At 45.8% G+C, this 42,838-nt stretch carries 26 protein-coding genes and 1 tRNA gene; 19 read left to right on the top strand and 8 right to left on the bottom strand.

Annotated features, from left to right (window positions below; genetic code table 11):
• Together BMX22_RS02925 and BMX22_RS02920 are read left to right on the top strand one after the other, a co-directional pair.
• On the top strand, positions 1-3,256 hold a 3,256-nt coding region (locus BMX22_RS02925), incomplete at its 5' end, for a leucine-rich repeat protein (RefSeq protein ID WP_177172954.1).
• A 20-nt stretch (positions 3,257-3,276) separates the two neighbouring features.
• Complete coding sequence (locus tag BMX22_RS02920) at positions 3,277-4,653, top strand: cohesin domain-containing protein (RefSeq protein ID WP_074740485.1); 1,377 nt, start codon at positions 3,277-3,279, stop codon at positions 4,651-4,653.
• A 391-nt stretch (positions 4,654-5,044) separates the two neighbouring features.
• Here the strand turns inward: BMX22_RS02920 and BMX22_RS02915 are convergent, their stop codons facing one another.
• The gene (locus BMX22_RS02915) at positions 5,045-6,727 is read right to left on the bottom strand and encodes a putative bifunctional diguanylate cyclase/phosphodiesterase (RefSeq protein WP_081349034.1); all 1,683 of its coding nucleotides are present in this window, start codon (positions 6,725-6,727) and stop codon (positions 5,045-5,047) included.
• A gap of 423 nt (positions 6,728-7,150) precedes the next feature.
• Between BMX22_RS02915 and BMX22_RS02910 the strand changes: the two genes are divergently transcribed.
• The 3 genes from BMX22_RS02910 to BMX22_RS02900 are packed head-to-tail and all read left to right on the top strand — an operon-like array spanning position 7,151 to position 9,857.
• A complete protein-coding gene (locus tag BMX22_RS02910; RefSeq protein ID WP_074740484.1) occupies positions 7,151-7,933 on the top strand; it encodes a carboxypeptidase regulatory-like domain-containing protein in 783 nt (260 codons plus the stop codon).
• 10 nt (positions 7,934-7,943) lie between these two features.
• The gene (locus BMX22_RS02905; protein WP_074740482.1) at positions 7,944-9,341 is read left to right on the top strand and encodes a peptidoglycan-binding protein; all 1,398 of its coding nucleotides are present in this window, start codon (positions 7,944-7,946) and stop codon (positions 9,339-9,341) included.
• Positions 9,342-9,344: 3 nt separating this feature from the next.
• Entirely contained in the window at positions 9,345-9,857 is a 513-nt protein-coding gene (locus tag BMX22_RS02900) for a peptidoglycan-binding domain-containing protein (RefSeq protein WP_074740480.1), read from the top strand.
• 38 nt (positions 9,858-9,895) lie between these two features.
• Here BMX22_RS02900 and BMX22_RS02895 read toward each other — a convergent pair whose 3' ends face one another.
• From BMX22_RS02895 to BMX22_RS02885, 3 genes are all read right to left on the bottom strand, one after another.
• Entirely contained in the window at positions 9,896-10,366 is a 471-nt protein-coding gene (locus BMX22_RS02895) for a peptidylprolyl isomerase (RefSeq protein ID WP_074740478.1), read from the bottom strand.
• 78 nt (positions 10,367-10,444) lie between these two features.
• On the bottom strand, positions 10,445-12,148 hold the full coding sequence (locus BMX22_RS02890; protein WP_074740477.1) for an SGNH/GDSL hydrolase family protein: 1,704 nt from the start codon (positions 12,146-12,148) through the stop codon (positions 10,445-10,447).
• A 372-nt stretch (positions 12,149-12,520) separates the two neighbouring features.
• Complete coding sequence (locus BMX22_RS02885; protein WP_074740475.1) at positions 12,521-14,095, bottom strand: sodium:solute symporter family protein; 1,575 nt, start codon at positions 14,093-14,095, stop codon at positions 12,521-12,523.
• A gap of 217 nt (positions 14,096-14,312) precedes the next feature.
• Here BMX22_RS02885 and BMX22_RS02880 point away from each other — a divergent pair.
• From BMX22_RS02880 to BMX22_RS02845, 8 genes are all read left to right on the top strand, one after another.
• Positions 14,313-14,389: transfer RNA gene (locus BMX22_RS02880), tRNA-Pro, on the top strand.
• A 318-nt stretch (positions 14,390-14,707) separates the two neighbouring features.
• Entirely contained in the window at positions 14,708-15,157 is a 450-nt protein-coding gene (locus BMX22_RS02875; protein ID WP_074740473.1) for a DUF4869 domain-containing protein, read from the top strand.
• A 2-nt stretch (positions 15,158-15,159) separates the two neighbouring features.
• Positions 15,160-16,128, top strand: a complete 969-nt coding sequence (locus BMX22_RS02870; RefSeq protein ID WP_074740471.1) for a translation initiation factor 2 — start codon at positions 15,160-15,162, stop codon at positions 16,126-16,128.
• A 110-nt stretch (positions 16,129-16,238) separates the two neighbouring features.
• Positions 16,239-16,367: a hypothetical protein gene (locus tag BMX22_RS16760; protein WP_318259667.1), complete on the top strand. Its 129-nt coding sequence runs from the start codon at positions 16,239-16,241 to the stop codon at positions 16,365-16,367.
• Positions 16,368-17,019: 652 nt separating this feature from the next.
• Entirely contained in the window at positions 17,020-18,246 is a 1,227-nt protein-coding gene (locus BMX22_RS02860) for a HipA domain-containing protein (RefSeq protein WP_074740467.1), read from the top strand.
• A 499-nt stretch (positions 18,247-18,745) separates the two neighbouring features.
• Complete coding sequence (locus BMX22_RS02855; protein WP_074740466.1) at positions 18,746-22,156, top strand: dockerin type I domain-containing protein; 3,411 nt, start codon at positions 18,746-18,748, stop codon at positions 22,154-22,156.
• A gap of 526 nt (positions 22,157-22,682) precedes the next feature.
• The gene (locus tag BMX22_RS02850; protein WP_074740464.1) at positions 22,683-23,759 is read left to right on the top strand and encodes a suppressor of fused domain protein; all 1,077 of its coding nucleotides are present in this window, start codon (positions 22,683-22,685) and stop codon (positions 23,757-23,759) included.
• 199 nt (positions 23,760-23,958) lie between these two features.
• A complete protein-coding gene (locus BMX22_RS02845; protein WP_081349033.1) occupies positions 23,959-24,330 on the top strand; it encodes an aldo/keto reductase in 372 nt (123 codons plus the stop codon).
• Between the two features lie 59 nt (positions 24,331-24,389).
• Here BMX22_RS02845 and BMX22_RS02840 read toward each other — a convergent pair whose 3' ends face one another.
• A complete protein-coding gene (locus BMX22_RS02840; RefSeq protein WP_074740462.1) occupies positions 24,390-24,773 on the bottom strand; it encodes a hypothetical protein in 384 nt (127 codons plus the stop codon).
• 707 nt (positions 24,774-25,480) lie between these two features.
• On the opposite strand from BMX22_RS02840, the gene BMX22_RS02835 reads away from it, so the two are divergent.
• From BMX22_RS02835 to BMX22_RS02825, 3 genes are all read left to right on the top strand, one after another.
• Entirely contained in the window at positions 25,481-29,098 is a 3,618-nt protein-coding gene (locus tag BMX22_RS02835; protein ID WP_074740460.1) for a dockerin type I repeat-containing protein, read from the top strand.
• A 509-nt stretch (positions 29,099-29,607) separates the two neighbouring features.
• On the top strand, positions 29,608-34,017 hold the full coding sequence (locus tag BMX22_RS02830) for a hypothetical protein (protein ID WP_074740458.1): 4,410 nt from the start codon (positions 29,608-29,610) through the stop codon (positions 34,015-34,017).
• Entirely contained in the window at positions 34,010-36,856 is a 2,847-nt protein-coding gene (locus BMX22_RS02825; RefSeq protein WP_074740457.1) for a transglutaminase domain-containing protein, read from the top strand. The genes BMX22_RS02830 and BMX22_RS02825 overlap by 8 nt, the downstream gene beginning before the upstream one ends.
• Positions 36,857-37,182: 326 nt before the next feature.
• On the opposite strand, the gene BMX22_RS02815 is transcribed toward BMX22_RS02825, so the two are convergent.
• On the bottom strand, positions 37,183-38,163 hold the full coding sequence (locus BMX22_RS02815) for a hypothetical protein (RefSeq protein WP_074740453.1): 981 nt from the start codon (positions 38,161-38,163) through the stop codon (positions 37,183-37,185).
• A gap of 383 nt (positions 38,164-38,546) precedes the next feature.
• On the opposite strand from BMX22_RS02815, the gene BMX22_RS02810 reads away from it, so the two are divergent.
• Complete coding sequence (locus BMX22_RS02810) at positions 38,547-39,209, top strand: hypothetical protein (RefSeq protein ID WP_074740451.1); 663 nt, start codon at positions 38,547-38,549, stop codon at positions 39,207-39,209.
• Between the two features lie 205 nt (positions 39,210-39,414).
• On the opposite strand, the gene BMX22_RS02805 is transcribed toward BMX22_RS02810, so the two are convergent.
• Positions 39,415-40,326 carry an LURP-one-related/scramblase family protein gene (locus BMX22_RS02805; protein WP_074740449.1) on the bottom strand — a complete coding sequence of 304 codons (912 nt, stop codon included), beginning with the start codon at positions 40,324-40,326 and terminating at the stop codon, positions 39,415-39,417.
• A gap of 13 nt (positions 40,327-40,339) precedes the next feature.
• A complete protein-coding gene (locus BMX22_RS02800) occupies positions 40,340-40,843 on the bottom strand; it encodes a hypothetical protein (protein ID WP_074740447.1) in 504 nt (167 codons plus the stop codon).
• Positions 40,844-41,070: 227 nt separating this feature from the next.
• On the opposite strand from BMX22_RS02800, the gene BMX22_RS02795 reads away from it, so the two are divergent.
• On the top strand, positions 41,071-42,027 hold the full coding sequence (locus BMX22_RS02795; RefSeq protein ID WP_074740445.1) for a phosphatase PAP2 family protein: 957 nt from the start codon (positions 41,071-41,073) through the stop codon (positions 42,025-42,027).
• A 24-nt stretch (positions 42,028-42,051) separates the two neighbouring features.
• Complete coding sequence (locus BMX22_RS02790; RefSeq protein WP_074740444.1) at positions 42,052-42,699, top strand: CatA-like O-acetyltransferase, family 3; 648 nt, start codon at positions 42,052-42,054, stop codon at positions 42,697-42,699.
• Positions 42,700-42,838: the final 139 nt, after the last annotated feature.

Raw genomic sequence — 42,838 nt, 5'->3', positions numbered from 1 at the left:
TATCCCGAAATCAGTAAAGAGCACCGGCAACCAGTTTGATGGCTGTTTGCAGGGAAGCTCGATCGAAAAGGTGGTATTCGAGGAGGGTATCGAGAACATTCCCGAAAATATATGTTTCAATGCAAGCAATGTCAAAGAGGTCATTCTGCCGGAGAAGGAAGATATTATCGACGGATACAGAATTGGCGACAGAGCCTTCAGAAATACAGCGATCACCAGCATCGACCTGCCCAAGAGCCTCACACAGATCGGAGCTTCTGCATTCCGGGATTGTGCATACCTAACAAGCATCGACATCCCGGACAATGTCACAAGCGTGGGGGACAGCTCATTTGCCGGCTGTAAACGCCTGTCAAATATCAGATTTGGCACCGGTGTTAAAAGTCTTGGTGCAAATCTGCTTGACGGTGCAGTAAGCATGAAGGAGTTTACTCTTCCAGCAACTGTGACTTCTACCGGCAACCAGTTTGACGGCTGTTTGCAGGGAAGCTCGGTAGCAACTCTCAATATTGATGGTGGCGCTAAAAAAGTGCCTGATAATCTTGCGTATAACTGTAAGAGCCTTAAAACTGTCAATTTCCCTGATTCTGTATCTGAGATCGGTGCAAGATCATTCAAGAACTGCAATGAGCTGAGCACTATAAACTCAAACAGGAAACAGTTTTCATTCTCGTCATCCTCGTTCGATAACTGTACATCGCTTGAGGATCCGAGATTCACTATCATGGACAGAATGAATACATATCTTGCAGTAAATTCTGAGCAGTCGAGCAAAAACGGTGTTTCAAACTATACACTTAAATACAGCATAAACGCTGATGCCGCTTCTGTTTCCAATATCAAGATCAATCTCGGCATTCCCGAGGGCATGACCCTTCTGCTTGATTCTATTACATCAAAGGGCGTGAATGTCACGGAATCTGACATTCAGAGCGGAATTATTCCTGTTGATTCTATTTCAGGCGAGATACGTTTCTCTGCAAGAGTAACAGATATCGGCAAATATACAGTATCCGCCAATATTTCTTTTAAGAACAAGAACGAGGAATGGAATCAGCTCATCGGCAAGACAAGTGTTGAATGCCCGGATATAACTATTTCTGTTCCCGAAACAGTTAACTCGCTCAGTGCAGACGTATTCGGATTTGCTCCCGGCGGCGAGGACGTTGAGCTCTATGTCAATGATATACTTGTAGATACTGTCAAGTCGAGCGGCTATACAAGCAAATACAGCGCAAATATAAAGCTTCCCAAGGGCGAGAGCGGCACAGAGTACAAGCTCTATGCAATATGCGGCGACCTCAAGAGCGATACAGTCACAACGACCTATTCAGTTGACAAGCCTGCTGTAACAAAGGTGATATTCGGTTTCAACAATCACACAGATTCCACAATGGATATCACCGATGTTCTTACAAAGGGAATATCTCCAGTTCTGAGCTATAATCCGGCTTATCCCTTATCATTTGAGATAACAGCTACAAACAATCAGAATATTGACAGAATGTTTGTAACAAGCACCAAGGGCGAAAACATCAAGTACCTTGAGGCATTTTACAATGAAAAATCTGGAACATGGAAGGCTAAGGGATTCTTTGATCCTGCAAATCATTCATATGTTCCCGGTATGTACAACATAAGCATTATCGAGAAGGAGAATATCGTTGTCGGCGAGAACTACGATCCCGAAAAGGATCAGACGTTTGAGGATATCCCGCAGGAATACCGCGACAACAGCTCTGTTGAAGTTATCAAGCAGGACGGCGATTCATACCTTGCTGAAGTAACTGTTTCCAACGGAATACAGTCTGATTCATTCCCGATCTATTCAGACAGCAACAGTGACGGCCTTTTCATCGACGGTGTATTTGTCAAGACTGAGGAGATAGCAAAGGATCCTGTCAAGTACGGATTCACTCCTACACCTGTTCACACATCTGATGATGGTGTTAAAGCTGATTACTATGTTTATACTCCTGACAGCAAGGACATCGTAGCTACCATGATGCTCGGATACAGTGACGAGCTCAAGGAAGCAAAGGATCTCTGGACAGGCAAGGCTGTTCTCAAGATGATAGAATCTGATTTCGTTGATCCTGATGATCCGAAGGTATCTCTGATCAATGCGTTCATCCTTGAGGACACCAAGACTGTTATGAAGTCGGTGCTCGGTGAAAGCTATTCATCAATTTCAAAGGGACTTTCTGTTGGCAAGGATTTCTTCAGATACTACGGAGAAATGGCTATGGCAGACGGAAATGAGGATTATGAAGCTGCTGCCACTGCTCTCTTTGTGCTCAAATGTGTAAACACATTCGCAACAAGCGCACTTCTTGCATCTGTAGGAATATATCCTCCGCTCTCAACTATCATAAGCTGGGAGATAGGAAGATGCCTCGACAGAGCTGACGAATATCTGGTTGACTGTATGCAGAACGGCAGACAATTCTCGCTTGTCGGCTGCATCCGGTATATCCTTGATCCGAGCGGAATCGTATATGAAGGCGTTCTCGGAAACCCTGTTGATGGCGCGACTGTTACGGTCTACTACAAGGATGAGGCTACAGGAAAGCAAATCAAATGGAATGCTGAGGACTATGAACAGATGAATCCTCTGCTTACTGACAGCGAGGGCAAGTATCTCTGGGACGTTCCCGAGGGTGAATGGAAGGTAGTCTGCGAAATGGAAGGCTATGATACTGCTGAAACAGAGTGGATGACTATCCCGCCTGTAAGAACAGAGGTCAATATCGCTCTCGTAAGTCATGAAGCACCCGTTGTAGAGAGCGTAACAAGGAACGGCAACGAGATAACTATGAAGCTCACAAAGTTTGCAGACATCAAAACTGTAACTAACAAGAGCGTTTCTATTGAAGGCTTCAGCGGAGCATTTACGGTTTCTCCGCAGCTCATAGACGCTGATGACAAATATGCGGATACATTCATTCTTTCGGGCGAGTTCGGTGACAGCATCGGCGATGTGTCTATAACCTCCGATGTTGTAAGTTATGCTGGTGTCGCTGCAAAGAAGAGCGCAGCAACGCCTGTTGAGACTAGCATAACAGCCGGCGATGTCAACGATGATAACACGGTTAACCTCAAAGATGTTGTCTTAATAAACAGATTTATTGCAGGTGGTTGGAACGTTACAATCAACACGGCTGCCGCTGACGTCGACAAGGACGGTGAAGTCACTCTCAAGGATACCGTTCTTATCCGCCGAAGCATTGCAGGCGGTTGGGAAAGCGCTGCCTGACCGGAAAGGAATAGCTGTTTATGAAAAAAATACTTTCGATAATTATGGCTGCCGTGATGCCGTTGGCAATTATGCAGACTGTTCCTTATGAGGTTTGCGCTGAGAGCAGTTATCCGCAGATAAATGTCGGAATTGTTTCTGCATATGAGGGCATGAGCGTTGATGTTCCAGTCAGCATCTCAGGTAATCTCGGGCTCGTCGCTCTTAGTCTTACTGTCGAATATGATACTTCGGCATTGAGACTTACAGGTTCTGATGACAGTGAGCTTTTCTACAAGGCTGCTTTCACGTCGAGCGGCAGCAATAATACCAAGCCTTACAGACTTATGTGGGATAACGGTGTTGCTCAAAGGAACTATACTAATAATGGCGAGCTTGCAGTACTTCATTTTGAAGTGCTCGAAGGCGCTGAGACAGGTCTTTCCGAGATAAGTATCAGTGTTGAGAACGATAGCACTTTTGATATGAATATGGATACAGTTGAGTTCGATGTTGTAAATGGCGGGGTGGATATCGTCGATTCTGCAGCTATTGCAACGACAGCTACAACTGTCTCGAAAATACCCGATAAGAAGAGTGCTGCTCAGTTGAAGGCGATGACTGTTGATGCAAAAGCTGGTGCGTCTGTAGACATTCCGATAAAAATGAGCAGAAACAGCGGAGTCATAGCTCTTTGTTTTACGGTAAGCTATGATAAAGAAGCTATGAAACTGGTAAGTGTCGATGACGGAGAGATTTTTCCTGGTGCGGATTTTGTTACTTCTGGCAAGACCGATTTGTTGCCTTACAGGATCATGTGGGATAATAGTCTTGCTGATACAAATTATACAGCGAACGGTATTGCTGCAGTGCTGCATTTTGAAGTCCTTGAGACTGCGGAAAACGGTCTTTCAGAAGTAACGATCGCAGTTGATCCCGCGAATACTTTCGATGTATTTATGGATCCTGTTGCATTTGAAACTGAAAATGGCGGAGTATTGGTATCTAACGATCAGGTGTCAACAACTGTTACAACAACTTCGACTCAAACAACAACTACGACCACATTAACGACTAAAACCAGTAATACGTCAACTCAGACAACTGCCGCTTCCACTACGGATGAACCTGTTACTACTACCACTGCCGAACAGCCCGATGCTGATCTCGGGGATGTGAACTCCGACGGAAAGGTCGATGCAAAGGATGCTTCAATGGTGCTCATGGCGTACGCAAGAATGTCCACTGGCAGTGAGGACGGTTTGACCGAAAAGCAGCGCAAGGATGCCAACGTCAACTGCGATGACAAGGTCGATGCAAAAGATGCTTCCTCAATACTTGCTTACTATGCACTTGTTTCGACCGCTTCTGGCGATATCCCAACAATGAAAGAGTTTATGACTCCAAAGCAAACATAAAATAAACATATGGCAGATGAGATGCCCCCCTTACGGAGGCATCTTGTTGCACCAAGGATTTATATCGTGCTATATCAACTTTTTTAACATAAATAATAAATGAACAATATCATCAAACATCGCTTTATACACAACCCAAGGTCCAAAACAGATTGAAACCGCTTAGAAGACTGTCCTAAGCGGTTTTTCATTTGAGATAGTGCACGGTTCCTAAAGCGCGACCTTAGATTATAAAGACAATAAAAATCCCGATGCACTAAGCATCGGGATTTGTTGTCCTATTCAGTTCGATTTTTGCTTTTCTGCGTTAAGAATACCTTTCTTCAGAAAGGTTTCCCCCGATATATGTCCCGTAATGCTTCCGTATAGGTACAGCCATTATGCCTCGGCTTTATTCTTTTTTGTAGCTGTAATTGTCAAGACGCGTCTCGAATTCGTTTATCGGGAGCGGTCTGTCAAAGTAGAATCCCTGTATGATATTGCAAGAGGTGGTTTTCAGGAGCTCTTCCTGTTCCTTTGTCTCGACGCCTTCGGCTACGCATTCGAGTCCGATATCACTTGCCATGCCTACTACGTATCTGAGCATGATTTCCTTCTTTCTGTCAATGCTGCTTTCCTCGGGAAGAAGGCTCCTGTCTATTTTCATAACGTCCCACGGAAGGTCCTTGATGAGTGTCAGCGAGGAATAGCCTACGCCGAAGTCGTCCACCGAAGTGGATATGCTTGTCTCCTGCAAGCCGCTGAGTACGCGGCGGAGGTCCTTGAACTCAACATCGGTTGTGGTCTCGGTGAGCTCTATCTCGATGTAGTCGTGCGGAATGTCGTTCCTGTCGATTATTTCGACGATGTGCTGAAGCAAGTCCATATCCGAGAGGTGCCGCCTTGAAAGATTGACCGAGACTTTGACGGCGTTCTTGCCCTCATCAAGCCAGCGGCGTATGTCGCGGCAGACGTGGTCGAGCATATAGAAATCAAGCTTGCAGATGTCCATGCCGCGTTCGAGGACCGGGATGAACTCGGCAGGGGAGATGAGCCTACCTTCGTGTTTCCACCTGCAAAGCGCTTCTGCTCCTACGATACGGTACGTATCTGTTGAGACCTTGGGCTGGTAGTATACGAGGAATTCCTCGTTCTCAAGCGCGCTCGGGAACAGTGAGCCTATCATGAGCTGCTGTTTGTGGCGCTCGAGCATCTCTGCGTTGAAATATGCGTAATCGTGCTTTGTACGGGCTTTTGCGGCTGCTATGGCTATGCTTATCCTGTCCATTACTGCGTCGGGGGAATTAACAGGTAGCTTACTGTCGATGACGTATACTCCCGAGTATGCACTGATGAGGATACGCTCTCCGGTAACTTCGTCATAGGGTATAGCTGTGCCCGCGAGAGCCTCCATAACCGCGTCGGTGCGTTCCTGCTTACAGAGGATAGCAAAGTTATCTCCGCCGATACGCGCTACTACGCCGTCCTCCCCCGAAACACGTGCAATATGCGTGACAAAGCTGTTCATGACCGCCGAACCTGTTTTTCTTCCAAGCTGAAGGTTTACCGCCGAAAAGTGCTTGAGGTTGATATACATTGCTGTATACTGCGTTATTTTGTGCTGTTCGATCAGCTCGGCAATTTTCTTGAAGTAGAATTTCAGGTTGTAGACACGCATATCGGGGTCGTAGAAGGTGAGGTTGTAGTTCGATATCATGAGGCGGCTTCTGCCGTTGAATACGAAAAGCATTTTCAGCAGGACGTCTATGCGTTCCATTTCCTCCTCTGTCCACGGCTCTTCGTCGATCAGACCGAATACATGATAGACTATCTTTGTGTCGACCCTTGTATCCTTTTCCATAATGAACTCGTTGGATTTGTCTGTATCGCCTGCGTTGTACAGCGTATACGGCTGGCATTGGGGCGCTTCAAACCGACGCGGAGTTTCGTAATAATCAGCACGTATCATGCTTATCCTGAGAAATACACAGGGCTCGGTGAGTGCAAAGCGTGATTCCGGCGTGAGAGTATTCGGTATAGATTCCATATTCATTATGAAGTTCTGGATGATTCTTCTGAAAGAGTTTTCGCGCATTGATATATCCCCTCCTTGCGCCGTGATAAACTTACAAAATAATTATCAATTCTTCATAATGATTATAGCACATCTGCAATAAATTATAAAGTGTTTCAAAAAAAGATTGTACAAATAGACAAATTGTCACGCCTTAAATTGGTGAAAAGTCCGGTTTTATTACTTTGGCAATGTGATATCGTGAAATGTTTCGTCGGCTGCGCCGAGACATAAATGTACGGGGCGGTCGGCAGGCTTTGCTTCGCTCGCCTGCCTGCTTCTCAGGGGGACGCTGTCCCCCTCGGTTTCACCCCCTGCCGGGGTGAGTACCTCACCCCGGACCCCCGCGATTTCCGCTTCGCGGTTTTTTGATCTTTTTTTCGGCTTGACATATTTCTCCTTTTTTCCTCATATTATTGACCAGCACTTAATGGAGGCGATAATATGCAGCTTAACGATCTCAGCGCTCAGTCTGAGCGATACAAATCCGAGCTTATGAAGCTCTACGGAAAGCGCAGTTCAGACTGCGCTTCGGATAACAATGAGGAAGTGTCCGAAGTGCCGCAGAAGGAGCTTTATGAGGCTGAAACCAACGAGGCTCCGCCCGAGGACGAGGAGATTTTCGGTGTTGATGAGGACGCTCCCGACGATACTTCCTATGCCGATTACGCAGAGAACGAAAACAAGGACTCTCCCGACGACGAAACGGAGTTCAACAACCGCTATCCCGAGCCCGACCTCTCTGTTCTCGGTGACAACTCTTTCTCCGCTGATAGCGCCTACGATACTCCGCCGCAGTATGTCTCTGAGGAGAGCCTCGGGGTCGGAAAAGGGTATATTCTTGTCAACGTGAGGGCGGGGGACGAATCTTCGCCAATTGAGGGAGCGACGGTCATGGTCACGGCGATTGTCGACGGCAGCCGTCTCATTCTCGCCGAGGGGCTCACCAACAGCAGCGGCACAACGGAGAAATTTGCCGTACCTGCGCCAGATGTCGTGCATTCGCAGGCTCCCGATGCGATAAAGCGTCCGTACAATCTCTTTGACGTCAGTGTTACCGCGAGCGGCTTTTTCAACGCGAGGAGCGTCGATGTTCCTGTATTTGACGGTATCACGTCCGTGCAGAATTTCAGTATGATTCCCGTTCCGCTGATGATGAGAGGCTCCGACGAGACAGTTACTTATTTCAATCAGGAGCCCGATTTCGACGGCGGCTCGGAGAGCTGAGGAGGCATATATGCTTACAGGAACACCCTATATCCCCGAGACGATAACCGTCCACCTCGGAGCGCCCGATTCTCCCGCGCCGAATGTTACGCTCGACTTTCCGTCGTATATCAAGAATGTCGCTTCGAGCGAGATCTTCCCCACGTGGCCAGAGAGCGCTCTGCGTGCCAATATCTACGCGATTATCAGCTTTGCTCTGAACCGCGTCTATACCGAGTGGTACAGGTCGCGCGGGTACGACTTCGACATCACAGCGACTACCCAGTTCGACCAGAAATTTATCAACGGGCGTGAATACTTTCAGAATATCAGCTACCTCGTCGATGAGCTGTACAACGACTATGTCCGCAGACAGGGCAGCGTCGAGCCGCTGTTTACCGCTTTCTGCAACGGCACCACTTCGACCTGTGACGGGCTTTCTCAGTGGGGGACCGTTTACCTCGCTAATCAGGGCTACACGCCGTATGAGATACTACAGTACTACTACGGAAAGGACATTGATATCGTGAAGAACGCTCCCGTCAGGACGGCTCAGCCCTCATACCCAGGGATACCGCTTGAATTCGGCTCTGCGGGCAACGACGTGAAGTCGCTCCAGATCTATCTCAACCGCATTTCCCGAAATTATCCCGCTATCCCGAAGATACCCGCCGCCGACGGCATTTTCGATGCCGCCACCGAACAGGCTGTCCGCACTTTTCAGCAGGTGTTCGGGCTTGAGGTAACGGGCGTGGTCGAGCAGTCTACCTGGTACCGCATTACAAGCATCTATACCGCTGTCAAGCGCATTGCAGAGCTTGACTCCGAAGGTGTACGCCTTGAGGAGATCACTCCCTCATTCACTGAGGACCTCAGCATAGGTATGCAGAGCGACGAGGTGCGTATGCTCCAGTACTATCTCGCTGTGATCGGCGCGTACTACGCGGCTGTTCAGCCTGTGGAGATAACAGGCTATTTCGGCGAGATGACCGAGAAGTCGGTGAAGTCTTTTCAGCGTGTCTTCGGTCTGCCGCAGACGGGTATGGTCGACCGTGCTACCCGCAACGACCTCTACCGCGCGTACAAGGGCATTGCTGAGTCGGTTAAGCCTGATTATACTGCGGTAGCACTCTATCCCGGAACTGTTCTGCGTGAGGGTGATTCAAGCAGCTACGTGCGTATTATTCAGGAGTACCTGACCTTTATCCATGATACCTACCCGAATATCCCCGCAGTGAACAATACGGGCTATTTCGGTCCCGTAACAAGGCAGTCCGTGACAGAATTCCAGCGGCAGTTCGGGATAAATCCCACGGGCATTGTCGGCGCCGTGACATGGGACTCCATCGCGGGAGTGTACTCCGACCTCAAATACGGCTTCGACAAGCGTCCCTATCAGGAGCCCGGCTATATCATTACAGGAGGCTGACAAATGGCATATACGAATATACAGCGAAAACAGCACATTATTGAGCTTCAGACCTATCTTCACGCGATAGCTCTGGTGAATGACAAGATTCCGCTTATTATCCCCGACGGTGTCTACGACAGCGAGACCGCCATTGCCGTGCGCGCTTTTCAGAGGGAGTATGGTCTGCCTGATACGGGAACGACCGACGGTAAGACATGGAATAAGATCGTCAGCGTGTACCGCGAGAACCTTCGCGGAAATCCCGTGCCCTATGCTGCCTTCCCGTCAGCTAAGTATGTTGCTGCGAAGGGCGACAGCGGTCAGCTCGTCTATATCCTGCAAGCCATGCTTCAGACTATCGGCAAGCGCTATGACAATGCTCCCACTGTTGATGTATGCGGTATCTACAACGACGCCACCGCTGATGCGGTTACGCGGTTTCAGCGCTGGTGCGGCATTCCGCTCAGCGGAAAGGTTGACAGCGGTACGTGGAATATGCTCGTCCACTGCTGCGAGCATATGAACATGGTCTGATAAAAAGGGCGTGATATTCGCTTATCACGCCCTTGATGCTATTCTATAGTTACCTTTTTCATTACCTGTGCCTCGAGGGGCTTGTCTCTGTAGTCGGTCGCTGTCTCGGCGATAGCGTCAACGACTTCCATGCCCTCTATGACCTTGCCGAATGCTGCATACTGTCCGTCGAGGTAGGGGGCGTCCTCATGCATGATGAAGAACTGCGAGCCTGCGGAGTCGGGGTCCTGTGCGCGAGCCATCGAGAGCACGCCTCTTGTGTGCTTGAGGTCGTTCTTTATCCCGTTTGCCGAGAACTCGCCTTTGATGTGCCAGCCCGGACCGCCTGTGCCTGTTCCGTTGGGACAGCCGCCCTGTATCATGAAGCCTGGGATAACTCTGTGGAATGTTAGTCCGTCGTAGAAGCCCTGCTTTACGAGTTTTTCAAAGTTTTCGCACGAGATAGGCGCGATATCGGGATAAAGCTCGAGCTTTATCTTGCTTCCGTTTTCCATTTCGATGATAACCATTGTTCTTTCCTCCGTTATCTGGTTGTGTTTTTATTTCCGACGTAATGTCGGCTTAGCAGCCGTTTTTATACAGCGGCTCTATCCAAGTCTTATGAGCTCCAGCTTGTTCAGTGTGAAACGGCTGCTGTCTGCTCCGCCGACCATGAATACTATTTCACATTCGGCGCTTTCGGGCGATGTGAACTCATCTTCAAGGGTCAGTGTCTCGTTTTCGGTCTTGCCCTCGTAGTAGACCTTGCCTGTTTCTTTATTCCTTACGAAGAATGGGATATCGGTGATATTCTCGGTCGTGAGAGAGAGCCTCAGACTGTATCTGCCGTCCTTTTTCAGCTCGATGCCCGAAGCGGCTGTCTGTATCGAGCCTCTGCCGCTTCCGCCTGTTACGGTCGTTACGTGGTAGGACTTGTCCCATTCGTTGAAGTAATCCGACATCATCGCCGTGTCAGAGGTCACGGTTGAAAACTTGGCGTCTGCTGCTACGTTGATGCCTTGCTGGTCGGATGTGCGTCCGAGTGCCTGAGCTATCTTGTCAGCGAGCACATATGCGCTCTTTTGCTGAGTTGTAAGGTTCGGGTGCCAGTCAGAGCCGAGACCGTCGTTCATATCCTGCGTTGCCGACTGATAGCACATTATCCTGTCATAGCCCGATCCCGTGCGGAAATTCTCGACTGCTGCCTCTATGCAGGGATAGAGCTCCGTGCAGCCCATGGTCCCGAGCGTGCAGATGATGTATGACTCGGGGTGAGCCTCGTGCAGCTTGACGAGAAACTCGGTATAGCCCTCGGTAAATTCTGCCGAGCGGGTGTCAAAGTCCTTGGAAACGTAGGTATCGTCGTTCGTGCCGAGATTTATCACGATGACGTCGTACTTGTGCTCGGAGTGTTCCCACGGCTTATTGTAGTCGCTGGGTCTGCCGATGATGTCGTAATAATCGGGGATAAGACTGTCGGTGTTTTTCGCTCCCGAGGAAGAATATCCCGAGATTATGCCGTATCCGCTGTAGCTGACACTGCTGTAGTCTGCGTCGAGCTTCTTTGCGGTGAGATAGGCATAGGATTTCATAAAGTTCTCGGTCGAGGTCTTGAAGCTCTCGTACTGATCCTTGCCCTCGACGCCGTAGGCGCAGGTGATCGAGTCGCCGATGAACTCGATGGATATATCCTTTTCAAACTCGGGCACTACGGGTACGGGGATATCGGTGTCGACCTTTATATTGCTGACGCCGACTGCTCCGTTTGTTGCCTCCGAGAGATGTATTATCCTTACATGAGCGGCTCGGGGCTCGTCGCCCTCGAAGAGTTTGACCGTCTTTTGCTTGACGTCGAGGAGCTCGTCGAGGATAATTTCTCCGTCGACCTCTATCGCATAGCGAGGCTTCTGCTCCGCTCCGTTGGAAATACCGTAGTCACCGTTGATAGTGACCTCTGCCGACCTGCCGTTGACGATGAAATCAACAGCCGAGCCACTCAGTACGAGCCATGCGGTCTCTTTTTCCGTGTCGTAGTAATTGCGTCCCGTATACTTGACGTTTTCCTCGGATACCGCTACCGTCTGCTCCGTGAAGACGCCCGTATGGTCGAACATCTTGCGCATTGCTATGAGGTCGAAAGTATCTACGACGTTGTCGCCGTCAACGTCGATTGCCGAGCCCGCCTTGCCGACAATGTGGTCGCCGAGCCCGCGCAGGTCAGCCGCAGTGTACTTTACAGCTGCCGAAGCCGTGGTCAATGCGAGTGCTGCCGCTGACAGTGCTGCTGCGACAGCTATTATGCACTTTTTCATCGCAATTGTTTCCTCCTTGATGATTTTTCCCGAAGCAGGAGCTTTCCGCACGCCTAAATGCGGATATCCGAGCGCTCCTGCAACAGGTAACACAAATCTATTCTACATTATACTACGAAGCGGACTGTTTTGCAAGCGATTACACCGAATTTTCACAAAAAATGCTGTAAGGATACGCTCCTTACAGCATTTCTTTTTAGGCAACACCGCACAAAGTCCGCCTGAAGGCTTTGTACTGGATATGCTTGCATATTTTCCGCCATCTTGCACGGAAATTCCTTGACATACGTCAGTATGCCTGCGGAATTTCTATACAATCTGACGAAAAATCTGTCGGCGCATCTCCAGCACAAGCTTTGTGCGGTATTGCCTTTATTCTGTTGTTGTGAGTGAGCTGAATGCGTTGTCAACTACCTTCTTGTCGGGTGAGCTTGTGATGAGGCTCACTACGGGTACGATAATGAGCGATACTATCATTGCAAATGCTCCTGCGTTGATGGGCGAGAGCAGGTTGAGCGGGCAGTTGAGGTCGGCTACAGCCTTTGTCAGTCCGTCAAATGCGGAGATATTCAGGCGGAAGAGCACCATGTGTACTACGCTGATGCCGACGCCTGTGATGAAGCTTGCCCAGCAGGCTGCCTTCGTTGCCTTCTTCATGAAAAGACCAAAGAGGAAGGGTCCGAGGAATGCCCCTGAGAGGGCTCCCCATGAGTAGGACATAAGAGTCGAAATCGAAGCGTTCTTGTTGCAGGCGATAATTACCGATATTACAAGGAATACCGCGATGAGTACCCTCATCGTGAGTACCTGCTTCTTGTCGTCAAAGTTCTTCACGCGGGGCTTGATGAGGTCGTTCGTGAGCGTGGAGCTCGATGTGAGGACGAGAGATGAAAGTGTCGAGAGCGACGCCGAAAGGACGAGCACTACTATGAGTCCGATGAGGATATTGGGCATTGCCTGCTTGAGAAGCTCGGGTATCATCTGGTCGTATATGGGAGCTCCGTTCGCGTCGAATGCGGGACCTGTTGTGTCGGTGTTGTACAGACGTACAAAGCCGCCTGTGAAGTAGCAGCCGCCCGCTACCACGATAGCAAAGAACGTGGAGATTATCGCGCCCTTTCTTATCGCCTCCTCGCCTTTGATAGCGTAGAACTTCTGCACCATCTGGGGAAGACCCCATGTTCCGAGCGATGTGAGGATAACTACTCCGAGGAGGTTTATCGGGTCGGGACCAAAGAGCGAGCCGAGTGTGCCTGCGGGAGTCTTGGCGTCGGATATGAGGTTGAGTGCGTCAGAGGCTTCGCTGAGACCGTTCTTCTTTGCCATTGTGAGTCCGACTACGGTTGCGATTCCGATAAGCATGATTATGCCCTGGAAGAAGTCGTTCAGCGCTGTTGCCTTGTAGCCTCCGAGCATTACATATGCTGCGGAGAGAAGCGCCATGAGCGCGATTATTACGATGTGTCCGTTCTCGCCGAGGTCGAATATCATTCCGAACAGCTTGGAGAGTCCGTTATATACCGAAGCTGTATAAGGAATGAGGAATATGAACACGATGAGCGCCGAAACAGTCTTGAGTGATGATGAATCAAAGCGCTTCTCGAAAAAGTCGGGCATTGTCCTTGCGTTCAGGTGATTGGACATCAGTCGCGCTCTGCGCCCGATCAGGAAGAAGGGAATGAGGCTTCCGATTATGGCGTTGCCGATGCCGACCCACGCTGCGGAGAGTCCGTACATCCAGCCGAACTGTCCCGCGTAGCCGATGAATACGACTGCCGAGAAGTATGTTGTGCCGTAGGAGAAGGCTGTCAGCCATGAGCCGACACTTCTTCCGCCGAGGATGAAGTCCTCGCTTGATTTTGTCTTTCTTGATGTGTAGATCCCGATACCGACCATTATTGCGACGTATATCGCAAGAATTATAAAGGTTGCGGTCTTTGGAGCCATAATGTCACGACCTTTCATTTGTTTTACCGTATAAACTTGTAAAGCTTTAAACGGATAAAGTCACTAAAACCTATTATATTATAAATATGTGCGTTTGTCAATCACTTTTGGATTATTTTAATATTTTGTTGTGAATAGACAAATATATAAAATATATCTTTTCGCTGACTCCGCCCCTTGACAAGAACTCCGTTTTAATGTATAATATTACAGGTATCGAGGTGTGGCTCAGTTTGGTAGAGTACTACGTTCGGGACGTAGGGGCCGCAGGTTCAAATCCTGTCACCTCGACCAATGAAAAACCGCTATATTCCGTTAAAACGCGAAATATAGCGGTTTTTTCATTATCTTAGTTCGGAGCAAAACTTCCTTTTTTGCACTAAAAATGCCATAAAAGCCATTGATTTTCAACGAAAATCACACGGTGTCACACGGAGTCACACGAAAACAACAACGAAAAATAGCCAAAAAATCGAAAGGCGATACCAAACCATATTTTTCTATCACACAACAGACCTCAGATCTGTAAAAATTGAGTTTATATAACTCTTGAAAAACACTTGATTATCGGTTATAATAATTACATAGAAAAAGCTGAGAAGAGGTGCGTTTATGCTGAAAATAGTTTTCGGAGATGTTGAAAATTCTATATATCACCCTCCAACGTATTTTGATAATACCTATGAGGACGAGTGGATCACTGATCCTCGCAGTGTAGAAATGATAAAAGACATAGATAAATCCGATGTTATTGGTTCAAGAGTAATAGACAGCCCTGTACTTGGCTCAATTTCAGTCAAGGAGCTGTCTGGAGGAGTTAAAACCCTGCTCCTTATGCTTTTCGATGATTCAGGCAAGATATTCAACGCCTCTGCCTGCGGTGATAACTGTGCTAAGTGGATATATGAGATAAGTAAGCATAAGGATCTGACTATTGCTCTCCATCACATCATGGACTTTAGCTCCTGCGAAGAGTTTAGTGCGTATATTATCAATACCGATAAACAGGTAGGCAGCTACAAGGAATACCTTGACGAAGCGTTCAGAATCGAGGAAAGATAAGTATGAAAGGAAAACATCATATAATCGTTCAGAACAGCAGAGTCAAGTTTGAGTTCGATTTGAAGCGAAATCTAACTATTGTCAGAGGCGACAGCGCTACTGGCAAGACCACCCTTGTATCCCTTATTGATACATATGACAGACTTGGTGCAGACTCAGGTATCGAGATATCCTGTGATAAAAGATGTCTTACCATTAACAACTCTAACTGGGAATCCGTTCTGAACAGCGTCAGTGACTGTATCATTTTCATCGACGAAGAGAACACTATCGTCAAATCCGATGACTTTGCAAGAAAGATACAAGATACAGACAATTACTATGTTATCATAACAAGAGAGAACCTTCCTAATCTTCCATACTCTGTCGAGGAGATATACGGGATCCATACTTCCGGAAAGTACGCCGATATGCGCAGGACGTATAACTCATTCTATCAGCTTTATACTGTCAATGAGCGAAGTGATGCTGAGAAGGTAGAAACTGTTATTGTTGAGGATTCAAACTCAGGATATGATTTCTTCAAAGCCGTTGTATCTGACGATATAAACTGCATTAGTGCAGGTGGAAAAACTAAGATAAAGCGTACCGTTATGGATAACGAAGGAAAACATCTGCTTGTTATCGCTGACGGAGCGGCTTTCGGTTCTGAAATGGGAGAGCTGTTTCTTTATATGCAGAAACATCCAGAGATCAGCTTGTATCTGCCCGAATCCTTTGAGTGGCTGATATTGAAGTCGGGGCTTATAGACGGCAACAGGATAGCTGATATTTTAGAGCATACAGAGGATTTTATTGAGAGCTCTGAGTATTTCAGCTGGGAACGTTTTTATACCAAGCTTCTTATCTCTGAGACTGAAGGTTCGTATTTGCAGTATTCCAAACAGAAGCTGAACGATGTCTACCTGAATCCAAATGAAAAAGAAGCGATACTCAAGGTAGCTGAAGTGATAAAAAAATATGTAGGATAACCACTGTATCTTTGTATAGGAAAATGGAGCTGGTCATTACCAGCTCCATATTTCTTTCAATAGGGTATCGTTTTTATTTGCAATATGGCAAAAACCGAAAAACAACTTATGTGATACACTTTTTCGCTAAGGTCGACGCAAAGGATGCTTCCTCGATACTCACGTACTATGCGCTTGTATCAACAGCTTCCGGCGATGTTCCCACAATGAAGGAGTTTATGGCTCCGAAGAAAGCATAATACCTGATATGAAGACCCGTCACTGACAGTGTTGACACAGGAGATGAATTTTTGTATGGCTATGTTAGAACTGGATAGGAGAGCTCACCTTGGTTTGGTAAGAAATGACAATACATAATCAGAACTTTTAACACAGTTGTGTGTATCTGTGACGGTTGGATAATAATGCATAAGCGGGATGATTCGGTAATATTACGTCGATTCAGCCCGCTTTAGTATGTGTCAATATTGTCTGAGAGGGTGGAAATACTACGCTTTTGAGGGGATAATATACAAATATTAGCGTGATATGTCCGCTTTTAGACCGAATTTCAGAATCTATTGATAATTGATTTGATTAGGTACCGAAGAACTGGTAACACTCAAGTACAATGCAGGAGTATTCAGAAAAGGGAACAAGTTCCACTACTATCTCTTCTACTGTTCAGGTTTTACCAGTTAGCTCATGGGAGATGAAAAACAAGGCGTTGTCAGGTTACTTACTTTACACGAACTGTATTAGGAAGTGGAAGTGCTAAAGAATCAGATAATAGTTCCGTTTTGCTTGCTTTTTTGTCAACAACGTGATATAATAAATTATACGTATCTCGTAAGTTTGACGACTTAAATGAGTGGTATGGATGGTATTAGTAGCACGCAGGAGGTGAGAGCTATGAAATATACCCTTATGCATAAGAACATTTCGGTTGCAGATGTTGAGATAGACGAAGATCTCGGAGTTATAACGAATATTGATATTATATCTGCGAGGGATCATCTGCCGGTAGGAGTTGTTCATCAGCTCCGCCACGACGAGACTGTGGACAGATATGCACTGAATCAATGGTGGGCAGGACGTTCTATTCCTGCGAGCCGTATGGGCGTAAACGAAGCTCTTGAAGTTCTTGGCGTATCTTCCACCAAACAGCTCATCACGAAATGTCTTGGACTCAGTCTTTCCGATCACTATTGGCTACGTCCCTATAACAGTAACATCACATGGGAAGCAGTCAACTTCTTTGACAATGACTTCTCTGACGATATAGGCGATGTGTTGTTTGGAGTAAATAATAAAAATGTCGGTTTTGATTTCGTATCACCTGATAATACCTCTGACGGTAACTTGCAGAAGCGTTGGAAAATCATTGACGGCAAGCGCTGTCTGCTGAAATCGGGTTCCGCTCCGTACAGTCAGCAGCCGTTTAATGAAGTGATTGCTACCATGATAATGGATAGGCTCGGTATAGATCATGTGCCTTATTCAGTTACATGGATAGAGGATAAGCCTTGCAGCGTGTGCGAAGACTTCGTTACTAAAGATACGGAGCTTGTCAGCGCATGGAGAGTGCTACAACTCAGACCGAAGGCTAACCATGAGAACGAGTACCTGCATTATGTCAGCCTGTGCAAAGAGCTTGGAGTTGATATAGTACCTGCACTTGATCGTATGATCGTTCTGGACTATATTATTGCTAACGAGGACAGGCATTTTAATAATTTCGGACTTCTTCGCAATGCTAATACGCTTGAATGGAGTGGCGCTGCTCCGATATTCGACAGCGGAACTTCCCTATGGTATAACAAGACCGCTTCGAGGTTTGTTGCCAACGACATTATCTGCAAGCCGTTCAAGAAGACTCACGGTGAGCAGCTCCGACTTGTTTCGTCGTTCGACTGGCTCGATATTTCAAAGCTCAACGGTATTGAAGACGAGATACTGAATGTGCTGTGCGAGGATAAGGCTGTACGATATGTTGAAGCCAAACGTGCTAAAGCTATTGCCGCAGAGGTGCGTAAACGTATAGATGCACTTGAAGTTGTTTCTGCAAGTCATACTTCATACGATGTTTCGTCAAGTGATGGCGACGTCGAAGATAATGCTTCAGCGAGATATATCTGATAGAAAGACATGGAATGTTTTACTAATTATGCGAAAAGAAAGATTAGGAAATCCCGGGCAAATGCCCGGGATTTCTTTCCATGTGGGTTAAGTTAGCTAATCATGACCTATATCGTTTGTGGTATCAAGCCTTGGCGCGAAGACGGTAAGGACATTTCGGAGAGATTTCAGATGCTGTTCAGAGATTGTAACTTGAAGAAAGCATGACATGAATAATAGAATATATAGGATAATTCCCTTGAAATGGTGCGTTATTACCAGATTTTTGGGTGTTTGTTGACTGCTCTTTCAGTATAACACTTCAATTTCAAGTAATATATTCTTTTCTTGTTATGGTCTATTATATACTGATTGTTTTGGGCATCATTCATTCAAGAATTTGGTAGCTCAAAATAATAAACAAAATTCTCAAAAAAATTGATTGACAAACTCGCAAAAACGTATTATCATATTACCATATGTGTATTCACATTTAATATTTTTTAAAGGGGTAAAAGGAATGAAAATCAAAAAAACATTAGCGGCGTTGTCTGCAATAGCAATGCTTGCAAGCAATCCATCGATTTCTTCAGGTGTCGTATATGCAGAAGAAATCACTGAAAATCCCGAGATCGTCTATGGTGATGCTAACTGCGACGGCAAGACTACGGTGGCCGATGCAACGTCAATTCTCCAGTCTATCGCAAACAAGGATAAGTATAAGCTCTCTCCGCAGGGAAAAATCAATGGCGATATAATTGATCCAGGTCAGGGAATTACAGGTATCGACGCTCTCGCCATTAAAATGGCAGATGCAAAGATACTCAGCTTCGCTGATTTCCCCATGACTTCAGAGCAACTTGAAAAACTTCTTCACGGCTCTGAGGATTCGGAACATGAACTCGTTCCTGTTTCCAAGGAGCAGGCGGAAGTAATGAAGGATAACGTCCTTCTTGTTGTTGATAAGGACAGCAATGAGTTGTTTGTTTACGGAGACATGAATGGTGATAAGAAGCTCGATGCATCTGATGCAGCTGCACTGAAAAAGCGTATTGCTGACAAATCCGCATACAGCATAATAGCGGATCTGGACGGCGATAACGATGTTGACTCCGATGATGCCGAAATGCTGAACGGCTTCCTTAACGATTCAACCGCTTTGTTCCCTGTGTATGCTCAATACGATTCGGATGCAGACGGATTGAATGACTACGTTGAGAGCGTCGTCCTTAAAACAGACAGACTTGATGCTGATACTGACAAGGACAATCTCACCGATTTTGAAGAAACATTTGTAACCGGAACAAATCCTACTGTTTCTGATTCAGCAGTAAAGGGCACCCTTGATTGTGACGCTGATATTGACGAAGACAAACTGACAAACAAGGAAGAGATCAGCCTTGGATGCAACCCAACCAATAAGGATTCCGATTCAGACGGTTTAGATGACGGATATGAGGTAAACGAATTAAAAACAAACCCTACCGATAAAGACACAGACCACGATGAATTATCGGACTTTGAAGAAGTAAAACTTGAGCTTGATCCTCTGAAGGAAAAGTCAAATGGCGTGGATATGGACAGCGAGAGAATCATCAGTCAGGTCATTCCGGCTGACTCTCCCATTTTCAGTGATGTCAATACCGAAGGAAATGCCTATGAGCTGTCGGTCACGATCAATGCTTCCGGATATGCTAATAACAACTTTTCTGTTGTTGAAAGCGGAAACGCGTACGTTTTGCAGAATGGTTCCGCACTGGGCTTCACTCCGCAGTTTTATTACAATGAAGATTTCAAGGTTGAAAGCATTACGCTCAATTTTGCAATCAAAGAAGCATATAGAGACAATATTCTCCCCTATATGAACTACCGCTTGTACGGCAATACCGAAACTACTTATGAGCTTCCTGAAGAACTGGAAGGAATAAAGCGCCTCAATGTATTTAGGTATTTTAAGAATATCAACATTGCATTGCCGATAAACACAGAATATGATGTTGATACTAATACAGTATCAGTTACGATCGATACATTCGAGACAGACGAAGATAGAAACTCTCTGGGATTAGGTTCATATTCACTTGTTGACCTTGAACTGTGGGGCAAGATGATGAATGAGCAGGCTGTTGAAAAGACAGCAAGCTCAGACGAAGATTCAGAGTCCGCGGAAACGATAAAGTCAACTGATACTGTCTCAATAAATGACGACAATCAGGTTCTCAAGAAAACCTATACCATTGACACTGAAAAAGCCCAGAACATGGATTGGAGTCTTATCAATTCGAATCTCCAGACCTATACAGAACGAATGAATGCTTCTTCGGGTACAGGATATTCGAGCATTGCAAGTACGATCACAAGATGGAACGGTCATAGCTATGCATATTTTGAAGATAGAGATGCATTCTTTGAGAAAAAATCAATTATAGAAGAGTGCCAGAAAAAGGGTGGCTATATTTTTACGATCGATTCCCAAAATGAGTATAATCAGTTTGTAAAGACTATTGATGGCAAGAAAATAGTAATGGCACCGGGATTGTTCCATTTTGGTAAAGCGTCAATACTAAATGATCTGCCTTTTATAATGGGATCATATTATTTACCCAATGGTGACGAAATTGTTTTCCAGAAGAATGAAGAAAATACTTTTGGCAGTTTTTATTTTGACGGGTCACAGATACCTAATTATGTTCATTTCAGAATAAGAACAACAGCTCCAGTTGGTGAAAGTATTCCTTGCGGTTATATCTGTGAATGGAGTTCCGATGGTAAGATAACAGATCCAACTTGTCTCCGAATAGGTGGCAGACCCTATGCTTTCCTTGATGCACCTCTTACAGTTAACGGAACTACTGATTCTGATCACGACGGCATTTCGGACTGGAACGAGATTGATCATGATACGATAGCTAAGCTCACAGGAAGTGACGAAAATACAAGCGTTTCATGGAATATAGTGAAAAAATATGCAAACGATAACAAGCTTAACGGAAAACAGGGAATGGCAACTTCCAAAACAGAGCTTGTATGCACAGGTGATGCAGAATTAATTCCGACCAAGACAAATCCTGCTGATGATGATGGTGATAATGACGGTATTCTTGATAACGTTGACCCCGAGCCTGATAGCAATTACAAAACAAAATATGTGTACGACGATAAACCCAAATATGTGATAACCGATACCTTTGAAGACATTAAAACAAACGATAAATGTGAAAAGTTAGCAAAAGAAGCAGATGCAACATGGAAGAGTGATAGGTCTTTATTTGATTATTTCGAAAGCAATTATAATCGGGCGAATTATACATGCTTTGGTGGTAGAATAGCAGGTCTCAAAAATGCATCGTTATTTCTCGATCATTTCCTTGATAACAATGGTGAGGATCTGAACTATGATGCAACTCAAATAGTTAAAAAAACAGATTTGGGACAAATAGCCTATTGTGAAAATGTAAACGAGATTATAAAACTCTGTGAAGATACTGTTGATGAAAAATGTGAGCTGAATTTAAAAACCCCGTCATACGTTATATTAGAAGGTGCTAAGTTTTCAACAAATTCTGATTCGAACATTCTAGTGGATGTTTTTAAAAACAAGGATGATAGGAAAAAAATTACAGTAGATTGGCAGTATTCTGTCGGTGATGTGGATGCCGCGATTTCTGTGAATTGTAAGAAAAACGGCGATACATACGAAGCAACAGTGAAGTATTATTTTTTGGATTATTATGACTGGGTGCCAAATTCTAAAGCTAAAGGCGGATTAGTCACTGACGGAGAAATGTATAATCTTCATGCAGCTGGATTTGCAAAAGAATATTTGTCAATCGGATTGTATGAAAATAAGATCGAATGGAAAAAAGGGGAAAAGCTGTTATACAAAGGAGACGATTTGATAGTTGGCAAGATAAAATCGGCTAAAAAGTGATGACTGTCTCTGCGACAAAATGAAAAGTACAAAGCTGTGATAAAAACGGAGCGGCACAAAAATGTGTCGCTCCGTTTTTTACATAAGTTGAATATAAATTAGACTTGGGGCCTGTCGGCGACATGTAGGGAAAATGAACAGCGGGGCATCACCCCGCTGCTTTTTGTGAGTATGTAGATAACCTATCACATCTTCCTTTTGACCTTCCCTTCAAAAGCAATAATCATTTAAACATATTTGCAGCAAAAAGTCACGGATAATGCGTTATACAGGATTAACAAAGATTAATGTGCTGATTTGTATGTGTAACTGAAACTTGGATGAAGGCAAAGCCGTGATATTGACTTGTACATGTCAGAATGATAAAATAGATTATATAAAGCGTTTTGGGGAGTTTTGATATAAATGGAATAATCTTGTTTCATCAGCACTCTCTGACTTCGTTATGTGCGGCGCTGAGATGTCACTTAGCGCTAAAACAGCTGCTTTATGATAACCAATAAGAATATAGCAAAGGAAAAGAAAAATGAATACTGAATGGGTATGTGAAAGTGAATCTCCGGTTTGTGCCGGTCTGACTGCAGCGGTAGGCAAAGACGAAAATGCCTATTATCTCTATTTGATGGCACCGCCTGAACAGGGAGCGAATGTGCTTCGGATACTTTGGCTTTGCAATCGCCGTCCGGCTCCGGAAACAATGACTGCTGAAGGAACCGGCTCGCTCCTTATGCCGCGTGAAAATGTAAAGCATGATCCCGCGGGTATTGAACTTGACGATGGCTCTCTGAAGATCGGATGGTACGCGACCGGCGATAGTCCGATAGTATGCGATAGTCAGGGAGTTCTCGGAGCTATCCCGCCGTTTGCGGGACTTCATGATTTCCCCGGATTCTCAAGGTATGTGAACGGAATGCACCGGTATGGATGGCAGATGCGTCCGGAAGATGAAGAATCTGTCAAGTATTATCTTAAATCAGCTAATGATCAGTGGAGACTTACGCTTAATGAAGACGGCTGGAACGTTGTGGATAATGCTTTCAAGCAGGTATATCAGGTCTTTGCCGGTCAGCCCGAACACTATCTGTGCCTTGATCAGAATACATTTCCGCATAAACGCCTCTGGATGGGGAAAAAGAATGATATATGCTATGATTTTTCTGTCGGTATGTCTCAGGCAGAACTGCCCGGAGCGCAGATTTTGTTCGGCAGAGATTATCAGCAGTATGCCCGAATGGAACTGGGTTTTGCATGTCTCGAGCAATTCGAAAAACTTGCTCAATTTATGCCTCCTGTCTTCGATATGCTTATGAGAATGCCATGGGAAGAACGCGATTTCCTCGGACATGGTCATACAATTGATTTTGACAGGATAGGGGGATTTGCTTCACTGCTTCTGGTTGATCCGTCTCAGGTGCCCGGGCTTGCAAGTCCTGTAATGCCATCATTCCTTGGCACAGCGCCCCGTTTCCACTGGATCATCCCCATCACAGAAGCAGAAACAGCTTTTGTTCGTGAAAACAGTATAGAAATGCTCCTGAAGCGCAGCTGGATGGCGGAACTGATGCACGTGTTTGACGGCAGTCCTAAATTCCTGGTGAAATAAAAAGTGACTGCAATATATTCAGTAGCAATAATGAAAGGGGGCTCACTATGAGCCTCCTGTTTTATGGCAGTTTTCATTATAAAAAGATGCTGAAATAACGTTGACAAAAGTATGTCCTTCTGATAATATCAGGATAGATATGCAGCGTGATAAAGCACTTGATTGGCGACATAGCATTCTAATTTAAAGGAGAATAGTTATGCAGCAGTATACACTTTCAAACGGTGTGCAGATCCCGGTGATCGGATTCGGCACATGGCAGACACCTGACGATGAGACGGGAATTCGCGCGGTAAAGACCGCATTGCAGCTCGGCTACCGCCACATTGATACGGCGCAAGGGTATAAAAACGAGGGAGCAGTTGGCAAGGCGATTCTGGAAAGCGGAGTCTCCCGCGAGGAGATATTCATTACGTCGAAGCTCGATAATCCCAATCACGGCTACGACAACACAATGGAATCCTTTGAGCGTTCGCTTCAGATGTTGGGCACTGATTATCTGGATCTTTTCCTGATACACTGGCCGAATCCCTTGCAGTATCGGCAGGTATTAAATCAGAAAAACGGTTGAAGCATATTCTGCTTCAACCGTTTTCTTTATTCGGTCAGTGTTTAATGCGACATTGAAACTCAGGTTTGCTCAAATGTTACAGTATGAAAATAGTCCATAATCACATTTGTTCCATTGGCATCACTATAATTTCCGGTTGCCGCTGGATAGAGTATCAGATCATTACCATCCTTCTTTACATATGCATAAAAGTTCCAGGATTGCTGTAATTCTCCGTCTGTTGCAATTTGATTTTGTCTATCTTCCTTGGATGAATAATAGAGATAGGCTTTTCCTGTTCCGTCAGAATTGAACTTGAACTTGATACCATGGTTTTTTAAGTTGTCTTTTGTTGCTTTTTCTTCACTGCTTAACTGTAGATCGCCTTCAACGTATCGGTTGGTCAATTTCAGATACTGAGCAGATATCGTGTTGTCAAAATTGATCTCACCTGAAAACTTCATTTCACCGGCTTTGTAGTTTTTAGTAGTTCCGTCAACAGGGCAATTGGATTCGTTGAGTTCTTCGACCCAATCATCCAGATCACAACGGTGACAATGTTTCCTTTTCCAGCCCGCTACTCTATCATACTAAAGCGAGCATCATGGTGCAGATGATCGACATCATTTTTCTGATCGATTTCTTGAACGGTTTCTTCATAAATACTCCTCCTATACTTATGTCAGATAGTTCTGCTATTTGGGGTGCTGCAGCTTAGAGAAAAATCAAACTCGAGTACGAGTAAATTATATCACTTGCTGCGTAAAATTGAAACATGATGTTTGTCACGAAAACTGTTACAAATGTCATCGTTTTACATCCAAACTTGTATTTATCAGGCGATATAAATCAGCTGTGTTGCATGCATGGATGGAATTGATATGATCATATCCTAAATCTACTGAGGTTTATTATGCATTGACCAGGCGTGCAAAAGAATAACGTCATAAATCCCGATATTATTTGGAACGGCTTTTATGAGAATGTTGAGTGCGGAAAAACGAAATTTGTATTGGGCTATTTATCAAAAGTACCATATAATCGCGGGCGGAAGATACACGGAATCAACAAAAATGAGCAAATACGTTGCCGGATTTCGTTTGCGTCATTGACAAAAGAAATAAAGAATGTTAAAATTAATACATATTTTTTAAAATTTGGAGGGTGTCAGATGAAAATCAGAAAAATCATAGCGGCTTTGTCTACATTGGCAATGCTTGCAAGTAATCAATCTGTTGCGGTGAGTGTCTCGTATGCTGCAGAAGCTATTGCGGAATCCAAAATTGTTTACGGCGATGCAAATGAAGACGGAAAGGTGACTATCAGTGATTCCGTTGCTATTCTTCAGTTTATTGCAAATAAAGACAAATACCATTTGACTGCAAATGGATTAAAAAACGCAGACTGTGTCGACCAGGACGGAATAACTGGTATGGATGCTTTAGCGATTAAGCTTATCGATGCAAAGATGATATCTGCTGAAGATCTGCCGATAACGGCGCAGAAAATTCATAACTGTCTTGAAAATGCAACTGTCGGGGATAGTGACGTTCCTGTATTTGATGGTATATACACGTTCGGAGTATACAATTCTGAAACCAATACTATCGACATTCAATGGTTTGTCAATGATAATGTCAACTCGGTTGAAATACTGGTATCTGATGACAACGAGAATTACATTACCTCAGCCAAAGTCGAAAATGCATCAAGCTACAGTTACGAAGTCAAAGAACCATTTGATACAAAGTTCTTCAAGGCAACATATATCGATAATAACGGAAAGAAAGTCGAGTCTTTCCCGTTCTTTGTAACCGCTAAGGACGATACCTATGTTACTGATTTCTTTGACTCTGATGAAGACGGTGTTGCTGATATGGTCGAGTCGGTTTACGGAAGCAAAATCGACAGTGCAGATTCGGATGAAGACGGACTCAGCGACTACGAAGAAATATACATCACACAGACAGACCCGACCGTTCGTGATTCGTTTAAGAAGGGCATTTCCGATGCTGATGCTGACTGTGATGAGGACGGCATAAGCAATCTGTCTGAGATAAAATATGGAATTGACCCGCTCAGAGAGGATACGGATGGCGATCGTCTCTCTGATCTTGTAGAGATTAATGAGCTCAAGACAGATCCGCTCATCAGAGATACCGATGAAGACGGATTGACCGACTATGCAGAATGCAAGATGGGGCTTGATCCTCTGAAGCCGAAAACAGGGGATGTTCCCGATGCAGAAGCGGTTATTCAGCAGGAGATAGACACGGATTCATTTGTGCTTGAGGCTGTCAACGCCGATGCCGACAATAAGGCTTATAAGCTTTCAGTAGACATCAAAACAGCAGGCTTCGCGGAAGAAGTCGTATCAGCTTCCAAGAGCAGATATACAGCCGTTATAGATGAAGAGGCTGTAATCGGTGATATTGTGGATATTGCTGTTGCCGACGGTACAGAGCCCGAGTCGATGAGTATCAGCTTTACTGTTGATGATGAGTACAGGAACAATACTATCGGAACATATAAGGGACTTGAAGGCATAAAGCGTTTAACTGTATTCCAGTACAACGAAGATATACATATGCTCATTCCTATGGATACAGAGTATTCGGAGTCGGACGGCGTAGTATCCGCTGAAATCGACGGGACGGGTACGTACTGCATTCTGGACTCTGAGCAATGGTTCGATTCGCTCGGAATAAAGCCCGAGCAAGCCGTAACAGAAAGCGCTGAATCGGCTGATACCGAGAGCATTGTGATGTCTTCTGTGGCGGATGCGGTTATAGGAGATGAGGTCTCATTAAAAAGGAACGAGCCGTTTGACCTGTATTTTACTTTACAGAGATCGGGAAAAAACGGAGAAGAGAATTTCCTGTACCAAAAGGAAATGATCCATGATATTGCAAGCTATCTTTTCAAATACTATGATGATGCTGTGATACACGTCATTCCGTATGATGTTGAGAATAAGCTTCCTAAATTAAAAGCAGACTCGGATACTTGTGATTTCACAAATATAATTGAACTTGATGAAGCTCTTGATAAAATCGAGTACAGTACAGAATTAGGGCCTGCTAACAGATTCGTTTCATACATGCTTGCTGAAAAAGAGATCCAAAATACTAAACCATTTACCACTGAAAATATGATGAGTGATTATAGATGGATTGTTATTAATCTTATGAACTCGGAGACAATGTATGATACTTTAACTTATGGTAATTGGTGTGACGCTGTTTTTGTCAGAGAGGATATTATGAGGGGAGGAGCATTCTTTGGAGAGGTGTATTATCAAACTCCCCCTGACTCAAGACTAAGTTTTGAGATTGATAGCTGGGGTATAAGAAATCCCGGAAACAATGGCGGTATATACCACGTTGATGGACTTGATACAGGGTTTGATACTGAGACTAATTATGATGAGGTGCTTGATTTCATTGTTAGGTGCGTCAGAACGTATAATAACTATAAAGCGCCAAGTGACGCAGGCAATATCAATGTAATGCTCAGAGACAAACTCAGTCCTGATTCTGGTATGGATACGGATAGGGATGGAATTAGCGACTGGGATGAGCTTGACAAGAACTACGTAAATGTCAATCCCGATGGCACATTTAGCTTTATGACATATAATGATGTGTTCGAGAGGGCGAATATCAGCGTTGGAAAAAATGATGAAATGGTACCTATAAACTGGCAAGACACTCCTTATGGTCCTCAGCTTGAAGATTACTATAACAACAGTAAGCTGGCTATATGGATTTCAAATCCTCAGTTAAAGGATACAGATTTCGATCGTATCCTTGATGTGGATGATAATGCTCCGTTTGATCACATTGATACTCATTTCCAGGTTGTAAACGACTATTCAAAAGTTACATATAGGCAGCTTTTGTCAAATGAATATGAAGATGTATATGAAAAAGCAAAAGAAGAAGCACCTAAAGACAGAATCAACCCAGGACTGGTAGATACATCAGCACAGTGTACATTTGCAGTTCTTTTATTGATGGATGCATTGGCTTGTACAGATGGTATTAGTCGAGCCGTTGGATTCGATCAAGGTGGTATCACATTAAGTTTAGATAAGAAGAATATCTCAAGGTATTTGGATGCAAGAGGAAGCGTCCCTAATGCTGTAAAGGCGCTTACTCATTATTTATGCGCTAATGGTGAAGATTTTGAATTTGAAAAATATCCTTATGCGATTGCGATGACAAATAGGGGGCGAAATAAGTATTATGATAACATGAATGCATATTTTGATATGGTTGAGAAGAATACCATGATAGGCAATACGTATAATTTTTCAACTGTCAAGGACATTAATAAACCAGAAGATAAGGAGGATAAGTGGGGGAGACCAGAATGGAAGTGTGAATTCCATGGGGAGAGTGCATATAATATTAATGCTTTTGCAGATTGGTGGCTGTCTTTTGGCGGCTGCCAGACAGCATTATCCTCAACGGTCTATTGTCATAGGAATGATAATGGTGAAATCGTATACACATCAAAAATAAGATACTATGCGCTCGATGTCTATGATTTTGAAAATGATACATTAGAAAAAGCACTTCATAGATTGAATAATACTGGTTGGGGTAGAACATTTATAAGCTATGGATGTTATGAAACCGAGATCGAATGGGTCAAAGGTTCGAGGTATCCAAAATTACCTCACGAAAATGAGGAGAATTGTAAAACAGTTGAATTTGAGGGAATAAATGATCCTAATTTTGAAAAAAATAAAGAAGCGGCTGAACTTTTCTATCTGTTGGTTTGATAGGTTATACGAATCGAATGTATGAAGAAATCCCGGGCACTGCCCGGGATTTTTGCGTTATGAATAATTGGTATGAGCGAATTTATCTGTCGGAGAGCGACTGCGTGAAGCTCAGGCTTGATATCAAAAGAGGGGTGAATTTGATATTATTGTAGAATATGCATAATCAGATCGCGTAATATTTGTATATCATTAACATAAGCTCTTGCTTTTTTGACACCTGATCTTTCGCGTAGAATAGGGAGTTTCGCACGATGTATATACGAATTGTATATTTTGTGCAATAGTTGACAAAATGAGATTTTTGTGATACTATGATACGAAACGTTGGGTATACGTTTATATGAAATGCCACGCCTTGGATTGCTTCCCTTAGCTGGAAATGCGGGTTGCCGAACCATAATCTTATGGTTCATACACGGTAACTGCGAATCCGCCAAAGGTGGCTCCCATTATGCGGCAAATATTAATTGGAAGGAATGAAATGATTGAAACTTTCAGGACGCAGTTTGAAAAAACAGAAAAAAGCATTGTCTGTATTTCTCGGCTCGGTACTGGTGCTCAACACAGCAGCTATGATAGGTATCAAGGCAAGCAGTGTTTCACCTGTAGAAGCAAGTGCGCTCAGGAACGGTATCATTGAGAAGGCTGTTGCATACCTCGGCACAGAAAAGAATGCCGACAGCAGCTACGGCGACGATCGCCTTGTCAACGATACTACGGAAACGCTTATCGCTCTCAGAGCCGCTCAGAAGGAAACAGACCCGAACAGCGAGACATGGCTTACGGACAATATATCCTTTGACAACACAGATATGGTCGCAAGGCTTTCGGCGGCTTCTGCCAAGTCCGAATACCTCAGCAGGCTCGAGTGCAAGCAGAATGCAGATGGCGGCTTTGGTCTCTATCCCGAATATGCGAGCGATGTGCTTGATTCCGTACTCGTGCTCGAGGCAGTGAATGATACTGCCTACACAGGAGGCGACATCTCGGGACTTGCTATCTGCGAATTTCTTGTGAATTCAGCAAATGAGAACGGAAGCTATTCCTACACTGAGGCAAGCGACAGTGACGAAGTACTCACCGCTATGGTAGTATACAATGTCGGCAGATTCCTCACTAAGAATAATTATGAACTGACAGTTCTCGATGCTCCGCTGACATACCTTAAAAACAACGTAAGCGATAGCTACGCGGATGAAGACATAAAGAAAACACTTTACAAGCACCTTGCAATGCAGGCGATGAATGAGGAAACCGACCCTATGGAGCTCGTCAGCAATATCGGCAAAGCCGAAAAGACTGACGGCAGCTTTGCAGAGGATATTGAAACGACATCGGTTGCGATAAGGCTCCTGCAGTCCCTTGAGCTTGAAAACAGACTTGTTGTAACTGATTTTGAATCCGAACTCAGCGATACTGAGGGTACCAGCAACAGCTCGAATTCCATCTCCGTCAGCTCTGTAATAGAGTACACCAGCAACTATGACACTGAGCTCGATGTTAAGATAACAGCATTCAGCGGTGAAACTCCCTTCTATGAGAACACTGTAAAGGCTTCGTGTCCCGCGGACGGAACGAGCGTGAATGTTGCTTCGGGCGAGTTTGTACTTGCAGAGCCAGACGGTTCTGATGTGTATGTGCTCGCAGAGCTCTTCGACAACGGCAAGCTCGTAAAGAGTCAGAAGTTACCGATAGGTATCACAGCCGTTGAAGCCAAGCACTCCACAGAGATAACAGACCTCTCCGTAGAGCTCGACACCAATACGGCTGTATCGGGTGCAGAGATCGAGGTCGGAGTATCGTATGACCTCCTCTACGCGACCAATGTTGACTACGATATCACGATGAAGACTGTTGTCACAAAGAGCGGCAAGGAGATAGCATCAAAGACTGAGGAAGCCGTTCTCACTCCGGACAGCAGCGACCTTAAGGGGACTCCGCTCTCATTCACTCCCGACACGACAGCGGCAGGCGTTTATGATATCACCGTAGTATGCATCGACGGTGATAAGGAAATCTGCCGCAGAAGTACGGAGTTCAGAGTCGTTGAGGCTCCCGTTATCGAGGAAAAGACCTCGGAAGAAGAAAAGACTCAGTTCGAGGTAACATGGTTCGGCCCCATACTCAGCGACTACTACGTTTACGCAGGAAACGAGACTGAGATAAACGCAGGCGCAGAGGTCAACTACTTCTCCAACGGCGAGTTCAGCGGAAAGATCGAAATGAATGTTTTCAAAAAGGACGAGCTCGTTGATGAGACTGAGTTTGATATCACACTTGAAAAGGGCGAAGTTACATACTTCGAAGGTAAGGCTGAATACCCGGTCTTCAAGAGCGGCGACAAGCTCTCATTCACTGTAAAGAACGTTGGCGAGTATACCGTAAATGCAAAGCTCTACGACGCTGAAGGCACTCTCATTTCCGAGGGCAAGCGAGTTCTGAAGGTCGTTGACAGACCTGTTCAGGACCTTATCCTCAACAGTTCCGTCAGCACTGAAAAGAAAGACATGGTCGACCTCTCATGGAACGACATCAGCAACGACGCCGAGAGCTACAGCTATCAGCTCTACAGAAAGACCAACAGCGAGAAATGGGAGCCCCGTTCGATATGGAACGAGGAGGAGCATATCAACGTTCTCAACGTTTATCCTGCTTCCCCGTATCTTGCTGAATGGATGACCACTACTATCAGCAATACCGAAACTCCCGCAGGCAAGGGAATATTCGATATTGATTCCGTTCATATCCCCACATTCAATTCAGACCCCAAGAGCTATCTCCTTGACAGCGAGGGCAACTGGAAGTACGATGTTATCTTCTTCGGCTCGTCAGACTGCAACAGCGGCTATGACCTTAACGAGGAATCGCTTGCAGTCACCAAGGAATTCGTTGCAAGCGGCAGAGGCGTCCTCTTCGGACACGATACCATCTGCGGCGGTTCTGGAAATATGCTCGAGCACCGCAAGTTCAACAAGTTCGCAGAGGAGGCGGGACTCCTCGTTGCTACACCTCAGCCCGAGGTATGGTACAGAACAACATCTGTATCGGTAGTAAAGCTCGGTACTCTTACAAACTATCCTTGGACTATCAGAGGCGACCTCACTGTTCCGAACACGCATTCGACAGGTCAGTACCTCAACGGCGCTGATGAGTGGATAACTCTCAACGCTACAAAGCGTCCTCACCCCGAGACAGGCGGACTTGACAACTTCTACCTCTCAACATACAAAAACGTCGGTATGATACAGACAGGCGACAGCAACGGTCAGGCTTCCGACGACGAGAGAAAGATACTTGCAAACACGCTCTTCTATCTGTATCAGATCTCACAGCAGACAACAGCAAAGGACGCTTCGTTCTATGATGTTGACGCTCCCGATGTTCCCGAGGTGCTCTCGACATCGAACGAGAACGGCAAGGCTGTTCTGAATGTACAGACAAAGGACAATCCTACAGATTACGAATACTACATCAGCGCTAACCCCATCAACAGCACTTCCGACAGAGTTCTCTCAAACGTGAGAAAGCACACTGCATTCGCTGACCTCGCAGGCTTCGTTGTCAAAGTGGACAGCAGTGCCGAGCCCAAGCCCGAGCTCATCGAGCGCGGCGAGAACGGCGAGGATATCCTCGATATCGTTCCTGCCGACTCCAAGGGCAAGGCTGTGCTTGAGGCGGTTCCTACCGATCTCTCGCAGAAGCAGTACATCCACGTATTTGCGGTAGACAACGCAGGCAACATCAGCGATGAAGTGATACTTCCCTTCGCGGAGGACAAGTTCATCACCGACATCGACACAGACAAGAAGCTCTACGCTTACGGCGAGAAGGTCGCTATCGATGCAGAGACGATATCCGCACCATTCGGCAGAACTGCCGACATGGCAATCGAGATATACGACGAATTCGACCACAAGACAGCAGAGCTCGTCTCCGCAAAGGATCAGGTGCTCAATGCTGACGTAAAGCTACTCAGCAATGCCGAGTGGATGATACCTCAGGAGACTGAGGGACGCTACAAGGCGGTCATCAACTGGCTCAGCAACAATGAGGTCATTGCTTCGGCAGAATCCGAATTCAAGATCGCGAATGAGCAGAGCGTAAGCAACCTCATCATCAGTGACAAGAGGTCGTATTCACTTACCGACCCGATAAATCTTTCAAATACCGTATCCAACAACAGCAAGGCAATGACAGAGAACGACCTTGTCCTCAGCGTTGTCGTTACCGATAAGGACGGCAATACAGCCGCTTCGTTCAGGCACGACCTCAGCGCCGTCGAGCCTGCAGGCACATTTGACATCTCAGACGCACTCAAGCCCGGCGATCTCCTTGACGGCGACTACAAGGCAACAGCAACAGTTACACAGGGCGAGCTCGAGCTCTCGTCCGACTCCGTTGAATTCACAGTCGAGAGCGATGTTACATCCTTCACTGGCAAGCTTGATCTCAGCGACTCGAACGACAAGGGAACTGCTGATTTCTCCGTTAAGAACACAAGCAGTTCCGACGCTGAAAATGCAGTTGTATCAATAAAGGTATACAAGGACGGCTCGTCCGAACCCGTATACACCTATTCCGATACAGTTTCTATCACAGCAGGTGATACATTTACAGGAAAGACAAGTTTTGCTCTCGCAGATCCGAGCAGCGGCAAATATTCGGGCGTTCTCAGCATCGAGTACAAGGACGATAACTCCGACCTCGACTATGACGGCTTCGAGAACACATACGAGACCACAACTACCGTCACAACGACTGCTGCATCAACGACTGCAACGACTACAACTGTTGCGGCAACAGAAAATCCCAAGACAGGCGACAGCGGTATCCCGATATATATGTGGTTCATAAGCACACTCAGTCTGCTTGGTCTTGTTACAGTAAAATTGTTAGGAGGCAAAGAGAATGAATAAGCTAAAGATAACAGCATTTGCGACAGCAGTTTCACTTATCTGCTCTATCGCGGTTTCTTCTTCAAGTCCTTTGCCTGTACTGAAAAAGAGCCTCGGCAGCAGAAACAGCAAGTACAGCAATGTTTCGGCTGAGATAATCTCCGCAGAGGAGACAGAGCCGCTCTATGACCGCCTTGAAAATGCTTTCAGCGATAATGACACTGTAAAGCTCGACAGGGTATGCGATGAGATAATCGCAGAGATGAACGCTACGAAGCAGGCAGTCGAGGCTTACTCGGCTGATATCAGCGAATGGGCTGACGACGAGATTATCGAGCGTCAGCAGAAATACGAGAACGAGGTCAATGTCAGATACGCTCAGACATCCAAGGCGATAGAAGAACTCAGAAACGGCATTGATACCGAGAAGAACCTCGCTATCCTCAGCGAGAACGTGGAATCGCGTCCCGAGCATAAGCACTCCGATGCTATCCCCACTACCGAAGGCTCCGCTGACAGCTTCGAGACTGTCGAGCTCGACGGGGAACTCGAAGAAGCTCCGATATATTCCGCTCCGCCTACGGACAACGACCTCAAGCTCGAGGGAGAGTCCGAGACTGCAGAGCTGTTCAAGTATGTCGCTGATTCACTCGGCGATGCAAACAGCATATACCTATTTGTCAAGAACAACTTCAAGAACGAAGCGTATTCGGGCTCGAAGAAGGGTGCTGCCGCAACTCTTGCGCAGAACGGCGGTAATGACATGGATCAGGCCGCTCTGCTAATCGCTCTGTTCAGAGCAAAGAATATCCCCGCAAGATATGTTAGGGGCAATGTATATATCACAGCCGAGCAGGCAAAGGATATCACTGGCACCGATAACATGACAGCGGTAGGACGTATCCTTGCGACAGGTCACAGGAACGTCAGGGCTGTTACAAATAACGGTAATATCACAGGCTTCAAGATGGAGCGCACATGGGTCGAGGCATATATACCTTATACCGATTACCGCGGAGCAGGCAACCAGTCGGGCGACGCAGTATGGGTACAGCTTGACCCGAGCTTCAAGAAGCTCGAGGCTAAGATCGAGTCTATAAAGGGTGAATACTCTGAGGATGATCTCGCTCTCCTCGAGATGATAAACAAGAACAACCAGCTCGATGGCAAGGCTCAGGTCGCTGCACGCGAGAATATCGAGTGTCACTACCGCAAGGTGGTCGAGACAAGAGACACCTACATACCCGCTTCTCTTCCCTACACTGTTCTGAGCGTTGACGAGCGTTACAGCTTCATCAAGGACAGCGATAAGGATATGGTTTCCGTCTATATCGACGGCGAGAGCCTGATGAGCCTCCCTGTTTCCGAGCTCTACGGCAAATCCGTGACTGTATCGTATGAGCCTGTATCGGATTCCGATGCAAATGTGCTCTCACACTATGACAGACTTGTTGATGTGCCTGCTTACCTCGTAAACGTTGCTCCCGTAGTAACAGTAGGAAGCAAGAAATACGAGCTTGAGGATGATGAGCTTTCGTGGCTCTTTGAGACTCAGCTCGGAACAGATCACCAGCTGAACACTGTTATCAGGAATTGCGGCGGTACAACGGTGCTCGATGACAACATAATTGCAGGTTCCATGTATGCCATTAACCTCGATCTCCAGTCAATAACTCCCGACGAGACAAAGGCGGCATACCTCAGAATGCAGGATGCTCAGGAAAATTACGAGCCCAAGAACATGGTAAGCCATGACGAACTCGGAGCATTCCTCGATTATGCAGGCAAATACTACTTCTCGATGTGCGATGTTCAGGAAGACCTGTATGCTTCAATAAACAATATCGACGTAACCAAGCGCCTCAGTCTTGGAATCACAGGCTACAAATTCAGCAAGAGTCAGACCTTCGGCATAACAAGGAATCTTGATTTCGGTTCTTTCTTTATTGATGTTGCATACGACAACAGAGCTGCTATAAGCCTTGACGGCGATGCTCAGGCAGAAAAGAACTTCATGCTCGCATGCGGTATGCTCGGCTCATACTATGAGGGATACATCTGGCAGGAGCTCGTTGACAAGGGCAACACCTCAATATCTACCATATCCGTTATGAACGAAGCCGCAAAGAAGGGCGTGAAATTCAGATATCTCACTCCCGCAAATGCGGAGAAGGAGCTTGAAGCTTCAAATATCACGAGTGCTGTCAAGGACGAGATACGCGATTTCATCAATCAGGGACTTTATGTTGAGCTCGTGCCTGAAACGATCAGACTCGGAACATGGGAAGGTACAGCGTATATTGCCATAGATATGAAGGACGCATCAGCTTCGTATATGATATCTGGCGGCAATGCGGGCGGTTCGTCGATGGAATTCGAGAACCTCTTTGAGCTCAATAACAGCCTGTTCCTTACGAACTGGGAGCTCGGAGCAATCAACTTGCTTTCGAGCGGCAAGGACCTTTGCAGCGGTGTTGCTGCTTTGGACCTGAAGGACCTCGCAAAGGGACTTTATGGAATCGTAGGCGCTACAAGCATGCTCAGTGACGCGCTGACGATGAGATATTCAAACTATGATTATATTTTCGCTTTTGCAGAAGCAGAGGACGAAGATGCTGTAATGTTTGAGTATAAGAAGTTTACATTGGTAAATATGATAGATACTCTCGCCAACGTTGCTTGTACTGTATTAGACCGTTTCGGCGATGCAGGCGGACTTATCTCGGCTAAGCTGGGTATGATCTATAATGTTGCCAAAAAGACAGTTGAACTTGTATATGATAAGGACAGACACTTTGAGTTCAGTGATATCTATTCAACTGTATGGGATTATCTCGGAGTATTGCTTGCAAAGCTTTAAACAAAGGCTTTCGGGCAATGCAGCTTAATATGCGGAAGGCAGCGGTATCGTTTGATGCCGCTGCTTTTTTCCGCGTTCCATACCGTATCTAATTTGTAACACATACACAGTTTAAAAAGCTCTGTATTCCCTATTCTTCGGGGAGTACAGAGCTTTTTGTTTTTGTGATAGCTTTGAAGATGATTAATTTGACTTATGAAAGTATGAACGAGGATCATGTGCCTGTTTTTATGAGTATTATGCGCTTTTTGCAGAATTGTATTGACTAAAATCCTAAAGTCTGCGGCGAACCCGATCATATATATACTTTGATCCAAGTTATTTGGTCACTCTTTATGCTTGTTTATTTTGATGCTCCATATGACATTCCCGTTTTCCAGATACCTTGTGATCATATTGGAATACGCTTCGGGAAGTAATTCAGCATCAAGGCTTCTTCCTTTGCTGTCGGGTATCTCCGCGATACGGTGTGCATCGGCTTGCTCCGCATCCAAGAGGGATATATCGTCACCTGATACGATGTAAAATCTGCCCGAATGGTAATGACCGTATACGAAAATGTCTTCCTCAGTCGGTCCGTAGATGATCGTTTCTTCTTTGATAGTTCCTACTTTACCCATCCACGGGAAACCGAGCTGTGTTTCTGTGTCTGCAAGCGCATTGCAGAGTTCCTGCACAGTTTTGTTCATATTGGGAACAGCTCTGAACGGAGAGAATGATGAATTGAACGGATCGTTGCCGCTGCCGATCGCCAGGAACACAATGCCTTCAACCAGCAGAAACACTCCAATGGCGATATTGGTGCCAGAAACCGAAGTCATGATCGAATAAACAATGGCTGCGATCCCTCCGATCACCATAGGAACTGCGGTGATACGAAAAATCAAGGATATTATCCACTGAAAGCGCAGTGTGACCGCACGGCTTGCCGAAGCCGAATACATTACGATCGCTTCGATCAGAAGCAGTGTTGCTATACATATCCCTCGTTCAATACCCTTCGCTTTCCATATCGCAAGCACACCTGAACAGTTCAGCACTATACCTGACGCTATCAGCAAAATGTCAGAACAGCGCTTCACTCCTTTCGCCTTGCATCTGTTTATGACAGCTCCCATACGGAAAAAGCCGACACAGAATAAAAATGCCGAAATGCCAAAAATGGTCCAGAATAGAATATTCATCTTTTTCGGCAGCATGATTATCAGTCCATAGGAAGCCAAAAGGCACAGGAGGTCTATTGTTAGTTCTGCACGATCTCCCGATCGTTTCTTTAATGCTCTGATCTTTTCTGCGACAATGCCCATACTTGTTGCTCCTTTTGTCGGAATCGGTAATTTTTAATATTATACCATAGGTATGCCATAAGTTCAAGATAAAAGAAGGAAAAGCTGTGCGGAACGGAATGTAAAGGCAACACCGCACAAAGCCCGCCTGAAGGCTTTGTACTGGATATGCTTGCATATTTTCCGTCATCTTGCACAGAAATTCCTTGACATACGTGAGTATGCCTGCGGAATTTCTAAACAATCTGACGAAAAATCTTTCAGCGCATCTCCAGCACAAGCTTTGTGCGGTATTGCCTAAAATAGCCGTTACGCCTTGCAAACGATGCGAAGATATGTTATAATAGACCCAACCGCTGTTTGATGTGTGAAGATGCAGCGTAAAATACAAGGAGAATACTGCGATGAAAAACAGAAAATGCCCCTCCTGCGGCGGCGAAATGGAACTGTCTTTTTCTGATAAATGTCTGGTGTGTCCTTTCTGCGGCACCCATATTGATGCTGAGATAACAGATGACGGCAACGGCGCTCTGCTGGATACAAAGATGTTCGATATCCTTTGGGACATCAAGGCACTGAAACAATATGAAAATGTCGTGACCTGCCTTGACTCGTTCTGCTATTGCCTGAACAGTCTGAAAAACGCTGACAGCGTGGCAAAGTATATCCGCACCGCCCTTATCAATGAAGAAGATGTGGCAAGTGAGGGTATCAACCAGCACAGGCTCGACAAGATAATGCCGAAAATTGCCGAGCTTCTTGATACGGACGAGCATATCATCGTGTACGGCGATGACGGTCTGTTTGCAAGAGGAAAATGCTTTTTCGTCGTGACGGACAGACGCAGTATCTTCATTGACGGCAAAAAGAAATGCTCGTTGCTTCACAGCGATGTGACAGCCCTCCGACTTGCTCCCAACGGCGGTTATCCTCGCTGGAAGGTGAACAATCAGGACGCACAGTATATCTCGGGTATCGGTGCGAAATACCGCCTGCAAGGTGCTGTTGCAGCGCTCATCTGCCTTTACGCAGGACAGCACAGCTCTGAGAAGATCAAACTGATGTAAAAATACAGAGGTCAGAACAATGTGTCCTGACCTCTTTTTATTTAGAACTTGTCTTCATAAGATTTGTGCGTGGATTTTTGGCAAGATTTTGATGAGGTCAAGGCAAAGATCCGCAGGAATGCTGTCGCATTTCAAAGATCTTTAACGAAGACATCAGCGAAAGATTGTCAAAAAGATGCGTGCAAAGGCTTGTGAAGACAAGTTCTTAGTGACGCCATGTGGAATCCTTGTCTGAAACATGGTCACAGATGACCGCAAGCGCGATGACAATATCCTGCACGTCCTCGTCCTTGATGCTGATGCGGTAGCAGTCCGACCAGTGCGCCTTGTCCTGATCGACGTGAGCGACTTTCCTGCCGCCGATCTTTATGTCGTAGTCAATGCCCATCAGGTCGCCCATGATACGCAGTTCAGCGCCGTTTACCGTTCCGCTGACTTCGGGGTTCACGATGCGGAATTTCTTTTTCAGCTCGGCGATCGTCTCGCCGTTTTTGACAAGGACATATTCGTCCATTATCTTCGCTATCTTCCGCTTCAGCTTCAGCACTTCTCTTCCGTCCTGCTGAATGGTGAAGCTGTGGCTTGTGATATCGCCTTCAACATGGAACACCACGTTTTTCTCCTGATCGAACACGTCAAATCTCGGTTTGAGGGAGAAAAGCTTTTGCTCCATATAAAGCGAGATCGGCTCGCCCGTTGCGGTATTGGCAGGCATCGCTTCGTCAGTTATTGTGATATATTCACCGCTTTCCAGCTTTTTGATGACCTCCAGAAGCTCGTCTACGGCTCTGTCTGCAAAGGAGTTTTCCTCGTCCTTGCTGCCCATTATCAGCTCGGCTTCCATTTGCGCCGCCGTCACTGTGCTGTCCGTACCGTCCGTGCCTATCTTGCCCATGATTATCTTGTCCTTATGCACCCGAACGAAAATGTCATAGTACGGTGTGGCGTTCTTGTACATGACCGACTGCGTACCGAAAATATCGCCCATTATCGGTGTGCCAAAGCTGACCTTTATCGCCGACAGCTTTTCAAACAGATCTTCATTCGTGAATCCCTTCACGTTCTTTACGCTGCCGAAGCCCATATTTCCGCCGCCTGAAAAATCAAAAAATCCCATAATATCTCCTTTCTCAGTCGCTGTATCTTGTACTGTCCGCCTTATCGGAAACATGGTCGCAGATGACTGCAAGCGTCACAGCGACTTCTTCTAATGTACTGTCAAATATCATCATCTCATAGCTGTCGCGGAAACTGGCGTTTTCCTGTTCGATACGGCAGAGTTTGTGACCTCCCACCAGAATGTCAAAGTTGTAGGACTCATAAGCGACTCGTATCTCAAGGCTCTTGTCATAGACATTCCCTGACAGACTGCGGAAAAGTCCCTTTTTGATATGTGCGATCTCCTGACCGTCCTTTTCTATGGTGTATTCTGCAAACAGCTTTGCGATCTTCTTATGAAGCACAAGCACTTCATTCTCGCCCTGACGCACCGAAAAGCGGTGTCTTGTCACATCGCCCTCTATGGTGTAGACCGCATTCTTGCCGTCACGGTACGCATGATACTGCGGCTTCACAGCGCTAAGCGACTGTTTCAGATACATCATGTACGGTTTGTTTTTCTTTGGCTTTTCCATTTGCTATGCTCCTTATTCCGGGATCACACCTATTATACCATAGCAAAAATGAAAAAACAAGGCAAAATAATCACCGTTCACCCTCTGCTGCGTTATTTATGCGAAAAAAGTTGACTTCCTCTGCTTAAAATGATATAATTAAAGGCAACACCGCACAAAGCCCGCCTGAAGGCTTTGTACGGTGTTGCATTAACATATTAACATTAGTATCTCATCGGGGAAAATTAATGAAAAAAAACTGTTTTAACCTTGTTTTCTTCTATACAGCTGTGCTCTTCGTTTTCGGAGCTCTTTTCCTGACGGGCACGTTCTGCGACGAGTCTATAGCTGCTTTCCTTTTTACGCCTGACAATACGGGGATGAAAGTCCTTACATCACTGGGAGTATACCCGTTTTTTGCGGTTTTGGTGCTTCTGTTCGGCGCTCTCTTTGAAAGGGTGTTCAGCTCACGGCTTGGCAGATCTGCTAAGTCTGCTCTTTGCTTCGTTTGTGTGCTGCTGTCGCTGCTGACAGGGGCTATCGGAGCTGACGTATTCCTCGGGAACGACTGCTTCGGCTCTGTTTTTCCCGCTCTGAACGGGAATATAGCAGCCATCTCGGCTGTGTGCATCGTCGGTGTTTATCCGCTGTTTTTCCTCGGGTTTAAGCTTGCAGGAGGTGTTGATGACAGGCTTCTTGCCAAAAGGATCATCGGGCTTATTGTGATCATGCTTTCCGCTCTTGTTACTATGCTGACGCTGAAAAATGTCTTTCACCGTCCGAGATACCGCACTGTAGTGCTCGGATATGAGGGCATCGGGTTTGTTCCGTGGTATACGCCTTTCAGGGGAGCTTCCGACTACATAAAGACCCTCGGTATCGACAAGGGGGAATTCCGTTCTTTCCCGAGCGGACACAGTATCATAAGCGTTTCCCTTATTTATATTGTACAGTCGCTGACGTGGTTCTTCCCGAAGCTCAGGAGCAGATCTGTTTGGCTTAGTGCCTGCGCCCTGATGTTCGGTGTTGTGATAATGCTTACGCGTATGGTGCTCGGTGCTCACTTCCTCAGTGATGTATCGGCTGCTGCGTTGATAGGTACGATGTTCTCGCTCGTCCATACACTGATACAGTCGCGGATCACGGCTGGCGAAGAGCACGCGGCAGAAATTCCCGATCCGAAAGTGCCTGTGACGACTGCTTGAACAACATGATCATGAGGTGACATAATGAACTATCGTAAAATAGACAAGGATAAATATTACCGCGCGGGAGTTTACCGCCATTTCACTCAGGACTGCAAGTGCTCTGTCTCTATGACCTTTCGTATCGACGTTACCGAGCTTGTTGAGTGGTCGCGCCGCAATGGTACGAAGTTCTACATCAATTTTCTGTATGTGCTCTCAAAGGTGCTCAACTCGCGCGAGGATTACCGTATGGGCTATCTTTGGCAGACTGACGAGCTCATCTGCTACGACGAGATAAACCCGACTCAGTATATCTTTCACGACGATACCGAGACCTGTACGCCCGTGTATTCCCGCTATTCGCCCGACTACTCCGCTTTCTATGCGGGGGCTCTTGCCGATATCGAGAGTGCAAAGCAGTCCCGCGAGTATCGCCTTGATGCTGCGGCACACCCGAACTGGTTCGATGCGTCCTTCATTTCGTGGCTATCATATGACTCGCTCAATATTGAGCTCCCCGACGGTTATCTCTATTTCCTGCCGATAATCAACTGGGGAAAATACCGCGAGGAGAACGGGAGGCTGCTCATGCCTGTGACCGTGAGACTCAATCACGCAGTCGCTGACGGCTTCCTTGTAGCTCTCGTATTCCGCCTTCTCGAAAAGGAAATGGCTGAACTGTGCCGATAAAAACTCCCGCTTTTATGCGCTTTACCCATACAGAAACATTACGGAGTATTTATTGAGGGAAACCCTTTTGAAAAAGGGTTCTCCCTCAAACTCCCTTCCTAAAACTTTCAATTTAAATTTTGCCCCTATGGGGTACTCT

This window comes from Ruminococcus sp. YRD2003 (assembly GCA_900109435.1).
GTDB classification, from domain to species: domain Bacteria; phylum Bacillota; class Clostridia; order Oscillospirales; family Ruminococcaceae; genus Ruminococcus; species Ruminococcus flavefaciens_G.
Note: the sequence above shows the minus strand (reverse complement) of the source record. Positions and strands in the feature narration are given on the sequence as shown.

What these genes read in the sequence shown, in the direction of transcription:
- BMX22_RS02795 (WP_074740445.1), top strand. Translation starts at nt 41,071, where the DNA reads ATGAAAAAAAACTGTTTTAACCTTGTTTTCTTCTATACAGCTGTGCTC.
- BMX22_RS02920 (WP_074740485.1), top strand. Translation starts at nt 3,277, where the DNA reads ATGAAAAAAATACTTTCGATAATTATGGCTGCCGTGATGCCGTTGGCA.
- BMX22_RS02870 (WP_074740471.1), top strand. Translation starts at nt 15,160, where the DNA reads ATGAAAGGAAAACATCATATAATCGTTCAGAACAGCAGAGTCAAGTTT.
- BMX22_RS02895 (WP_074740478.1), bottom strand. Translation starts at nt 10,366, where the DNA reads ATGGTTATCATCGAAATGGAAAACGGAAGCAAGATAAAGCTCGAGCTT.
- BMX22_RS02790 (WP_074740444.1), top strand. Translation starts at nt 42,052, where the DNA reads ATGAACTATCGTAAAATAGACAAGGATAAATATTACCGCGCGGGAGTT.
- BMX22_RS02855 (WP_074740466.1), top strand. Translation starts at nt 18,746, where the DNA reads ATGAAAATCAAAAAAACATTAGCGGCGTTGTCTGCAATAGCAATGCTT.
- BMX22_RS02850 (WP_074740464.1), top strand. Translation starts at nt 22,683, where the DNA reads ATGAATACTGAATGGGTATGTGAAAGTGAATCTCCGGTTTGTGCCGGT.
- BMX22_RS02910 (WP_074740484.1), top strand. Translation starts at nt 7,151, where the DNA reads ATGCAGCTTAACGATCTCAGCGCTCAGTCTGAGCGATACAAATCCGAG.
- BMX22_RS02805 (WP_074740449.1), bottom strand. Translation starts at nt 40,326, where the DNA reads ATGGGATTTTTTGATTTTTCAGGCGGCGGAAATATGGGCTTCGGCAGC.
- BMX22_RS02905 (WP_074740482.1), top strand. Translation starts at nt 7,944, where the DNA reads ATGCTTACAGGAACACCCTATATCCCCGAGACGATAACCGTCCACCTC.
- BMX22_RS02840 (WP_074740462.1), bottom strand. Translation starts at nt 24,773, where the DNA reads ATGAAGTTTTCAGGTGAGATCAATTTTGACAACACGATATCTGCTCAG.
- BMX22_RS02915 (WP_081349034.1), bottom strand. Translation starts at nt 6,727, where the DNA reads ATGCGCGAAAACTCTTTCAGAAGAATCATCCAGAACTTCATAATGAAT.
- BMX22_RS02875 (WP_074740473.1), top strand. Translation starts at nt 14,708, where the DNA reads ATGCTGAAAATAGTTTTCGGAGATGTTGAAAATTCTATATATCACCCT.
- BMX22_RS02860 (WP_074740467.1), top strand. Translation starts at nt 17,020, where the DNA reads ATGAAATATACCCTTATGCATAAGAACATTTCGGTTGCAGATGTTGAG.
- BMX22_RS02825 (WP_074740457.1), top strand. Translation starts at nt 34,010, where the DNA reads ATGAATAAGCTAAAGATAACAGCATTTGCGACAGCAGTTTCACTTATC.
- BMX22_RS02835 (WP_074740460.1), top strand. Translation starts at nt 25,481, where the DNA reads ATGAAAATCAGAAAAATCATAGCGGCTTTGTCTACATTGGCAATGCTT.
- BMX22_RS02815 (WP_074740453.1), bottom strand. Translation starts at nt 38,163, where the DNA reads ATGGGCATTGTCGCAGAAAAGATCAGAGCATTAAAGAAACGATCGGGA.
- BMX22_RS02900 (WP_074740480.1), top strand. Translation starts at nt 9,345, where the DNA reads ATGGCATATACGAATATACAGCGAAAACAGCACATTATTGAGCTTCAG.
- BMX22_RS02800 (WP_074740447.1), bottom strand. Translation starts at nt 40,843, where the DNA reads ATGGAAAAGCCAAAGAAAAACAAACCGTACATGATGTATCTGAAACAG.
- BMX22_RS02885 (WP_074740475.1), bottom strand. Translation starts at nt 14,095, where the DNA reads ATGGCTCCAAAGACCGCAACCTTTATAATTCTTGCGATATACGTCGCA.
- BMX22_RS02890 (WP_074740477.1), bottom strand. Translation starts at nt 12,148, where the DNA reads ATGAAAAAGTGCATAATAGCTGTCGCAGCAGCACTGTCAGCGGCAGCA.
- BMX22_RS02810 (WP_074740451.1), top strand. Translation starts at nt 38,547, where the DNA reads ATGAAAAACAGAAAATGCCCCTCCTGCGGCGGCGAAATGGAACTGTCT.
- BMX22_RS02845 (WP_081349033.1), top strand. Translation starts at nt 23,959, where the DNA reads ATGCAGCAGTATACACTTTCAAACGGTGTGCAGATCCCGGTGATCGGA.